The sequence below is a fragment of the uncultured Gimesia sp. genome, assembly GCF_963976445.1.
Classification (GTDB): domain Bacteria; phylum Planctomycetota; class Planctomycetia; order Planctomycetales; family Planctomycetaceae; genus Gimesia.
This window is the reverse complement of record NZ_CAXBKP010000013.1, coordinates 57,672-115,342: the sequence shown is the minus strand read 5'-3', so window position 1 is coordinate 115,342 and position 57,671 is coordinate 57,672. Positions and strand designations below refer to the sequence as shown.

Below are 57,671 nucleotides of genomic sequence, written 5' to 3'. Positions count from 1 at the left end.
ACTCCCGCCTGGTTAGGCGAGCATCTTGATTTTCGCGGCACAGCGATCCGCCAGGTGGATAAACGCGTGATCGGCGGCTCTGTCGTACAATGGACCATTTACTTACAAGATTCAGTCGAAGGGGCTTACTTCATCACCGCTGATGCGACATTATCCCCTCCGGCTTCCGGTCAAATTGAAATTCCGCAGGTTCGTGTTATGGATACCAGTGCCAAAGTAGATCCACAGACAACCGAACTGGAAACACAACAGCATTTTCTGATGCTGGTTAATCACTCGTGGGCCCGCCTGTCTTTAATGAATCAAGACAGTCTGATTTCGGTTGATCGTCAGGAAGTACCTTTAGTCATCAATGACTCCCTGGCGAATCAGGCGATGGAATTGGCGCGGATCATCCCCAACGGCAAACCGCCGCTGTATCAGATTCAACAGTTTCAAGCCGATCAGGGCGCTGCGGCCGCCGTCAACATGGCAGAACTCACGACGGTCCTGGCCCATGATGGAAGCTGGAAGACCCATGCCGACTATCGAATCCGAAATCGTTCGCGACAGTTTCTGGCCGTGCGACTTCCTGAAAATACACAGGTATTGAGCGCATTCGTGAAAGGGGTACCGACGGCTCCCGTATTGTTAAAAGGGGATGCGAAACAAACAGAAACAGACTCTGCGATTTATCTACTGGCACTGCCGAAAGCCAGTGCGGCGGACCTCTCGTTCTCAGTGAATTTGATTCTCTCAGGCCGGTTACCTGCCCCCTTGCCTCAAGGAGCCTTTCGTTGGCAGTCAGCGACAATTGATTTACAGCCGCCGCAAATTGTGGTTCCCGCTGAAGATCCAGAATATGGAATTCCCGTTGCGCAAACGAAGTGGTCAGTTTATGTTCCTGATGAATTTACAGCGACCGCACTGCTGGATGATCCACGCACGAATATGACGCCGGTTCTAACGCCGGTCGATTCGTTGAAAAGTTATATGACTACTGATGACGTTTCGGTGACGAGTATGGCCAAAGATGTCGAGAACTTGTATTCAGTTTATAGCGGCAGCAAAAGTGATCGTATTCGCAGCCGGGTCGTTGATAATCTGAAAAAGCTAGAACTCGAACTAGATCAAAATTCGACCCTGAATTCTGGACAGCAGGGACAACGGATCAAACAACAGATCGGTGAGATTCAACAGAGAGAGAAACAACGCCAGTCACAACAGAAGAAACTACTCAGCTACTCCGGAGATAAGAGTAAGAATGGCGTGGCGGACTTTGATTCAGAAGAGACATTTAACCAGCTCGTCATCGGTAACAGTGCGACGTTATTCGACGCGAATCGTCCTGCGTATCAACAAGAGAGTCGAAACAGCCCCGCCAAACCGCAGTCAGGCACAGTTCGCACCGTACCAGATTCGAAGTCTCAACTGAAAGGGTTCTTTTACAGCAAAGAGTCTGATAAAAAGGTGGGCCAAAAGCGAAAAGGCGTTCAGCCCCAAGCTGCTGACAGCCGCGCTCTGAGAAGAAAACAAAGCTTCCTGAATGCGAACGAACAGATTCAGTCTCAAGTGGAAATGCAACAGCAGGCAACAATGCCGAATGCTGCCCCCACAATCACTTTCAATGATCGTATTAGTTCTGAAAAACTACCTCTGATGCCCCCGAGAGATAATTATAGACCCGAATTTAAACGAAATCGTTCAAAACAAGAGGCTCTCGGAACAGATATGCCAACGCAAGTTCCTAATATTCCTCTTGGAGGACCAGCCAGTCTTAAATCACACACAATCCGTAATCGTGCTTCTGGAACATTCTCTACTCCAGTAGATTCAGTCATTGTGGATGGAGAGGTTGCCAGTCAAGGACAACAAACCGCTTGGACTCAAGCGGGGGGCATTTCGCTGAACTTTGATATTCCGTTGCATGGTCACAAGTTGGTGTTTACCAAAATCAATGGTCAACCCAAATTGGCATTAAGCGTGCGACCGGAAAACACCTATGAGTTTGGCGGAGCGCTGCTTTGGACGGTTAGCTGGGCCCTGATTATGCTCGGTTTGATCTGGTGCGTGTCCCGTAATCTGCAATCCGCTTTGGCCCAGAAAGGACTGGGGATGCTCCTGACGCTGGTTGGTTTAACAGGCTGGTTATTGCTTTCGGGAATGATTGCCGGGCTAGCGATTTGTTGTTTCATTGTCGGTGCCATTTTTCTGGCTTATCTGTATGTGAAGCAAGCAGCTTGAAATCCATTGTCATTCTGTAGTATCTTGCAGGCGTCATTTTCAAGTTAACTTCTTCCTCCAATCCTCAGAGGCTATCATGGCAACGAAGATCACCTGGCTGGGACATTCTACCTACCAAATTGAAACCGCCGGTAAAACGATTCTCCTGGACCCGTTTCTGACTGGGAATCCTAGTGCCACGATCTCTGCGAATGAAGCTTCCGCAGATGTGATTATCGTCAGCCATGGTCACGGCGACCATGTTGGGGATACAGTCGATATTGCTAAACACACGAATGCCCTGGTGATTGCTAATTTTGAAATCATCGACTGGATGGGTAAGCAGGGCATCGAAAACGTGCATCCACAGCATATTGGCGGCGCGCATGAATACGAATTTGGAACGGTCAAACTCACGATTGCCCATCATGGTTCCATGCTGCCGGATGGAAGTAACGGGGGCAGTCCTTGCGGGATTCTGTTGAAATTAAACGACGGAACGATTTACTTCGCCGCAGATACGGGCCTGTTTTACGACATGACTTTGATCGGTGAAGAAGGGGTGGATCTGGCAATCTTACCCATTGGTGATAATTTCACGATGGGGCCGGAAGACTCTGTCCGGGCGACAAAGATGATTGCTCCCAAACGGGTGATGCCGATGCACTATAATACCTGGCCGTTGATTGAGCAGGACGCCGCCGCGTGGGCAGAACAAATCCGAGCGAGGACAGAGGCAGATCCTATCGTGTTGGAGCCGGGCGAGTCCTGTCAGCTCTGAGGCTCGCTCGATTCGGTTTCTTCTGCAGGGAGTTCGAGACCGACCTGGATCTCGTCTCCTTCAATACGAAGCGGATACACAGGAACGTGCAGCTTGGCTTTGGGATTATCGAGCCAGGTGCCATCTTTGATGCAGAAACGCCAGGCATGCCAGGGACAGGTGACAGCGCCTTCATCATCGACGTATCCTGTCGAGAGCGGCGCTCCCTGGTGCGGGCAGAAATCGTTGATGGCGGTATACACTCCCTGTTTCAGAAAAACGGCAATCATCAGTCCTTCAATATGAAACGCACGTCCTTCCCCTTCAGGAATTTCTCCCACCTTGGCAATCGTATGGTATGTGATCACAAAAACGCTTTCGTAGTTTAATCTTTAGAATGTCCGGGTTGGGCTGCTTGACGAATTTCCGATAGCTGACGGATTAGATCGCCCATTTGATGACGATCGATTTTTTCTGATTTGGTATGTTTGGCTGCCTGTTTCAGGAACGATTTAATTTGTTGCGGATCTTTTTTCATCCGTCGGGCGATGGGATCAATCACACGATGCTCTTCTCCCCGAAAGTTCCTGAGATGCAATTGAGTAAATAACTGTTTGACATATGCGTAGAGCAAAAACCGTCCATTCCCTTTTTTATAGTGCAGATTCCCGACATTGTCTGTGTGAGAAACGATGTTGTGCCGGGGGAGAATATGAGAGGAAAGGATCGGGCCAAATCGGGTACTCCGCCACCAGCCAAAGATTAACAGGGTAATCAACAGTTGAATGGTTAAAGGCCTGAAAGTCGGGTCGATTAATAAAGCGACTACTTTTGAGGTCCCCGAGGCATTCAATGCTTCATCAACAACCACATAGTCGGCTGCTCCCGCGGCTTCAATCAATCGATACGCGGGAACGCTCCCACCATCAACCATGGATTGATTGGAAAAGAGTTCAGACGAAGCGGCGACGACAATCTCACCAATGCCGTGTCGCAGCTTTACTGCTTGTTTTGTTTCTCCCGCCGAAATGAGTGTCTCTCCGGTTGGGGATTCGACCTGTGCGTTGGTCTCCCAGATAATGGAAGGGGCATCAGAAAAGACGGTCGTGGCCTGACTTTCCAGCAGGCCGTGTACCTCGTTTTGTGAGAATGAAAGCCGCGCTTCATTCATTTTTTCAGATTTCGCACGCGGGATATTCTCACGCTCGGTTTCATCGAGGTAGCTGACTCTGATATCTAACGGTACGATTTCAAATTCCGGATGCTCGTGATTCGCAGCTATGACCAGGCGGCCTCCTTCTTCCACCCAGGCAAGTAGCGATGCCCATTCGAGTGGACTGGGATACCGGGCCGGCCCCAGGAGACAAAGTGTTTCATCATAATCCAGTGATTGAATCAATACGTTTAATGGAACACGGTTTCGTTCCGCGCCAAATGTTTCCGTTTCGAGCAACAGGTAAAACGCTTTTTTGCCACTGGCAGACGAACTATAGGAATCGTCCATCGCGCCGGTTCCCAACTCTGGAAACCAGAGGTGGAGCGGTAGTAAGAGACACAGAAAAAACAGCCAGACCCAGCCGGCGTTTCTGCGTTCACGCTTTTTTCTGGAAGGCTGATTCATAATATTGGAGCGTACTTTCAAAGTGTTCTCTGGTGGCTTCGCGACGTCCGAACCCCAGCGGTTCATAGGTGCGAATGATCTGGCGAAATGAATCGCCGGGCAAACCGTGTGGCCGCGCGGCACGGAGGTAATCGCGATAGGTTAAGCCTTTTCGAAAACGAATCCAGCCGGCGCGTTCAATAAAGCTCATTGAGCCATAGATCAATTGAATGATTGCATTGTGATAGTCACCGGTCTGAGCAATGGTTTTTGCGCGTTCCAGGTAGATTGAGACCTCGCGTTCAGCCGGTGAAACAATCTGTTCGAATGTGACTTCTCCCTGTAAGTGCCGGCTGTCGGACTCGTCTTTTATTTTACGCGAGTACTTATAACCGGTCAGGGCTCGGTAGAGTAAATACAGAATCAAACCGCAGGCACAGATGACGGCGGTATAAGACAAGAACAGAATGACAGAGCCGGCAATTCCGGCCAAAAACTGGGGGACCTGAGGGGGTTCTGCCGGGTCCTGATCTTTGAGTAGATCCTTTAGATCAAAGGGGGCATCGCCGGAAATTTGTCGCTCCCGTGTCAGGTGACGAAACTCCGGGCGGTTCAGGATTTGTTTTGTATCCTGTTCGATCATTACCTGATCGGGTGAAGACAGATCAATCGAGTCGTTCTCGGTCGTTTGTGAAAATGCGGTCGCTGTGATCAGCGACAGACAGGCAGTTACAAACAGCATGTGACTTCCCAAAAGACGGACTGTCTGATGAGATCCAGGGCGCATCATAAGGTGGTCCCCCGGGAATGCAGATCCTGCGCCACTTCAGCCATCCTTAGTTCCATATTCCAGCAGTCAAGACGGACGCGCAGATCGATATAAGTAAAGAACCAGGCCAGGCGGCCGATGGGATAAACAAGTAGAATAAAGCCGGTCAACACTGATAAAACTCGTGGATCCGTTGTCATCAGTAGTAGAATATTAGTCAGAGACTGATCTATGGTATCCGCATCAAAAAAATACGGAATTTGCCCGATTAGAATCGGGAAATCGAACAATTTATAGGAAAGATAATCGAATGTAATAAACAGTACCAACGTCACGACATAGCAGAAAAATAAAGTCCAGAACCCACGTGCAAAGAGTCCGCCGAAATCATGTGAAACCAGGTCTTTGGTACGATGATCGTGAGAGGTTCCTTCCTGCGAAGCGACACCGGCAAAACTGAGAGAAGCCTGTTCTGCACGAAACCCATTTCGCAAGGCCAACCAGATGCCGGGGAAGAAGAGAAAGATAAATCCCAGTAGAATGAGGAAATTGCCAGAGAATAAAATCAACGCCGGGCCAATAAAGAGAAGCGCACGATCAAATAGACAGCGCAGCATTAACGGAATCAGTTTCGGATTGAATTGACTCTTGAGACTTCTGAATCCCTGAGCATTGCCAAAAGTAAATAAAGCAGTATTCCAAGTAAGAAGTACTCCCAGCGGCGAAGACACAAAGTACGCCACGGTGATTGCCGTTCTGATATCCACCAGAAAATAATAACTGAGCAGATAAACCAGCGTGCAGGCCGGGACAGCGAATAACGCCCAGAGTTTCAGAATCGGGATGAGAAAGCGACCATAAAACATGATCGCCAGATCCACACAATTGAGGCCCTTCCGAGGGACGAGCGCAATATTGACATGCTCAAATCTCATGCCTGCCCCTTGTTACTGATCCGCTTGGGTTGAGAATTTGATTGCAGTCCTGCAAATCCCAGATAAATAAACACGATCAACCAGAGCCCGCTGCCAACAACATATTTCACGCTATTCGGGATATCGGAAGAAGGGGACCAGAATGCTTCAATGAACGCCGCGATCACCAGCATGACGGCGGCTCCTCCGGCGATCTGCACTGCTTCGAGGCCACGTACCTGCAACGATTGAAACCGGGTTCTCTGACCGGGATGAATCAAGGCATTTCCCAGCATCAACCCCGCACCTCCCGCTACGGCGATCGCCGTCAATTCAAACGAGCCATGCGAAATCACAAAGCTCAAAAAACGTTCCCCATTCCCTTGGCTGACAATATAGCCGGAAACGGCTCCTAGATAGATCCCATTAAATAACAGCGTATAAACGGTGCCAATCCCCAATAATATCCCCAGTGCAAAACACTTCAATGCGATGCCCACATTATGGTTGATATAAAATCCGGCCATTGAAGCGCGCTGGTCTCCATAGTTACCGAGCGGTAGTTCTTCAGTCTCGTCTGATTCCGGTTCATCCTCGGTTGTTTTTTCTTCGTCTGTATTGAGAGCACTATCTTCTCCATACATCTGATCGAATTGCGACATCATTTCCTCTGGAATGACTCTGTTTGCGAGACTCGGATTATTCTGAACCACACACCAGCTGATTCCCAAAGGGAGAAAAAACAACAGGCACGCTGTAATAAAATAACCAATATTGGCGCGAAAGAGCCGAGGGAATTCAAACGCCAGATAGTGATACACGCTGGCAAGATTTGCGGGAGGCGCGCTGTAAAACATGTTATGACCGCGGGCGACCAGATCATTCAAATAGGAAACCAGCTCCTGGCCCCAGCCCCGTGATCGAATGGTGGCTAAATCATGCGAGACTTCACGCAACAGCTGTGAAAAATTCGCAATTTCTTTCGCGGGTAGTTTTGATATCGATTTTCTTGAGGCATTCGCAAGTAGTGCTTCAAATCGTTTCCAGTGAGGTCGCCGCTCTTGAATAAATTTGTGCTTATTCATGTTTCAGATCCGCAGAGAACCCCTGGCCATGATAGACGTCGACGGCTTCCTGTTCTTCTTCCTCTTTCGCAAAACTGAATGTCTTATAGACGGCCGCCAAAAATGCCATCGGATAATGAGTCACTTTTTTTGGGTCACCCGAATAATTCAATCGTTCCGCCAGACTCTGGGCCAGGATTGCCGCCAATGCATGACCACGATCATAAGTAAGAACGTGCCTGCGGCCAATAAATTCATCAATCAGCGAGAGGACTTCATCGCGAGGCAGAAAGCTGCCGATTTCATTTTTATTCAGTGGTTGAATTTTATCGAGGATGACTGGTTTTCTCGGCAGTGTCACCGAACGTTCCTGGATCACGACTGTTCCCGCCACGAGATCCCCCAGGCGTTGAAACCGTCGCGTCAGCAACATGCTTGTGATGCCGATGCCATAAAAGACAATCGCATCTGCACTGCGGACAAGGTTTCGTAATAAAGCAGGCCAGAACGTAATCGGATAACCTTCATCGCGAATCACGCGCAAACCACAGAAATGTTTACCGATGGACTGGCCTTTAAAGAAACCTTCGGAAATCGTGTAGTAGCCCCAGGTATTCAAGAACATCAAAACCAGCATGATCCCCACCGCTGTTCCTGGTAACACAATTCCCACCATGGGAGTGACGACCATCATGCCAAACACCATCAGCACGCGGATTACCAGATCGATCATATACGCAATATAGCGTTGCGCCGGCCCAGCGAGTTGATAGGTCAGAATCACATTTTCTGGTGTCTCGATCTGCATCTCCAGCCCAAAGACTTTGTTCTGTTGTGAATAGTCCTGCTGTCGAATGTCAGCGGCGGCGTTGGATGTTGCAATAGTCGTCATTGTCGAAGTCTTGAAACACAGATGTTGAATTAAGGTTTCGGGGAAGAAAGTCCTGAAAGAACCCCCTTAAAGTACAGTGATTATAGACCAGAGTCAGTGGTGTTATCTATACACACGCGTTTTTTTATGAAATCTCCATTTCACTGTATTCTAACCTGTGCGCGTCTGGATATAATTGGCCTGTACCCGCCGGAAAATCATATGGAGTATCATCCAGGCTGAGCGATGTCGATTCGGTTGCCGTTTCCGATAGAAACGCATCTTGGACGACTTATTTGTTAACGCCCCTATTTCTGTTTTCGATGATACTATTCCAATATTTGAAACAGTTCAAACTGACAGTGAGGATCAATTGATGTTTTTGTCTCGACGTAATCTGAAAACCGCTAGCCTGTGGTCTCTGCTTCTGACCGGGTTATTATCTACCGCATTTGCTGCAGAACCGGCGCTGAGCGATGCCGATTTGCAGACTTTGAAAAAAGAACAGCAAAAGGGAATTAATTATCTGAAGAACAGCCAGCTGGCTGACGGGCTGTGGACGACCGAGACGGTGCCGGGAATTAGTGCTCTGGTTGCCACTGCCTTACTCGAAAGTGGCGTTCCCGCCAGTGATCCCGTGGTTGCGAAAGCACTTAAACGCCTGGAAGAATTTGTTAAGCAGGATGGCGGAATTTATTACGCGAAGAGTAATCACCGTAACTATGAAACCTGTATTTCCATCATGGCATTCAGCGCGGCCAATCAGGGGGGACGTTACGATGCCACTATCAAAAATGCAGAGCTGTTTTTACGAGGCCTGCAGTGGGATAAAGGGGAAGGGCTGGAGTCTTCTGATACAAGTTTTGGTGGGGCCGGCTATGGTGGCCATCAACGGCCCGATCTCTCAAACACACAATATCTGATTGAAGCGTTACGCGAGGCGGGTGTTAAATCAGATGATCCGGCGATTCAGAAAGCACTGGTTTTTGTTTCACGCACGCAGAATTTGGAATCGGAACATAATACGACTCCCTTTTCATCCAAAATCAATGATGGCGGTTTCTATTACACACCTGCCGCCGGTGGGACCTCACAAGCAGGAAAGACTCCCGATGGAGGTCTGCGATCCTATGGCAGCATGACGTACGCTGGACTCAAAAGCATGATCTATGCCGGAGTTGATCAGAATGATAAGCGCGTCAAAGCAGCAAACGAATGGATTCGTCGGCATTACTCTTTAAAAGAAAACCCGGGGATGGGCCAGCAGGGGCTCTACTATTATTTCAACACGTTTGCGAAAGCACTCAACGCGTTGCAGGTAGAGCAATTCACAGAAGCTGATGGCACGGTCCACAACTGGCGTGCTGAATTGATCAACCATCTGGCAGGGTTGCAGCACGAAAACGGAAGCTGGACCAACAAAGCGGAACGCTGGTACGAAGCCGACCCTAATCTGGCAACCGCGTATGCTTTATTAGCACTGGCGCACTGTCAGCCTGCAAAATAAACAGACAAGTCGCTTGTTCCCCTGTTTTATCTATTAAAGATGAAACGGGGGAATCTCGGCTGTGTTTGTTCCGTCAATCATACCTGCGATGTATTGTGAAACCTGTTTGACAATTTCATCGATCATTTTCTGACCGGCTTCTGCCGTGGCTTCTAAAGGCTCCCGATCTTCCTGATCCTGCATGGCATCCGTACGCACATTTTCAGGGAAGGCTGCCAGTGCAAAAGCCGTTTCGAATTCCTGCGCGTGACCGGGCCAGCGTTTTGTTTTCAAATTCGCCAACGCGACTTCTTCCGGTAACAGATTCCAGTATGATTCAAAATGCAGATTGATTTCCAGTCGCTGTTGAAACTGTCCCCACATTCCCAGGCAGGGGGCAATATTCCCGCCATGCCCGTTTAGTACCAGAATGTTATCAAAGCCAGCCTGGTGCATACTGCGAATGGTATCAAACAATACGCTGAGCCAGCTTCCGGGTAAGGCAGACAGCGTTCCTGGATGCTTCATGTGGTGCTCGCTGATACCAATGTTCATGGAAGGTGCAACGATGACTTCCGGTGCCAGGAGTCGGGCGGCTTCCGTTGCGACCAGCATCACGCTTCTCCAGTCATGCTCCATCGCCAGATGTTCCAGATGCTGCTCGGTGGCGGCAACGGGGATGATGCAGGCTTTTAACTCACCTGACTGCATGCGTTCGCGAAATTCCCGTCTGGTGTGTTTATGCAGCAGAACTTCACTCGGCTGACGATTTGATTCCGACATTGATTAATTTCCTGTGATGGATTTCTAAATTGTAAGCGGCGGGTAGCGCGAGTCTTGCTCTTCCCTAACTGGTATATCATCTATAATTGGAACGAGTCAACGTTTCAGCATCTTTTCCATCACCTGGTATCCCGGAAAATTAAAACCGATTTGACGGTAGGTCGATTGTGCGCGTTCGTTTTCTGTTTCCACATACAGACGCAGGCCGACGACATCCGGATTGGATTGTGCCAGTGATTGGATATGGGCAGCGAGTTGTTGAAAGACACCCTGACGTCGGAAGGCCGGATCAACATACACACTTTGGAACCACCAGAATTCACCGTTCCGCCAGTCGCTCCACTCGCGTGTAAACATCACCTGTCCGATAACACGTTCCTGATAGCGGGCCACATAGTAACGGCAACCCCGGGCATCACCCAGCGATTCCACAACGCCGGTTCGAACCAGCTCTCGATTCAGAGATTTAGACTCCGTTTCCTGAGCTAGCTGAATGTTAAATTCGGTAATAACATCACAGTCATTCAAGGCTGCCTGATCGATTTGGATATCCAGCATTAAAATTTCCTCTCAGAGTTAAAACGGAAATCGAGGTGGGTTTCATCGCTCAAAGCTACCATTGTGATTGCTACGAAACAAGTTGCGGCATTGATTCTCTCTCAAAACACGTCTGCGATATTGCTGACTCAGGCTGGAATTTCGAAATTGTTCCCACTTTTATTCAATAATGATGAAACTCAGAAAGTCAATCTGGCGATACTAGGTAGTACAGCTTAGTTGGTTTTGCAAGGATGCATGGTTAAACCTTACAGGATGTACCATTTATTTGTCCGTGTTAAACCAAATATTCTGGGAGATAGAGCCTTGAGAAGTTCAGGGGAACGACAATATCGATTGGATACCAACGCCCGGTTCTCGACTGGTCAGAACACTTGGACGATGATGGTGATGGGGGTGGCGACAGGCCTACTAGGCACGTACTTCATGGTCGCACGTCCGATGTTAAGCCAGATCAATCACCTGCAGACAGAGTTAGTCGCTGTCCAGCAGGATATGGATAAACTGGTGGGTGCGAAAACCAGCGCCTGGCAGGTCAATAATTTGCTGAGTGTTTTAAATTCTCAGGCAAATCAACTCACTCACGCCCAATCTGCGGTAGCAGAGATTCGAGACTTACGAATCCTATTGGAAAAAGAGTCTGCCAAAACAGAGCAGGCTTTGGTCGCTTTTCAGAAGGTCAGTGATTTCCAGAAGCGTGTAGTGCAACAGGATGGCTTAACATCGAAGGCCCGTATGACGTTGGATGAAATGCTGGCGATGCAGGATCAGCTTGCATCTCAGACGGCCCAGACCAAACTGACGCACTCTACATTGGAAGAGATGGTCAAGCTGCAAAAAATGGCGATGGATCAATCGACGGGTATCAAAGATGCCAAGACCGCCTTTAATGAATTCACCCAATTCAAGCAGCAGATCGTAGACCAGTCTCAACAACTTGACGCGGCTCGTGAAAACAGCAAGAAGATGATTGCTCTGCAGGACACTCTGGTAGCCCAAACCGAGCCGATTGCTGCTGCACAAAAAACGACGCAGCAGTTAATCTCACTGCAGGAGACGCTAACCAATGAGGATGTGAAAGTGGCAGAAGCCGGTACGAACCTGCAATCGCTGATGACGATTCAGGCCAAATTGCTGGCGGAAACGGGACGGGTTGTTGACGCCGTCGAAACTCTGGAAGTGCTGGGAGACCTGCAGGATCGGGTTCAGGAACAGGTCGCTTCTATGAAAGGCATGCGACGGGAGCTACTGGATATTGTCCTGATGGAGAGCACTGTCGCGAAAGCAACCAAAATCCTGGGACCGTTGGCAGAGCTTGGAAATCTGAGCCGGTTGAGCGATGCGGAAGTGCGGGAAGCAGCCCGGGTGATCATGGATCAGAGAGACACCCGGATGGGGAAGAATTCTCCCCAGTTTCGCCGTATTCAACGGGATCAGCTTCCTTCTCGGACATCCAAGCTGATGCTGGATGGAAACCCCGTCTTTCATGAAGACAGTAACAGCAGTGGTCTCGCTGATAAGCTGGTACCGACACCACCTGCTGAAGAAGAGTGAACAGTCTCCTGGCTGAAAGTGGCTTGAATTAAAACAGGGCATGGTTGTTCCATGCCCTGTTTTGATTAACTGATCATCGGCAACGAAGAAGCATTGTTACTTTTCTTCTTTCTTTGCCTCCGGTTTTGATTCCGGTTTTTCTGCTTTCTTCACTTCAGGTTTGGCTTCTTTCTTTACTTCCGGCTTTGCAGGCTTTTCTGCTTTCAGCTCTGGTTTGGGAGCAGGTGCAGGCGTTGCTTTTTCTGGTGCTGGTTTCGGTTTGGCAGTCTTATAGACAATCGCGCCAGAAACGGGGACCGAAGCAACCTGGAAGATATCTTTGGAAAGTTCTCCTTGTACGAAGACAACAAAGTGGAGTTTTTCCAAAGCTAGAGGTGCTCCAGTGAAATTTGTTCCTGATTTTTCTTCAAAGGCAGACAGATAATCTGTGAGGCGCCCTTTGAAATCACTCAGTGGAACAGATTTGGTTAGAGATAATTTCCCATCAACGGCAGGAAAACCGGTTGGTTCGCTCAACATGGACCGCACAATCATGTCATGCACGTTGATGCCGTTAGGTGCTTGGAAATTCAATTCATCTTCAGCAAGTACGGCTACCAGACGCAGCGGCTCTTTAATTTTCTCCGTGCCTGTTACATTTACCTGGAGATCCAGTTTGCCATCTTTTGCGGCAGCAGACAGGTCAATTTTGACATCCGTATTTTCGGAAAGTGCTGGAATCAGGGCTTCCAGAATCTGTTGATAGGAAGAATCAACCTGCTCTATGCCGCCAGCAACTCCGGGAATCATTTGACCATTCAAGTTCGTGGAAGGAGTTCCGCGGTGGTTGTAGAGAATAAACCGTGCTTCCGAGTCTGTATTGGTCAGGGGATCGGGAGCAGGAATATGCTGGTGATAACGTAGCACGATCACTTTTGATTCAGGAAACGAAGCTTCAATTACTCCGGTTGCCAGATCTGCTGCAACGCAGGGAGGACAGGAAGCGCCAGTAAATAATTCAATCAGCGAGACGCGGTTGCCTTTCTTTAAATCCACGGCCTTCGCTTCTTTGGATACATATCCCTCAAGGAAACGCTTGAATGATTTCGTCAGATATTCGTCGAGACCCTCAGTGGAACCATGTTTCTTTTTCCAAAGTGCAGTCAGAGTATCCCGAGGATGTTCATATTTGACCGTTTCCGGACTTTGTTTGGAAACTGCGATCAACTGTTGCTCACGCCTCGTTAGAGGAGAACCGGCCAGAAGTCCCAAGTGATCAATTGCCTTGTCGACACTGCCGTGGGTTTTTTCATAATTGACCAGCTCTGTCAGGAGCTCACGGTTGTGGGGATATTTTTTCTCTTCTGTTTGAAGCAGCTTACCGGCTTCCTGAATCTGTTCCTTATTGTCAGATTTCAGTCCCACGCGTGCCTTGGCCATTGCAATTTCCAGATCCCAACCTTTGAGTGGCGAAACTCCGTCTGTGATCAACTTGTCTACTTGATCCAAATATTTTGTCGCCAGACTGGAATCCGAATCACTTCTGGCCAACATTGAACTAACACTGATCAATGCAGTGGCCTGCTGTCGTTTGCCCCAGAGATCAGCCGTTTCCAAATAGCGGCTGATAATTTCTTCAAGAGTTTTGGCATCTTTATTCTGACTCAGAGCAATGGCGATCAACGCCGGATAAGCGTCCATTGCCAGCGGAACGGTCTTCATCTTTTGTGTGAAATCATTCAGCTGCTCGAATGCATCAGGTGATCGCATTGCCTGCATTAATTCCTGCGCACCAGGTGAAGGCATTGGTTCCTTGATTCGGGAAAGATCTTTTTCAGTGGTTGGCAGCAGTAAGGCAGGAGTACAATTTTCGTTATTAAAAGAAATCGTCCCCAGAATGGCCCCTTGATCCAACTTGCCTTGAAAATTCAAGCGGACAAATTCTTTCCCTTCGTTTAGCAGACTTTCTTCAAACTCAACCGTTTTTTCAGTCGCTTTGGATGAAACGATTTTTCCCGGTGCGACTTCTGCTCCTTTGGAGAGCAACTCAACAGCGACTGCGGCAGGTTTTTCTTCTGCTTTCTTGTCTGTTTCTGCTGAGGCTTCCGGGGTAGTGATTTTAAACAGGTACAAAGGCATCATTTGCTGCTGTTGCGGCAGCATTAATACCCAATTGCCCTTGACTGATTTTGGCAATTCGGGAGCTTTGGGTTTCTCAGGTTCCGCATCTTTCTTTTCATCTGACTTAGACGCAGTCTCTGTCGTTGAGGATGCTCCTTTTTCTGACTCCATGGGAGTCGATTCATTTGTCGACGAGTCGGCGGACTTTTCAGCGCTTGGTTCTGAGCCTTTCTGGCAGCCAACAGTAATTGTCAGCAGGCAGAGTAGCAGGCTAATACGAGAAATCGAAAGCATATTTGTCCTCAAAAGGTTAAGTGTTATTGATTCCCAAAGCGGTTCGTATTCTGGTTTTATACGAATTCCGTTTGAATGTTGATGGATATTAAATAAAAAACGCCAATCTTATCAAAATAGAGCGGGAAACAATTGTTCTCTCTGAAGTCACTTATCTTGTTAGTGGCAAGCAGGTTCGAGACTCAGAACCTGGATCGTTTTCTGTCAGTCAACAAGCTGTTGCTCCAGTATTCCCCTCTGTATTTTGCAATTTCGCCGAAACGCTTTACCCCCCCAGTTCCTGCTTTAAATCTAAAAATTGCTGGCCCAGTTGTTCCAGCGATTCTGTCAGCGTATTGACTTGTTGTTTGAGTGATTGATTCTCGATCTGAAGTTGTTCAATCGCATCACGCATCGCTGTCAATTCGCCGGAAGCGGGTTGTGCGACAGGCTGAGCTTCCGATGCTGTTTCTACTCGGGTTGGCTCATTTTCGGGTGCTGACTCAAACCCCAGTGTCTTGCCTTCTTTTTCCTGATACCAGTTGTGATCGACTTCGATGCCACGCCGTTCAATGCTTCCATTTGATTGTACGTATTTTCGATCCAGAAGTCCTTTAAATTCGGCTCGTAACTGGTCTAACGTCTCAATCGGAACCATACGGCTGGCCCGGCCTCTGAGCTCACCCATGGTTTGACGACCACGCAGCCAGAGTTCTGTCAGAATGGCCAGCTGTGGTTCGGTAAATTCGAAACGGTGCCGCATGTAGTGCCGATACCGTTCGGTACGGCTACCGCCTGAATGCACAACAGCCACGATGCCTTTTTCGCGAAGTGCGTCCAGAGTCTCAAAAACCTGTGATTCACTATAATGCGAGATTGGATCGCGGTTACTTTTTTGATTGCAACCTGTGGTAACAGCTTTTAAAGAGAGCGGATATTGATCGGGGGTGGTAAAGGCTTTCTCAAGTAAAACGCCGAGTGCGCGTCGTTCTGCTTTTGAAAGTTCTGTAATGGTAAGCAGAGTTTTTTCTTCCTGAGTCGCGTCGTTCATGATATGTCAAATCTTCGTTAGTGAGCAGAAAGGATGAAACAAGAGTGTAATGTTCAATATCCACCATGCAGTATCAGTTTTGCCGCTTCCAGACTCCCTTGCGCTACTTTGGTCAAGAATTCAAAATCGAGTGTATCGACCGTGTCGGTTGGTTGATGGTAATGCGGATTTCGCAGAAAACTGGTATCGGTAATCATTAAAGCCGAGAAGCCGGCATCCCAGAACGGGCTATGGTCACTCAAACGAGTGGCCTGCAGCATTTCACCATTTTCAGGCACCTGCAATGCTTCCACGGGCAGATCAGTGACTTTTTGCAGCCCCTTCTGAAATGCTTCGATGAGGGCTGTTGAGTTTTGATTGCCGACGACGGCGATGAAATCGCCCGTATCTGGATACAGGCCCACCAGTTCTCTGGGTAAGGTCTGGCTGCCTGGCGTGGGATCACAGTAACCGAGCATTTCCAGCGAAACCATGCCGCGTAGATCGGTCTGTTGTGCTCGATGCATCCGCGCGTGTTCTGCACCACCCAGCATCCCATTTTCTTCCAGGTCGAAGGCAACCAGCTCCACACTCCATTGCCAGTCTGATTCCTGAAACAGCGGTAGCAGTCTTCCCAGCTCCAGCAGTGTCGCGACAGCGCTGGTGTTGTCGTCAGCGCCCGGAGTTTCAGGGCGGGTGTCGAGATGCGCGCCAATACAAAACTGCGGTTTGTCGGGAGAGGAAAGGCCAGGGTGCCTCGCAATCAGGTTTTGTCCTGACAATGTCGTCAGCATGGAATCCTGTCCCTGAAAAGGATGTCTCTCGACTGCCCATCCCGAGGCTTCTAATTCACCAATGACATACTGGCGGGCGTCTTCCAGTTCCGAACTTTCTGCCGGTCGCGTTGTGCGGCAAAGCAGATCACAGTGCTTTCTTAAACGGCTGGTGTCTATATCCATCATTATGGCTTTCGATTCCTTGAAGTGCCTGCCTATTGATGTATTTATGGACTATTCTCTATATCATCCCGATGAATTCGAAATCGGATTGCACTCGGGCTATGACTTCTGAGAGGTTTTATCCCCTGCTGATTCTACGAGAAACTGAAAATCTTTGTCACTTCGCAACGAATCGAAGTCGGGCTCTTCTTCGATTAATTTTATCAAATCGGGCTCCATGCGCAGTGAACGTCCGAGCCAGGAAAGAGCATTGATTTTGTCACCCGTTAACGCGAAATAACAGGACAAGTTATAGAGTATCACGGGTTCTTCGGCGTGGCTGTGATAGGCTTCTTCCATCACAGAAATGGCCAATGGTAACTGATCCGTCCGTTTGTAACACCAGGCCATGCCCATCAGCGTGGTTAAATTTTCCGGGTCAATATCATACGCACCTTGAAATGCATCCAACGCTTCCTGGTATTGCTTTGCCAGTTGGTGTGCCTGCCCCAGTAGTCGAAAGTATTTTTCGGTAGTTCTTTCAGAAGGGTCGATGCGGGAGAGCGCGCGCAAAGCCTGTTCGTGCATCTCAAGCATGAGATAACCTTCGGCAGCGTTGAGATGCCGTTTTGGTTGTGAAGCAGGCAGCAGTACCATTTGAAAACCTATCGCTGAATAAAAATAAAACCTTTGCCCTATTTTAGTAGATCGGGCAAAGGTTTTTCTATTCAACGTGCAATGATATTTTGCTCGTTCATTAAATTATGTTGCTGAGGTCGTCATCCAGGCCTTATAGCCGCCTACCAGGTCCAGAATATTACCAAATCCCTGTTTTTCAAGCAGACTAGCGGCAATTGCCGAACGGTATCCACCTTGACAATGCACGATAACGGTCTTGTCCCGTGGGATTTCGGCAAGTCGTTCTGGCAAATGATTTAAGGGAATATTCAAACTACCAGCGATATGCCCGGCATCCCATTCGGAGGGAGAGCGAATATCGACGATTGTGGTTGGTTCTTTTAGTTCATTTAAAGCTTGTGCTGAAATTCGCTTCATTTGGGAAACCAGTTCCGGGCGATCCTTGAGACTGTTTAACCCCTCTTTCAGGTAACCTTGGACGTGATCAAAGCCGATCCGGCCCAGCCGCATGATCGCCTCTTCGATCTGCTCTTCCTCTTCGGCAATCAGCACAATCGGGGCCTGCTTATCGAGCATGGTTCCTGCCCAGGTCGCATATCGGCCCTCAAGCCCTATATTGACGCTCCCTTTGAGGTGTGCTCCGGCAAACTCTGTGGCATCTCTGACGTCAATTACCTGGGCACCACTGTTAAGTAGTTCCAGAACTTCGTCCAGGGAATATGCGTGCCATGAAGCGCTGATCGATTCGCTTAACGTCTGCCTGTCTTTCCGATTTAATATTGCATCGTGGACAAAATAATGTGGTGCTTCAGGAAGATCCGTCGTCACCATTTCTATAAACGCCTCTTTGCTCATCGGCTGAAGTGCATAATTGTATTTTCGCTGTTCACCCAAAGTCGTCACCGATTCACTGCTCAACTGCTTCCCACACATCGAACCGGCTCCGTGTGCTGGATAAACCAGCGTTTCATCGGGAAGCGTCAGGATTTTCTTATGCAACGAGTCATACAACATACTGGCCAACTCATTCGCCGTCACTCCAATCGATGCCAGCAGGTCGGGTCGACCGACGTCTCCCAGAAACAGAGTATCCCCTGTCAGAATCATTTTGGGTTGATCCGGATTTTCGTTCAGATCATAAACCAGCATCGAGATCCCTTCGGGAGTATGGCCGGGCGTTTCCAGTGCGGTTAACTTGACCGACCCCAACATGAGGTCATCGCCGTCAGACAGTGGCTGAAACGGAAACTCGGCTTCGCCTTTGCTTCCCAGATAAATCTGGGCACCGACTGCTTTCTTCAATTCAATATGACCAGCGATGAAGTCGGCGTGAAAGTGAGTCAAAATCACATGCTTAATCTGAAACCCGTGCTCCCGGGCATCTTCCAGATAGATGTCAATATCTCGTTGGGGATCGATCACCACCGCCTCACGCGTCTTTTCATCAGCAATCATATAAGACGCCAGCGATAAACAATCTAAGTAGTAGCGTTGAAAAAACATGGTTCACTTCCTTATTTGTTGAATTGGTTCTCACACACGGCATTGTGCTTTTTCGCCAGTCGCGACCTGATTCCAAGGCATCTTGGCAAGCATCATGGCCATTCCACAGGTATCTGTAATTCCGGCGAACATCAGACCGGCACCAACAAACGCCGATAGACCGCTAAACCAGGGATTCACAAACATTCCCAACAGCGCCCCGATCAGAACCAGAAAACCAGCAGCAATCCGCACCTGTCGTTCCAGGGAAATTGTCTTTTTTCCACGATTCACCGGCAGCCCCAGTTGATCCCAGGCTTTCGTGCCTCCCTCGACGCTGACTACGTTCGTCACACCCGATTCAATCAACTTCTGACATGCCATTGAAGAACGGTTTCCGCTCTGGCAAATCACATAGACCGTGGCATTAGCATTACCGTTGGTCCGTTCTTTGATATGAGCTGCACTCAATTTGTCTAAGGGAACATTCACGGCGATTGGTGCATGCACTTCGCGAAATTCAGCGGGCGTCCGCACGTCAATCACGTCGACGCCTTTTTCTTTATGAAGCTTGGCCAACTCGTCCGGTTTGATTGTTTTGACATCTGCCATTTTTTCACCTCGTTATGTCGCAAGTATACGACATGTTTTTCTAAAAAAGACCATTACTGGAAAAAACGTCCTTCGATACAGGCCATCATTTTATTCAAATGCGGCTCGGCAACCTGATAATAAACGCTTCGGCCTTCTCGTTCACTCACGAAAAAACCGCACCGCTGCATCAGACGCAGATGCTCAGACGCGACGTTGCTGGGTATACCACAATCTTCTGCAAGCTCACCAACAGTATAGCGCCCTCGCAGAAGTAGTTGTACAATTCGAATTCGGGCAGGGTGCGCTAAAACTTTGAGGCATTCTGCAGCCTCTGCCAGCGCCTGGCCGTTAAAATCGGGTGTTTCTTTTGAAATCATCGTTTCGTCTCCTCATGTATATAATATCGTGATATTACGATATGTCAATCAGGATATTTTACATTTTTCAAGTATTTTGAGGCCGGGAATTCATTCTTTGGTCATTGATTCTTCATAAATGTCTGTCAAAATAGAGACTTAGGACACAACCAGAACTATCCTTCCAACGAGGTCCCCCTGATGCCAAATCTGACTTCTCTGCAAAACGAATCACTGGGAAGACGTGCTTTCCTCAAAAATGGCGCCCTGTTTCTGGCAGGGGTTTCCTCGCCTGCAGTGGGATTGTTATCGGCCCGGGCAGAGGAGTCCAATCAACGAGGCACCGTACGAATCGGTTTGGTGACCGACTTGCATTATGCCGACAAACCGCCCGCCGGCTCCCGGCATTACCGTGAGACGATTACCAAACTGAAAGAGGTGGTAGGGCAGTTTCAAAGTGATCAACCCGATTTCGTCGTTTTTCACGGCGACCTGATCGATTCCGGTGTTTCTCTGGAACAGGAAAAAGTTCATTTGCAGACGGTCGTCAAAGCCATCTCGGCGATCCCGTATCCCAAGCATTATGTCCTGGGAAATCATTGTGTCCATCAGTTGAAGAAAGTGGAGTTTCTTCAGGGTGTGGGACAGAAGGCATCATATTATTCATTCGATAAGAACGGCTATCATTTTGTCGTACTCGATTCCTGTTTCAAAAGTGATGGCACCCCCTACGGCCGACAGAATTTCAAATGGACCGATGCCAATGTTCCCCAGCCGGAACTGGAATGGCTCCAGGCTGATTTGAAACAAAACGCTGTTCCCACAGTCATCTTCGCTCATCAGCCGCTCGATTTAAAAGACACCGATGCCCACGCGGTCAAAAATTCTTCAGAGGTCCGCAAGGTACTGGAAGAATCGGGTAACGTCGCAGCCGTCTTTCAGGGACACAGTCATCGGAATCACTATTCAGAGATCGGCGGCATCCATTACTGCACAATGGTTGCCATGGTCGAAGGGTCGGGCCTGTCGAATAACGGATATAGTACACTGGATATTCTCGAGGACGGATCCCTGGTTCTGAATGGATTCCGAAAGCAGAATGATTATCACTGGAAGCAGGGATAATCGATGGTTGATTTTCCTCGCTGAGGAAATCCATCGTTGCAGTCGCTGAGTGAGTCTGTATAAGATGGAGTCTCTGCCGGACAGGTTAAAGACTTCAGACTGATTCACCGAGGAGCCCGCGATGCGCCATATTACCCGACTGCTGTTCGTAGCAATTTACTCTCTCTGCTGTTTGATCACGACCAGTGATGCAGCAACCGACAAACGACCGCCGAACGTTGTTTTCATCATCGCCGATGACTTGGGGTATCAGGAACTGGGATGCTACGGGCAGAAATGGATTAAAACGCCGCACATCGACAAAATCGCCAAAGATGGAATCCGCTTCACGCAGTTCTATTCAGGCAATGCCGTCTGTGCTCCCTCCCGCTGCAATCTGTTAACGGGCAAACATCCCGGCCACGCCTACGTACGTAATAATGGCAAACCCAACTATGTGCAGCACATGAAAGAACAAGAGGGATGGGAATATCCCGGTCAGCATCCAATTCCGGATGCGGAAGTCACCATTGCGGAAATGTTGAAGCAAAAAAAATACGCTACCGGTGCCATGGGCAAGTGGGGGCTCGGACATTTCGGTACAACCGGCGATCCGAACCAGCAAGGCTTTGATCTGTTTTATGGCTTCAACTGTCAGGTTCACGCGCACAATCATTATCCCAAATTTCTCTGGCGAAACCACGAGAAGGAAATTCTGCCGGGTAATGACCGAACTTTATACGGCGAAACATACTCACAGGATAAATTTGTAGAGAATGGGCTCGACTTTATTCGCAAGAATCAGGATCAACCGTTCTTCCTGTATCTGCCGTTCGCTATTCCGCATCTGGCGATCCAGACTCCGGAAAAATCTCTGGCCCAATATCGAGGGAAAATTCCGGAAGAAAAATATAAGCACCGCGGCTATATCAAACACCCGCATCCCCGGGCTGGCTATGCTGCCATGATCACGCATATGGATGAGGGCGTCGGCCAGGTTATGACGCTATTGAAGGAACTGAAACTGGACGACAATACGATCGTTTTTTTCACGTCAGACAATGGCCCCGCCTATGATCGTCTGGGGGGATCGGATTCCGTGTTTTTTAAATCCGCGGGTCCCTGGCGCGGGTTTAAAGGCAGTCTGTATGAAGGCGGCATTCGCGTGCCTCTCGTCGTGCGTTGGCCCGGTCATATTCAACCGGGAGACGTCACCGACCATCTGTCTGCTTTCTGGGATGTCATGCCGACAATTGCTGATATCACAGGTACCAAAGCACCCGCTGATATTGATGGTATCAGTTTTCTGCCTACCTTACTGAGTAAAACTGATCAGCAGAAACAGCATGAATATCTCTACTGGGAATTCCCGGCATACACGGGCCAGCAGGCCGTTCACATGGGAGACTGGAAAGGGGTTCGACAAAAGCTTTCCAGAAAGAAGAATCCTCAAATGAAGATTGAACTCTACAATCTCAAAACAGACCCGGGTGAGCAGCATGATGTATCCGACCAGAATCCGAAAGTTGTCGCCCGGATCAAATCCATTATGAAAACGGGCCGTACTCCCTCGAAGATGTTCCCGTTCCCTGCGTTGGATCAGCAGTAAACAGAGCCGGGCTCACCTTCGATTCTTCCGGAACGATTATTTTGAGACCTCTTTGATCCAGCCAAAGAGACTGTCTCCGATCTGCATGTAACCACTGCCAGCCGGGTGGACGGCGTTATTTTGCCGGACCGTTTTCTCCGGGTTCTGTGCGTTCCAGGGAACACTCTTCGCGGGATAGTTGTGTGCGCAATCCAGATTCAGGTGTGTCGGAACCAGATAAATCTGTTGTTTTTCTTTGTCTCCGAAGTGAGAAGTGAGTCGCTCGACCACGCGATGTTGATTGCGTTTATACTGCCAACGGGTCTGTTGACGACCGTTGGTGGTGCTAAACGCATCTTGGGTCGCCGCGGGAGGCACTGGGAGCATGAAACCGATTTTTGTCTGGGGACTATAATCGTGGATCATCTTCACCAGAATATCGAGGTGATTGATCATTGTGTCTGTTCGCGCTTCGATGGTTTCATCGGTGGCAGAGTAAACATCATTAGGTCCCAGAAAGATTGTGACCAGATCCGGGGCTTTTCCTTCGTTGAACTCTTTACAGTAGCGCGGGAAGTCCAGCTTCGGTTTACCGTTTTCATCTGCGTATAAAAACGGGCTGCCTCGCTCACGGTAGTTTCCAGTGCGTGCTGTTTCTTTGAAGTGCGTAGCAAAACGCACGGCGGTCCAGCCACCATAACCTTCATGCTGCACGCCGGGATCCTTTTTGGGATTATGCGAACCGATCAGTTTGAGAGCAGGTCCTTGAAATTTCTGACTGAGTTCACGAACGTGTTTTGGATACATCGAGTTGTGCGTCAAACTGTCACCAATCATCAGGATGCTGGTCGTTTTCTCTTTACCGGCATCCTGGGGAACAACGCGGAGTCTCGATTCCTGCGAAGAGACGATCTGATTGTTCTGGTCAATTACATTCAACGTGAATTTGTAATCGCCGACTTCTTTTTCTTCTGGGGTGAAAGTCCAGCGTTCATTTTGCAAATGTCCTCTGGCGCAATGCACATCGAACACATAATTTGCGGGGTTCGTTACCAGACAAACGTTGTCAAAATAAACGTTGGTTTCAATACCGGGTACTGCATAAATAATGGCCGGCAGAATCAGCCTTACCGGATCTTGAACCTTCTGTTCGGTCTCAGGTTTTGTCGGCTCTCCTGCATGTGAGGTGCCATTGTGAAAGGTCAGGCAGATAATCAAGAGCAGTGCAAATCGAAATGCGGTATTCATTTTGCTTCCATTAAATAATTTGTTATCCAGACGAACCGACGGCTGCGTGAGTCACGGTCTGATACTGAGCGACTTTCTTAGTTTCGTTTAGTCTGAGAACGACTCGAAAAAAGAGGGACAGGTTTGTCGCCTGTCCCTCTGAGAATAATCATGTGCGGCAAATTATTTCTTGCCGATGCAGTAGAGCTTGTCTGTCATCTTCAGATAGACTTTTCCATCAGAGAAAACAGGAGTCGCTAAAGCGAATCCTTCCAGCGGGTTTTCCGAAACGACTTTGAATTGATCGCCTTGATCCAGAACAAAGGTCGTGCCATCTTCACGCGTCACATAAATGTGACCGTCCGCCAGAATGGGAGAAGCACTGAATTTGTAACGGCTGCGAGGCAAACGATCGCCCCAGATTTTTTTGCCGGTTTTGACATCAAAACAGAAGACCTCACCTTTGTCGGCACAGATATAGAAGCGGCCATTGATGGCAGCGGGTGTCGGAACGTCTGAGAACTCCCCTTTGGCTTCATTGGTCCAGGCAACATGGGACTTGGTAACGTCGCCGCTGCCGCCCAACTTAATTCCAGTCACAGAACCGCCACGAGCGTAGGGAGCAACCAGATATCCATCGCTGACTACAGGCGAAGAGATCGAACGGAAGTACTTATGCTGTGTTGGATTCAAGCCGCCAACCCGCCAGAGTTCTTTACCCGATCGGGCATCATGAGCAGTCACGTGATCTGCACCGAGTACATAAATCAGTTCTTTCCCGTCCTGATTGACGACAACGGGAGTCGAATAGCTCTGGTTGGCTTCTTCCGGTGCATCCAAATTGCGATCCTGCTTCCAGGCTTCTTTCCCGGTTGCTTTATCAAAAGCGACGAGATAAGAGTTGTCGCTCTGCATGCAGGCAATAACGATCAGGTCGTTCGTCAAAACGGGAGACGTTCCCAGGTCCCACCAGAGAGTGTCTTCGCCATACTCTTTCTGCAGGTTTTTCTTCCAGAGGATTTTTCCTTCCTTATTGAGGCAGGCCAAATCTCCACTCTTGAAATAGGTAAAAACGTATTGGTCGTCCGTTGCAGGCGAAGGGCTGCTGCCGCTTCCTTTTTTGTGTTTACCAGCGCGTTCGGTGCCGAATTCTGTCTCCCATTTTTTCTTGCCGGTACTTTTATTCAGACAGAGAACCTGGTTCTTGCCTTCGGAGGTTGTTGTCAGAAACAGGTCATCGCCCCAGATCACAGGAGTCGAACCACTGACGCCGGGAAAGTCGACTTCCCAGAGAATGTTTTTGGATTTGTCCCAGGAAACGGGGTAGCCGGTTCCCTGTGCGACGCCATTCGAAGTCGGGCCGCGCCAGCCAGGCCAGTTGCCGGCGAACGTGGCTGATGCGATCAACAGAGACAGCGTGACTGTTGCCAATAAAGCTTTCATTTGGTTACCTCAGGATTTGTGAGTCTTTAATGAACTGATTTCAGTGATCAATTCTTTTATCTGGTTGGATGACGTTTTTGGTGAGAACGCCGATTATAGCATAGCTGGAAAACGGATTTCATTCAGAATCGAAGTATTTTTCTACGATCCAGCGAGGTTGGTGCTGATCTGGTTTTCGCTTTCGGCCCGTTAAATCGATGTTTTGTGGCTTGGGATGATCAGATGTGAGGGCTTGCTTATCGTCCGTTTTTTTCTGCCAGTCCTTCAGCTGTGCCAGCATTTTCTGCACCCGTTCTTTCTGCCCCGGATTCTGAGACAGGTCTTTTAGTTCATGGGGATCTTGCTTGAGATCAAAGAGTTGCGTCTTATTGATTTGCGGATAGCGAATCAGCTTCCAGCGATCATCGCGAATCGCTCGCATTAAGTCTTCATAGGTCGTAAACAGCGAATCACGAACGCGATCCGTTTTCCCTCGCCAGATTGGTGCCAGATCCGAACCTTCCACTCCTGGCGGAACGGTGATGTGGGTCAAGTCACAGATTGTCGGAAAGATATCATAGAGGTAAACGAGCGCATCGCTCGATTTATTTTGCGGAATACCGGGGCCTTTAAAAATCAGCGGGGCCTTCATACTGTGCTCATACAGATTTTGTTTTCCCAGTAATCCATGACTGCCCATCGCCAGTCCGTGATCAGAAGAGAACACCACGATCGTATTCTTGTCAAATCCTTTCGCTTTCAGTGTCTCTAAAATCCGCCCGATGTGTGAGTCCATATCGGTAATCATCGCGTAGTATTCGGCAAGTTGTTCGCGAATGATTTCCGGCTGTCGCGGCCAGCCCGTTAATGCTTCATCCCGGCCCGTCATCCAGCCGTTGTGAAACGGATGTTGCGGCATGAAGTTATTGGGCAGTGGTGGATGTGCGTTTTCATAAGGTTTCATTGCCGAAGCAGGAGGCATGCGTGGATCGTGCGGCGCGGTGAAAGCAACGTAGGCGTAGAACGGTTTGTCCTCGGGCTGCTGCTTCAGAAAATCAACGGTCGCGTCAACAAACAGTTCGCTCGAAAACTTCGCGCCCTTCCGTTTGTTCTCAAACTTTCCATTCTTCAAATCAACGACGGGAACCTTTAAGTGATTTGACATCCCTCCGATGAGGGCGGCGGTGCCTGTTGTGAAACTTTTCTGGAATGAGTCACGGTGATTGTGCCATTTCCCCGTTCCAAATGTGGTGTAACCTGCCTGCTTCAATAATTGGGGCAGTGTGAGAACTCCCTTGAGGTCCATAGGCACATGATAGAGAGTGCGACCACTGTTCAGCATAGCGCGGCTCGGCTGGCAGACGGCGCCATGAATCGATCCCATACAAAATGCGTTCCGGAAACTGAAACCGGTTTTCACCAGTTGATCCAGATTCGGCGTTTTGATATGCGGATTATCATAAGCGGCCACTGCATCGGCCCGCTGGTCATCGCTAAACAGAAACAGAATATTAGGGCGAGACTTGCTTTGCGTCTCTGCTTCCAGTCGATTGAATGGAAGACAGAGTCCCACGAATACCAGTAAAGCGAAGAACAGGGTACGTCTCGATATTGTCATGGTGTCTATCCCGGGAACGTTTGAGCGACGGCTGGATGTACTTGTGAATAATGCTACAGGAAAATAAGTCAATTTTGAATTCTAACATGAATTACGAGTCAGTTCCTGCCAAATTCTCGATCCAAATCGGAAATCAGTCAATTTTGAAGAAGCGACGACCTTTGAGCTCAAAACGCGGCAATGAGCCGGGAGGCACCGCAGAAACTTCCGCCTGAAAGTTCAAACGGTCCTTAATTGCATTACTGACCTCTTTGATGAATTGCTGCTGCTGTGCGTCCGTCGTGATCGACTCAATCGGTTCCAGTTCGATTTTCATATGCTGCATCGAACGAATCGTACGAACCTCGATGCGATATTCTGCCAAATGATCGAACGTGCGAAGAATGGCTTCCAGACTGGAAGGGAAGACGTTATTGCCGCGAATAATTACCATGTCATCGGCGCGGCCCAGAATGCCTCCCTTCAATCGGAGTAATGAGCGGCCGGAAGGACAGGCGGCGGTATCTTCACAAACCAGATCTCCAGTGCGGTAACGAATCAGCGGCGAACCAATGCGTCCCAGATTGGTGATGATCAGCTCTCCCTGTTCCCCGCGTTCAACGGGTTGTAACGTTTCCGGATGCACGATCTCGGCGATGCATTCGGTTTCCAGAATATTCAGGCCTCCCGGATTTTCCAGCGGCTCTATTCCCAAGGCGCCAATTTCGGTCATGCCCCAATGATCGAAGACACGTGCTCCCCAGGCCTGACCAATCCGCAGTTTGGTGGCTTCGATATTACCCCCCGGTTCGCCGGCAACAATCAAAGCCCGCACACGACTGCCGGCAAGATTGATGTTCTCTGCTTCAGCGACTTCGGCCAGACGCAACGCATAGGTAGGCGTGCAGCAGACAGCGGTAATTTTATTATCCAAAATCATTCGCAGCCGCGCTTCACTTCCCATGCCACCTCCTGCCAGACAGAAATTGCCCAACCGTGTGGCACCTTCGAAGGCGGCCCAGAATCCGATAAAGGGACCGAAGGAAAATGGAAAGAAAACCCGGTCTTCCGGATAGAGGCCCACCATCCGATAAATTTGTGCCCAGCATTCGCCAAACCAGTCCCAGCTTGCTTTGGTATCCAGCCATCGCATCGGCGAACCGGTGGTTCCCGAAGTCTGATGCATGCGGGTGTACTGTTCTACCGGGTAGGTCAGGTTCGTCCCATAGGGCAGATGAGACAAATGATCTTCCACTAATTCGGATTTCGTTGTGACCGGCAATTTTTGCAGGTCGGACAGGCTTTGAATCGACTTAGCCGTCACCCCCGCTGCCTGCCACTTGTTCTGCCAGAAGGGATTCGCTGCAGAGACCGCTTTCACAAGTTCTTGCAGGCGCTGCAGTTGGCGTGCTTCGATTACTTCTCGATTCTGGTTTTCCGGCCGGTTTTGTGACTCATTCATGAAATTGCTTAATTGATTCATTCAGGGGCGTCAGTGAGGTTAGTTCAAGATATCCCTTATTCTGCCGCAACTTGAATGAATTTCCAACCTAACGGGGATTCTAGTACAGAAAATATCGCTGGGAACTGGGTTCGAGCTCAATCTGGAACCAGTTGATATTTAAAGGGTTATTGAAGTGAAACTATCTAACATGACCAATCCAACAAGCACTCAAGTCATGAAATGGCAAGGACGATGATATCGATACAGCAGGTTGTCCTGATTGACGAAAGAGATACGGTTCAGGTGAGAATCAGGATCGCCTGATCATTGACGACAACATAAGAACTGACATCCGGAGACGAGATATTTATGGTTGCGGACGGTAGTAAAGAGTTGAAGCTGGGATTCCTGACCACGATCGAATGCCCAGATGGCGCATTGATCGGGGGCTTACTGGTGACCAATCACTTTGGCAGGCCACTCGAATTTCAATGTACGACTCCAGTCAAACCAAACCGGACACAAGAGGTGTTATACGGTCCCACGCTGGTTCCTTTTTTAGTGGGTGAAGTGATCGGCCGGACGCTGGTCGAAAAGATGAATGTCAAACCGAATTTGATTCTAGTTGAGCAGGAACAGGCACTGGAGCTGCAGAATCATATTTCGATTCCCGTTGCGTTTTTGTCAGATGTCGAACAAGTTTTTGATGAAAACGCTGACTTTATCTGTGAACAAATAGGTCAGAACAGACTGCGATTCGATGCAGGCCATCAAACGGGGAAAGCTGCCATTGAAAATACCAGCAAAAATATCCCGACTGACGCCGATCTTGGGGAACCGTTTGAGCGTGTGCGTGAAGCCTTAAACGAAGCGGTCAAAATGGGATCTTCCCGTTGACGTTTTCCAAGCGGACGTGAAGAATTAATTCAAAGACACTTCGTTCAGAATCAGGCGGAAACGTGGAAGATTCAGGAATCAAATCAGACAGCGAAATAGAAACACGAAACGTAATCAGACATGCGGGTGGCCCCCACTTTCTCCCGCAGCCAGTGGTTCCTGATACGATCCCGATCTCTCAAGCCGATCGAGAGTTTCTCCAGCAGCAAATCGACAGCGCTGCTATTCCGTTGACGGTCTCGGCGTCTGTTTTTGCATCCGGTATGAATGGAGCGCTCACACGCAAGTTCAATCTGGAAACGTCATCAATCGAGTTACTGGATCGAGCTGGACTACAACCGAAATGGAAGCCGACGCGGCCGCGGGTAAAGACGTTTGGTATGACTTTTCCCGATGGTCTGGAGTTCATGCCTCTCAATGAGGAAAATGACCGCGATACCGAATCGACTCCGATCAAAGGGCCGAAAGTGGCGGACCCAGAGAATGCAGAACGCAAAAAAGCCACGCGTTTAAAGCCGCCGGCCAATGCCTTGTCACTCGAGGACCGTCTATTTTATTTACTGCAGCCGCCTCTGCAATCCTGGCTCGCGGGTCAGGAACTGCTGATGCCTTTCGAACCGTTCCCTTATCAGTATGAGGGGATTGCCTGGCTGTTTTCGCAGAAGGCGGCGTTACTCGCCGATGAGATGGGGCTTGGCAAAACGATGCAGACCATCACCGGAGTCCGGCTGTTATTGCGCAGCGGTCAGGTCCGTCGCATCTTATTGGTCTGCCCTAAGCCGCTGATTCCCAACTGGCAGCGCGAGTTTAAATTCTGGGCGGAAGAATTGCCAATCACAGTTGTGCAAGGCGATACGAATCGGCGCAAAATGATTTGGGAAATGCCGAACACCCCCATCCTCATTGCTAACTACGAATCAATGGCGCGTGATTTCGAAACCATGGGAGAAGAAAACATTCCCCGCTTTGATCTCGTGGTTCTCGATGAAGCACAGCGAATCAAAAATCGTGATTCCCGTACCGCAGAGGCTGCACGTTCGATTCCCCGCAAACGAAGCTGGGCACTCACCGGAACGCCAATTGAAAACCGGCACGAAGAGATGGCGTCTTTATTTGAATGGATGGAAATCATCCCGCCCCGAGGCACACCTGACTTACGACAGTTACAGGTTCTCTCTAAGGAATTCATTCTCCGGCGTACCAAAGATCTGGTGATGACTGATCTGCCGCCACGTCTCGATCGTCCTGCCTATCTGGAACTGAATCCGGCGCAAAAACATGCGTATGAGACGGCCGAGAAGGATGGTGTGATTCAGCTGAATGAAATGGGAGAATCCATTACCGTCCAGCACGTCTTTGAGCTGGTATTACGGTTGAAGCAGATTACGAACTTTGATCCGTTAACGGGCGACAGTTCGAAGCTGGATCGTCTGGAAGCAGACATGGAAGAAATTGCCGCCAGTGGAGGCAAGGCAATCTTATTCAGTCAATGGACGAAACCACTGGATTTGATGGCGGAACGACTGAAGCGATTTGGAACCCTGGTCTACCATGGTGGCATTCCCACGAAAAAACGCGAGCCGATTCTTGATCAGTTTAAACACGATCCAGACTCGCATCTATTGTTGATGAGTTACGGAACCGGCGCCGTTGGTTTAAACCTGCAGTTTGCCGGTTATGTGTTCCTGTTTGATCGCTGGTGGAATCCCGCGATTGAAGATCAGGCGATTAACCGCGCTCACCGGATCGGGCAGAAAACGCAGGTGATTGTCACAAAATTCATCTGCAAAAACACGATCGAAGAACGCATCGACATGGTGTTGGAACAGAAGCGGGAACTGTTTCGAGCGATTCTGGGTGATGGCGATACCACATGCGAATCACGGAGTCTGACCGCTGCGGAAATCTTCGGCTTATTCGACCTGAAGCAGAAAAAAGGGGACGTCACCACAAAGATCGCTCCCCAAATTCTGAAAAAACCAGCTGCCTGAGATTCGTATAATTATTTTGACGTCAATGGGCTGGACGTCATAGCGCCAGTTTCGTCAGTGACATTGATAAACCAGATTTTGGTTCCTTCAGGTGGGGCAGCACCGGAGATCGTTGTTCCTTCCACGTGCAATGGAATTGCGTGCCATTTTCTTTCAGGATTAGGGCCTTCGTCTGTCGTATACTGCAGAACGGCTGTTTTGATTTTGACCGGTTGAGCCAATTCAGCATTCACCTGCGTTCCGTTAATTTCTGGCTTCTTGATGACAGGCAGCGGCGCCTCATCCTTCAGCTTTTCATTAATAAAACGTGCGATTTCCTCTGGCTTCCAGCCCGCAGGATGACTGTGCCCCATCTTAACTTCGATGCGAATATTTCGCGGCGTCGTTTCCCCAACCGCTTCATAGCTGCGCTGATAAGCACTTAACCAGTACGCGAAATCATTCGTCCCATTAACAAAGAAAATTGGCATCTGAACGGCACGCAGATAGTGACCTGGATCATAGAGTTGCATCCAGCGTTTGGCATCTTCGGGAGGCAATCGGTAAATTGAGTTTTCGAAGACAGAATGATTGTCCAGAAAACCACAGCCATAAACGGGGACGGCCGCTTTGAAACGATTGTCAAGCCCGGCGACAATGCACGTCAGATAGCCACCCCACGAAATGCCTGTGACAGCCGTTTTATCTTTGTTTACTTCAGGAAAAGAGCGAATTAATGAGTGGGCTAATATTGCATTGGCAGGAGCATGGTAGCACCAGTGTTCCGATTGATCATCTTTGACTGCGTTAAACTTTTCGACGTGTGATTGATTAGGGCCCCCCTCTGGCAAGCGCGTTCTGTTTTCTTTTTTATGGGGATTCTTCTCTTCCGCAGGGCGGCTGCCAGCTAAGTCCATCGCGATCGCAGCGTAGCCTTTCTTCGCCCATAATTCGGCCCATTCACGAAACGCCGTGCCTCCACCGCCGTGAATCAATACAATCCCGGGATACCGCGCCGGTTGATCCCCTTTCAGTCCCAGTGTTTGAGGAGAAGCATAATAAGCAAAGACCTTCGTGGGTTTGCCACGATACTCTAATCCCTGGTACACCAGTGATCTGACCGGCGATTTTTCATCGACCCATTCGAATGCAGGTGCCTGGCTGAGTGCTTTTAAATCCCAGGGAGTCGTTTCAGGCAGACGGGGATCTGGTGTAATCAAATCGGCAGCCTGCAGGAAGCCGGAGGCAAGCAGAGAGAATACGAAGAAAAACAGAAGCGTTCTGGAGTATCGAGACAGATTCATGAAAGTCACCACCGGCATTGCAAGGAAAAATTGGAATGAACGATGATTATCTGATATCGAAACAGGGTTCGCAATAGCGGGGCCCAATTCGGCTCAAGCGAGACCTGTTTAAAACAACAGGCGGTAGAGCGCAGAGCTGAAAATGATCCCAATGGTAATGACCGAACCAATAATGCTGACACAGACCGCAGCGGTTCCCGCCTTAAACATATTTTGGGATTCTTCCGGTAACTGTTTCCCGAGCAGATTCCAGATCGATTTCAAAACCTGATTGAACATCTGGGCGCAAAGAACAGTTGTGATTGACAAAATAATAATGGCCCAGTGTGTCACCGAGAGCCCCAACAGCATTGCGGTTGCAATGACGGCACTTCCAGTGAAAAAATGGATGAAGAAAGTGCTGTCCAGGCGAATTCCAAATGTGATGCCTCGTTCCGCATCAACGAGACGTTGTCTCCATTCAGGCCGCAGCTTCGTTGTAACTTCACACCGTCCCGAGTCGGCACGGTGTTTTTTGATCTGAGTTTTCTGTGATTTAATCACCGTCGAGATTCCTATTATTATTGTGCTGCACTACTAAATAAGGAAGAGAAATCAGCTGGGCCCGTACCAAAGTTTCCAAACCGTGGCATGATGGTTAAGCCGATACCGGCATTTCCGGTACTTTGGTCGTATGTCATTCCCAGACTCATGAGGAAGTCGGCACCTGTCCTGGTAAGCGAAAGCGTCTGTCCGCGGTTGATATTTTCTCCCAAGTCGTAAGCGGTGCTGATACCGGCACTCCATTTTTGGCTCATCACATAGCCTAGACTGGCTGACAAAATCTGGCTGTCGAGACCGCCGCCCCCTTTAATCTGCTGCATTGCAACATTGACTGTCAAACGATTGGTTCGCTGGCTGGTTAGTGAGACGTCCCAAAGTTTTTGTCCGCCGTCGAACAAATCGTAATAGGCGTTTGCCGCGACGGTTGTGCGGTCGCCTAGAAACCATTGATAATGTCCGCCGAGTAGACCAAGGTCTTCCCCAAAATTATCACGATCTGCATTCGGGAAGTATGAGGCTTCGAGGTCTAAGGTCATCCAGTCTTTGATACGTTGTTGATCAGGGGGGCCGGTCTTTGTTTGCAGGCGATGACGCCAGGCCATTCGTAATACTTGTTGATCATCGACCAGTTCATAATAAGGGTCTGTCACACCACGACCCGCACCAGTTCGAACGGCATAAAAACGAGGATCAAACTGAGGCGGTAAGACTCCGCCAAATGTGTTAGTTACCAGTCGTTCCCGGAAGCGTTCCTGCGCATTGTCGTCAAATTCATTGTATTGCGCGATGTTACTCAGGTTCTCACTGGAATCACTGAATGAGTAATCGGTTTCCAACACCATTTTATGCGCCAGCCCATTCAGATTAAAAAATGGACTGTACACATCAGGAAAAATGCGTTCAAACATGATGCTGCTGCGCAAACCCGCCGAACCGTAGAGCCGATCGATTGTCTGCTGTTGCAGCCCTTGTTCCCAGTACGCGGCTTCACCCATGACATAGGGAACCATTTTAATCGGCCCCAGATTGAAGGGAGCTTCCAGTTGATTCCGCGTCATCGCCACCAGACCTTGCGAGTCGGCGATAAATGGCAGTGGTGTGAAGACATCCTGCGTCGGGTTATAAGGAGCCGCTGCAGGTTTTAATTTTCCATAACCGACTGACGAATGTGAAGTCCAGCTTAGCAGATTTCCGAACAACGGTTCCCCCAGCAGGAAGAGGTCTGCTTTGGGAAGCCAGTCGGTTGTGTCGTCGAAATTATTCAACTTGGTCCTTCCAATCACCGACCAGGACCAGTTCTCCTGCTGCTGTTTGAGATGCAGCAACGTTTCGACATCTTTTGCCGTGTCGAATTCCGATTCAAAATATTCTTCCTGAAAGTTGCGGTCCGAGATCAAGCCACCTTCACCGGTCAGCGTCATTCCAAACGGTGACTCTTGTCGATGATGCATATTGATCAAGTAACGGTCTTTTGTCGATGGAATTAATGCACGACGATCCAACCCCAGATTATCCGTTCCGGAATCGTGGATATAAAACATTTTCGCATCGCCGTTGAATACATTATCGAAACCAAGCAGATTCGAACCCTTATAGTCTCCTGATTGTCCGAGACCGACTCCGCGATAAGAGTAGTAATCCACTTGCCCTTTCCAGGTGGTCCCCGGTTGGCGTTCGAGCCCTAACAGCTTAAACATATCCCATTCTGTTTCGGCCTGGAAACCGAAGATGCGGTCATTGCCAAATCGTAAGCCCGTGAGCGGAAAATAAATGTCTTCCGCAGGACTGGTCACGTAAGGCAGATACAGCAGAGGAACATCCCCAATCTGGAATGTATTATTGGAACTCGAAATCCAGGCACGTCGATTGGGCACCGGCTGACCTGTCATGGGATCCAGTTCCATGGAGCCGGAACCGAGCCAGGGCGTGGAATAGCGATCCTCAATAAAGATGTCGGATGATTGAATCCGATAACCGGGTTTTCCAAACTGGCTGCCTGTGGCCCAGGCATCTTGTGCGAGATAAGCGCCTTTTGATAGCTGGCGAATCTGACTGGCACGAACCCGAATATTTTCTCCCACTTCAGAGATATGAGTTTTGAGTTCTGCGTCCAACATGACGGCCCGTTCTTCCCGGGCATCGTAAAAGGCACGGTTCGCTTTCAGGTGGTAAGTCCCCTGGCGAATTTCGATATTGCCTTCAAGATAGATTTCAAAAGGAGTTTCCTTTGACTGACGGATCTCAGAGTTGAAGTTCTGTGTATCTCGCCCGTCCGTCCAGATAATAATCCGGTCGGCAGACATATCGACCATTCCCAAACCATCCACGCCGTCGATCAATAAATTCACGCCGCCTGTGATCACCCAGATCTGTTCGGGGGGAACGGTATGCGTCGAAGGAAAACTCTGGACGTTATACGGGACCGCACTCCGCGGAAATAATCGGATTCTGCGAAAGCCTACATTCAGTTCCTGTTCCGGAACAGGAGCAAACTCCGGCCCTTCCATAGGTGTTTCTTCAACAATAAACTGGGCGCGTTTTAGCTGGTGATCATGGGGAATGCCGCGCTGCTGGGTGGCTCGTTTCAACAATGGATCATCATCGGAGCCGATATTCGCTGAAGGACGTCGGATCTTGGCTTTGACCCCATTTTGCGTGACCAGGTTGACCAGCAAACTGTTTTCGTTTTTTGACTCGCCGGGAAGATCAACACGAACTTCTCCTTCGAGGTAAACAGAAACACGATCGGTATTTCTGATTTTGCGATGCCAGATCACCATCTGTCGCGAACGCAAAACCGCATCGCCTTGCTGAATACGGCAGTTGCCTTTCAGGATCGAAACTTTGACAAAATTTTCTTCCCACTGTTGTGAATACTCGGCTGAGATTTCAATTGGTTCTGCTTCAGAAGGTTCAAACTCAGCTTCTTCATAAGAGGCTTTGGGGGCACCGAAAAAACTGGTTTGTGCAGGCGCAATCGTGGCCGCTCCGCCAAGCATTGTTAATAAAACAAACGCTTGCCAGAGGATGTGCGAAACATACCGGGAAACGGAATTAATCTCGCCCGACACGGGCACTCCTGAAGTGATAACCGAGTAGGTCAATCTTCTGATGAAGGGGATGGTCTGGTTTGAATACCCCACGCTTGCCGAAACGACAAAAAAAATGCAGGGTAACGGGTCGAGGTCAGCAGGCTCGAATGTCGTCTGCTGGACCAGGGTAAATGGGCGCGGATTATAGGCCGCTTTCCGAAAGAGTGTCAATAACAGTTGACCGGCAGACGCGGCTCAATGAAGGGTTGTAACCTACTGCCCCATCATCCCTTAGGACGATTGAGATCCGCTTCGTTTGTAGCCGCTCCGAATTTGAAAAATCGAGCAGCGTGAGACCATCCATAAACGCTCAAAAGTGCAATCGCCGGCACGAGCGGAGCCCGCATTCGCATGTTGGTCCAGTAGAAAAGATGTACCAGCGTAAAACTGAAAAGCAACCAGATAAGCGGCCCCCATCCTTTCTCTCTCTTCCAGGTTACCAGAAATAGTCCCCCCAGACAGCCGATGAGAATCATTGTGTAATAACCGGCGATGCCCCAGCTGAATATGGAATGTGAAGTAATCGTAGAACTTGTCAGCGGAGAAATATTCCAGAAACGTTTCAATCGCAGCAGGCAAGACTGTACAAACAGATCAGGCTGCGCCGCGATATAGTGTTTTGCCCGCTGATACATCCAGCGATCTCGCTCCTGCTCTGTTTTGATCGGCGGATCTGACTGCGCAATATCCTGTTCCAGACTTTTTTGCCAGGCATGCAGGCTTTCCCCAGACCAGACCGCTCCCCACGGTTGCTGGACAACTTCTTTATAAAAGACCGGATTGTTACCCAGCAGCAAGGTGTAGCCGCCATGCGTGGTTGACAGAATCGGAGAGTGAAACACCAGCAGATTCCGAATGACCCAGGGAGAAACGGCTAGCATAATACCGGCTGCCAGGACAGCAAGTTGCTTCACTTCGCCTCGTTCGAATAAATCAGTTTTGAGGCTGCGAAAACGAAGTAACAATGCGTTGGCACATCGAAAAACCAGCCAGATTCCGAAGAACGCCAGATAAGTCGGGCGGCATAGAATCGCCAGTCCCCAGACAAGGCCGGTCCAGAAAAATAGTGGAACGCGCGCCCCCGTTTCGGATGACGCCGGTGCTGCGGACATACTAGTGACCAGCAGATAGAGTAATAGGCTCGTAAGACAGGCGGCAAGTACTTCCGTCATGGCATAGGTCGTGTATTGCAGCAGAATCGGGTCCGTGGCGACAATTGCAGCAGCCATCAGTGCGGCTCCTCCCAATTGAAGCTGTCTTCCCGTTTTCCAGGTAAACCAGACAGTGAGCAATCCCAGAATAATTTGTACAACGCCGACACCAATCGAACCGGCTTTGAGATAATATATCACCGATAACAGGCAAGGATACAGGGGAGGCCGAAACGCCGTCGGACGAATTTCAGTCTCCTGTGCGCGATTGCTGGAAGAAAACCCGTTTCCCGCCGCCAGATTCTCGGCAATCGCAATATAAGCATCTCGATCCTGCTGTAATTGATCCGATTGGAAAGAAACGAGCCCCAGGCGCAGCCCGCCGGCTAGAAATAAAATCAGCAGTAATGTGATGGTATAGCGTCGTGGTTGCGTCACAGAAACAGATCCGTCGAGTTCAGAAGGGAAAGACTCCTAAAGTATGCAGGTCTGTCACGGAAGAAACAAGGGGTTACTCAACAGGCTGAGAGGTCATTTTTTTAGATAGAAATAATGGCCCCCTGCCAAAAAACGTTCGCTCAGAGGTGAAATCATGATTCTTCTGCGATATAGTCCGTCATGAGTGTCTGAGTTGTTGTGTTGCTCTGGGATCATTTCTGTATCACAGTAGCGGGCCAGTTTTTTCAGCATTAGTTGCCTTGCAGGCAGTAGGATACGGTCTTTCTTTATGAGTAGTCACCCGCGGCGATGGCTTGAATCATTGGTAGATCGTCTCTACAAACTGCGTTGGATACTGTTACTGATTTCTATGGTTTTAACCGGCCTGGCCATCTTTCCGGCCTCGCAGCTGACCTTTGAACAATCAATTGAATCCCTGTATGCCAAAGATGACCAGCATTTACTGGATTACTTGGAGAGCAAAGCCTTATTCGGTGGCGATGAATTTGTCTTCGTGGCGTACACCACGCCCCATTTATTAGAACCGGAAAGCCTGGTCGAAGTCCGCAGGTTTTCAGAGGAACTCAGCAAAATACCAGGCGTCAATGCGGACGTGACACAGAATCTGGCGGATGCACTTTCCCCGCCCAAACTCAATTTTATTCTCCGCGCTCTCATTCGACGGAAACAGGATGAACTCACAAAGCTGTTTCGCGGCGTTCTGATCGGGGACGACAATCAAACCACCGCCATCGTGCTGCGTCTTTTGCCGGAAGAAGATTCTCCTGTTCCGCGCGCCCAGACCTTTCGCATGATTCGCCGCCTGGCAAAGGCCCATACGCCACTAGCCTACGTCGTTGGCGAACCGGTGCAGGTGCACGACATGTTCCGTTATGTCGAAGAAGATGGGGATATCCTGTTCAAGGTCTCTCTCAATCTGCTAGCACTGGTTTTGTTTCTGTTATTTCGACGGTTACGCTGGGTGATGCTGCCATTGCTGGTTGTCATCTGCTCCATTTTATGGACGGAAGCCATTCTGGTCCTGGGGAATTTCCAGTTAAGTATGGTCAGCTCCATGCTCAACTCGCTAGTGACCATTATCGGCATTGCCACAGTCGCACATGTTGCGGTCCACTTTCAGGAATTGCAGCGCAATAATATTTCGCGACCCCGAGCCATTCGCCAAACCATGGTGGAATTATTACCGGCGATCTTCTGGACCTGCGCCACCACAGCCGCTGGCTTCGCTTCGCTGCTGACAAGTGAAATTGCCCCTGTTCGAAGTTTCGGAATTATGATGGCTTTGGGAACGATGTTCGTACTTTTAGCGGCAACAATCCTGCTGCCGGGCGGAATCTCGTTAGGCCATCTCAGCGCACCACTCAAGCATTCTTCGGAAAAAGGGCTCGAACGCCTGTTGAAAAAAGTCTGTATCGGTACAGAGCGTTATCCCAAACTGTTACTGGGGGCAACGCTGTTTTTCGTTCTCTTCGCCGCAGCTGGTTTCTATCGTTTGAAAGTCGAAACAGATTTCAGCAAGAACTTTCGTGATTCGAGTGATATTGTCAAGTCGCTCAACTTCGTCGAGACCCGACTGGGAGGCGCCTCGACCTGGGAGGTAAACTTCCCCGCACCACCTCAACTGACTGAGGAATATCTAGATCGCGTGCGTGCTTTGGCAAAAGATCTGGAGCAGGTCAACCCGCCGGGCAAACAACAGTTAACCAAAGTAATTTCCATCACCGAAACACTGGATTTTATACCGAAAATCCCCTTTGCATCAGACCCGCTGAAATCCAAACTGGATCAAATCAAAACGCTGCAGCCCGATTTTGAAAGCAGTCTCTATAACTCTGAAACAGGACGTATGCGCATTGTTTTGCGGGCACTCGAACGTCAGTCGGCTGAAGAAAAACTCTCGCTGATTCACAAGGTCGACTCTCTCGCAAAGAAGCACTTTCCGGGAGCCGACGTCAAACAGACTGCCGGCGATTCAACCCTAAAATCCGTGGAACCAGGCAAAGCAGCCGGAATCTTTATCCTGCTGGCTTACCTGATTGACAGCCTGCTCAAAGACCAGCTTTTCAGCTTTCTGTTAGCCGGTGCCAGTATTCTGGCGATGATGACCATCGCGTTTCGCAGCTTGAAAATTGGTCTGATTTCCATGGTTCCGAATCTATTTCCCATCGTGCTCGTCGTCGGTGCAATGGGCTGGTTTGGTCTGCCTTTAAATATTGGAACTGCCATGATCGCCAGTGTCTCTATGGGGCTGACGACAGATTCCAGTATCCATTTCATCACAGGCTTCCTAAGAGAACGTTCCCGCGGCGCTTCGATTACCGATGCATTACGACGGACTCACCAGAGTGTCGGCCGGGCGATCATTTTTGCTACCTGTGCTCTGGTCGCCGGCTTCAGCGTGCTCACGTTATCGCACTTCATTCCTCTGATCTACTTTGGGGCGCTAGTCAGCGTCGCCATGATCGGGGGTATGTTAGGTTCGCTGATTTTACTGCCGATCCTGTTACGCTTGTTTTATACCGATAACAGAGAATCAGCTGCGTAACGGCAACGGTTTGTATTTTCGCTGATCCATCCCTACGTAGCGCGATAAAGGCTGATACAGATGATTGTTCTCTGTCTGCTCAATAATATGCGCGACCCAGCCGACCAAGCGTGAAACAGTAAAAATCGGCGTGAACAGTTCGGGTTCAAAGCCCAGATAATGCAGCAGGCGGCTGGCATGCCATTCGACACGAGGATGAACTTTCTGGATCTTTCCCATCATGTCTTCGATGGTGTCAGCGGCTGTTTCCATCTCTGTTTGCCCCAATGCACTCGCCAGCTGAGAACAATAGGCTTTCAAAACAGTCGACCGCGGATCGCGGCCTTTGTGGGAGGAACTTTCAAAACCCAACACACGTTTTCCTTTGGTGATTTCCTGGCAAACCCAGTCTTCTGCATTGCCAGAATACATCGCTTCCTGCAAAGCATCCAGAACTCCTGCTCCGGAACTGCAATGCAACTGGCCGTTGATCGAACCGATGGCAGAACACACGGCGGAATACAGCGGGCTGCCCGTGGATGCCACGACACGCGCGGCAAATGTGGAAGGAGCCAATCCATAATCAGCATACATAATCAAAGCGGCATTAAACGCTTCTTCTTCCAGTTGAGAAGGTTCATCCCCTTTCAACATATACCAGAAACTGCCGGCGTACGAATGATGAAAATTCGGTTCGACCGGCGTCGATCTATTAACCTGATGGTATCGATAGGCAATCAACTGAGGCAACATGGCCAGCATGTATTGGGTATTCGAGACCTCCGACATAAACATGCCGTATTCCATTTGCGGATCAAAATGCGCCAACAGACTCACGCCCGTACGAATGACTTCCATCATATCGATATGGGAAGGAATCGCTTGAACGGTGGCGATGACCGGTTGAGGCAGGGAACCGCTTTCAACCAGCAGTGTTTGAAAGTCAGCCAGTTGCTCATGACTGGGAAGCTCGCCGTGCAACAGCAGGTAAGCAACTTCAATAAACAACGCTTCCTTGGCTAGCTCATCGATCGGATATCCGCGATAGGTCAAACCATCCTGAACCTGGGATATCTCAGTCTCTGTCGCAATGATCCCGGATAAGCCGGGGCGATAAGGGTGACGTTCCATGTCGATAACCTTCCGCTCTTCCTGATTTGGTTAATAATAGGCAGTCCATTCCTTCACTACTATAACTGATATCCAAAACAGAATCGACAGCCCTTGAGGGGCGATTTCCCGAAGATTAGGGAAATAATTTACAGGTACGGTCTCTTGTAAGACGGCCTATTTTTACTCTGGCCTATAATTCGCTGAAATAAACCAGGAAACGGGACTTCAGGAATCGTCGTCCGTTGAAATCAGTCGGCCTGCCCCCGTATCAAGCAATTTTTGTGCGGCCTGAATTCCAATCTCGGCCGCTTCTTCAAAAGTACCGCTGGCGGTCGCCGTAATCCGTTCTTGTCCATCAGCACTTAAAACAACCGCTTCCAGAGTCAGCTCGTTGTCTTTAATTTGGGACAGCGCGCCAATCGGCGCATGGCAGCCCGCACGTAGAAACGCCAACAGACTTCGCTCTGCAGTGGTGGCGGCTTTTGTAGACTCGTCCGAAATCGCATTCAAGAGAGACCCCGTTTCGTTGTCATCAGCACGACACTCGATACCCAGCGCCCCTTGTCCGACGGCAGGATAAACATCCGGCGGAGTCAGTAACAACGAAGTGCGTTGCTCCAGTAACTCCAGACGTACCATACCCGCTTCCGCCAGACACAGTGCATCGTATTCACCCGCGTCCAGTTTTTTCAGCCGCGTTTCGACATTGCCGCGAACCTCCAGCATCTGCAGGTCCGCGCGATGATTCAATAGTTGAGCACGTCGGCGCAAGCTGCCAGTTCCAATCCGGGCATCAGCGGGTAGATCTGAAATGCTGTTGACCGCTGCTGAACCTTGAGGAAAAATTAATACGTCATACAGCGGGCCTCGTTCCGGAATACCCGCAAGCTGTAAGCCCGGCGCCTGCTCGGTTGGTAAATCCTTTAAGCTGTGAACGGCGAGATCGGCGCGGCCGTCGAGGACCGCTTTCTGAACTTCGCGCGTAAACACGCCGAGTCCGCCGAATTCTGACAGTGGGGAAGTCAGGTCGCGGTCACCTTCCGATGTAATATGCACAATTTCGATCGGGCGGTCGATCGAAATTGATTTCAGCAGGTCCGAAACATAATAGGCTTGCCAGAGCGCCAGGCGGCTGGCACGGGTCGCAATCCGCAAAGGACGTTGTTCAGACGTCTGGTTCATCAATTACTTTCTAGATACTTGTAGTTCAATCTGCACTGGTACAGCAGATCAATTGGTTTCCGGTGGTTTTTCGGGAATGCCTGGTTGGTCGGGCAGCGATTCTTCCGGCTTGGTTTCTGTTGTCGCATGCTCATCCTCAAGAGTTGAGGTTTGTGTCGTTGGCTCAGGTGGTGCAATCTGCACTTTAAAACCAGCCAGCTTGCGATCACCCAACAGCCGTTTTCCCAGTTCTTCCCGCAGCAGTTCATCAGTCACTCTCTGCTGGGGAGGTACCAGCACACCACATGAAAGACAGAACTGAAATGCCTGATCGACTGTGATATTCAAGTCAACAACTTCACCTTTGGGGACGCTCATGGTATAGCCGGTTACCGGCATCGGAGAGGTGGGAATCAGGATTGCTACCAGCGGTTCACCCGCTGTGACGGTCATCTCCAGCATACTGTCTCCGGTCACAAATCCCAGCGACCAGATTCCCCGCCGGGGATACTCTACTGCGACGACACGACTGTAATCGACGGTCCGCTCACTGAAGAAAAAGTCGGTCACCTGTTTCACAGACGAATACACGTTACTCACAACCGGCAAACGCGCCAGCACTCCCTGTTCGAATTTAATCACCATCCACGAACCGATCCGTGCCGTCACGAAACGTCCCAGAAAATACAATGCCACAATCGTTAACGCGACTGCCACTGCACTTAAATGAAACAGACTCTTGAACCAGCGGGTCGTCGCTAGTTCCATATACAGGCCCATCGCCGTCGTGGGCATGTCAGAGGCGCGTATCCGTTTGGCAACTTCGCGATAATCCGCATAAGGTACCGCTCGATCTCCAAACGGGACCCAGGCATATGGAATGATATTATTGCGGTTCGTTCCCAAAGAACCGGCCTTTTTTTCTATCGCTTCAACCTTAGTGACATGCGATTTACTGATCAGGTAATCGTCACGGCAATATTCCAGCGGCGGCAGTTTATTCAGCTCCACGAAATCATCCCGCGGTTCCGAAGCATCGGTAAAGTAAGCGATACAATACCGCACGGTGGTGGTGGTGGGGGCAATGATATAATTGTTCACAATACCCGCGACCCAGATCACGATCACCAGCGTCAGAATGGGAGGCAGGCTGATGGCCAAGCCTCTCAGAAAAAAACGGTGGGTGGTGCCGATGGCTTTTTTCTCCGTTTTAGTGTCTGGTTTCTCATCCGGAGGGGGAGTTGTACTCGAATCCATCGAAGTACTTGCCTTGTCTATTGTATCCACAAAAACGGCGACCGTTTTCCGTGGAGATCCTATATTGTTAAGTTACAAACCAGGTGCTCTGGCAACCACAGCAACATTGATTTCAGCAGCACCTGCATCAAGCAAAACACGCGTCGCAGCATTGGCAGTTGACCCGGTCGTCATGACATCGTCAACCAGTAAAATAGTCTGACCGACCACCCGCTTACGTCTGCGTATGGCAAATGCGTCTCGCAGATTTTTTCTCCTGTTTGATGGCGTCAAACTGGTCTGTGCGGGAGTTCGTTTTCGTTTGGCGAGTATATTCCCGGAGTATTTTGCTTGCAAGCGGCCAGACAGGGCCTCTGCGATGATACTGGCCGGATTGTGCGTACGGTGCAGACGCGATGTCCAGTGTAAGGGAACCGGAATAATCAGACTGGATGCTAGTTTCTCGAAGATTTCCGCATTCCGATGGAAAAGCAGACCCCCCAGATCCCCTCCCAGATAAGCACCATGGTTTTGTTTCAATTTTAATATGATTTCGCGTAACGGACCCTGATATTTTCCTAATGCGATCGCACGCTTAAACAAAAAACGTTCCGTTTTGCAATAACTGCAGCCGTCAGAGGTGTCCAGATGAGGACCGACGGGAGCACCGCACCGGTCACACGCCTGATCTACTGTGGGAGCAATTCGCTCGATTTGAACGCCACAATTCGTACCGGAACAAATCCGGGCTAGACCGCACAGTGAGCAGCGGGGAGGGTACACAAAGCTCCTTCCCTTTTTCAGCCAGTCTGTGGACAACTGTGGAATCCCCAAATATTTCATGATTTCACTAAAGTCACCTCTAGGATCACGGCTTAATTTCGGTATCCTCACATACTATATCAGAGATCTCAGGAAATACAGACCCAATGTACAGGCCTGGGTCGTTTTCTTAAAACAACTTGAGTTTGTCAGGAAATGTCATTGGGAGCCAAACACTCAGAAGTCGTCATCATCGGAGGTGGGTTGGCCGGATTGACTTGTGCCGTGACTCTCGCGGACAGAGGAATCCCCATTACTCTGCTTGAGTCGCGTCCCCGACTGGGAGGCAGAGCCAGCTCCTTTGAAGACAAACAGTCACAGCACCTGATCGATAACTGCCAGCATGTCAGCATGGGCTGCTGTCACGAGTTCAATCGCTTTTGTGAAACACTCGGCATCGCCGACTCTTTCCACAGAGAAAAACAACTTTATTTCGTCGGCCCCAGAAAGCCCGGCTCCGATCTGGCTGATCAGCCATTCAAAATCAATCGCTTTGCCGCGAATCGACTACTGCCAGCGCCCCTGCATTTACTGCCAGCATTTGGTGGTCTCTCTTACCTGTCCTGGCAGGAGAAACTCGGCTTGGCCCGGGGACTGAAACAATTGGCCCTGACTACCGTCGACGAACAGAATGAGCCCACCATCGCCGCCTGGCTCGCCGCGCAGGGGCAAACTCAAAACACCATTGATCGCTTCTGGAATGTCGTCCTCGTCAGCGCGTTAAGCGAAAGTCTCGACCGCATCAGCCTCTCGCACGCACGTAAGGTATTCGTCGACGGTTTTCTTAGAGCCCGTAACAATTGGCAAGTGCTGATTCCCACCGTGCCTCTGGAACAATTGTACGGCGAAAGCATACTCAAACGGTTACAAGAGCAAGATGCGATCGTCTATCTGCAAACCGGTGTGAGTCGTGTCGAGATCGCAGACAACCAAGTCACCAGAATCCAGTTACGAAACGGAAAAAATATTGACTGCCAACGGGCTGTAATCGCAGTACCACATCAGCGGGTCCTGGAATTGCTTCCGGAATCATTCCAGGGGCGCGAAGCATTAACCAGTATCGAGCAGCTCGAAGCGGCTCCCATCACCAGCGTCCATCTCTGGTTTGATCGTGAGATCACCGACCTCCCGCATGCTGTCTTCGTTGACTGCCTGTCGCAGTGGATGTTTAACCGCACTCGCATCATGCAGCAGCCTGCAGAAACAGGATTTTATTACCAGATCGTGATCTCCGCCAGTCACAATCTCACCGGCAAAGCCAGACAGGGACGCACGCAGGCAGACATCATCGACACCGTCACCGAAGAGCTGAGCCGCATCTGGCCCGAGACAAAACAGGCCCAGCTCACACACAGTCGTATGGTCACCGAGCACCAGGCCGTCTTTTCCGTGAAGCCGGGCGTCGAACAGCTAAGACCATCACAACGAACCGAAGTAGCAGGCTTATACCTCGCCGGAGACTGGACTTCTACCGGCTGGCCTGCCACGATGGAAGGGGCCGTCCGGAGTGGATTACAGGCGGCTGAGTTTCTGCTGGAAGATCTGGGACAGCCGGAATCGTTATTATTACCTCCCGAGAAAACCAGTATTCTATCCAAAATTCTTTTCAGACTGTAAACTCACACGCATGTTTTTTCAGATCTCCGCAGCCATGAATCAGACAAAGCAGCAAAAGCAGTCGATTGCGCAGTTTCTTCGCATCGTCTTTCTGCTGGTCGGGTTTACGATATTTGGAACAGTCGGAATTCGGGTGATCGAAGGGGCTTCCTGGTTAAACAGTCTGTATATGATTGTGATCACGGCGACAACCGTCGGTTATGAAGACCCCGTTTCCCTGACGGATAACGGCAAAATCTTTATCATTTTCTACCTCATGTTTGGTTTGGGGATTTTCACCTACAGTGTCTCACAACTCGGTCAGTGGATCGTTCGTCAACAAATGAGTTCAATCCTGGAGAAACGACGAATGCAGAAATCAATCTCAAATTTAGACAGCCATTACATTGTGTGTGGCATCGGTCGTATGGGGGAATCCATCTGTGAATACCTCCACGAACGCGAAAAACCATTCGTCGTAATCGACAGTAACGAAGAACGCTTGCAACTCGTCTGCGAAAATAAAAATTGGTTATATATTCACGGCGATGCCACCGATGATTTCGTGCTGCAAAGTGCTGGTATCGAGAAAGCGAAATCCCTGGCTGCCGCCTTGCCCAGCGACCCCGATAATGTCTACGTCGTCCTCACCGCACGCATGCTGAACCCCGAATTCCAGATCATCGCCCGCGCCAGCGATGACAAAGCCGGAGAAAAAATCAAACATGCAGGCGCCAACCGCATCGTCAGCCCGTTTCGCAGCGGTGCCGTCAAAATCGCGCGTTTCATGATTCACCCTGCCGTCGAGGATTTCGTCGAAGTCGCCAGTAAACATATCGGCGGCTTTCAGGTTGCTGACCTCCAGATCAATGAAGCCAATCCGTACTGCGGTAAAAAATTAAGTGAAACCGATTTCAGTACCAAAGGCATCATGATCGTCGGCATCTGCAAACCCGAACAGGAACCACAAATGCCGCCCCCCAGTTCATCGATCCTTAACGCCGGCGACAGCATCTTCGCCCTCGGCTCTTCCAATGCCGTCAATCAACTCATGGAAGAATTCAACGAATTCGAAGAAGTCTCTGCATAACACAATTAAGCCCAAAAGCAATTTGCCTTGACAGCAACGAGTATCTTCAAATTTCCTGATACTACTTAAAATACAGGGTTTCTTCTCCTCTTGACGCACTCAAGTCTCTCTCTAAACTGCGGAGTCAGCGTCGCGCGCGTGAGCAACAGTGGTTTATGCACTGGTAACAGGCCCCCTGTGAATCCGCTCCTCATAAAAGCCCCTGGTTTGAAACCGATTTTTCCAACGTTGTGTCCGGTAGTTCCAACTGAGCACCAAGCTTCAAACGACTTCAAGACGCTTTCATTGGATATCACTTGGCTATTACAGAACATGAGAGGCATATCATTAGCGGTTCCCGCAAGAAGAATAACGATCCCCGATTGACGCCCTCTCGCCACCTACGATAATCGCCCTCATCAAAGAAACACAAAGAACAAACCCCAATAGACAAACGAAACATACCAGTTCACTCCTCCATGAAAATCAAATAAAACCAGCGCAGCGTTATATAAACTGCCGTGTGACACCGCCCGGCTCGTCCGGCCATGCAAAGCGATTTACCGTTCCTGTCGGAAGTGCGAAAACCAACTCAGTATTATATAAAACCGCAATCAACGCCCACAGATGAAAATTCGTCACCAATTTAACATCAACTCTGTTATTTTTTGAAAGAAAAGGGTACCCCCGAATGCAATTCGGGCCGCGCGTAACAAGTAGGAAAATGATAGTGAAATTGAACGAGGGGGTCTCAAGATAGCATTCGGTAAACAGTCTTCACTCAAATGGAAAGAGAGAGTGGAAGAGATGCATCCGCCTGATACCACGCGCACTGTCGGACCAGCCGACAGAGACTTCCTCATGGATGGCACACGGAGAGCAGGAAGTTGTAAAACACACGAACGATTTGTTGCAGAGAAACCGTTTTGTAGGGGTGAGTCTATGTGCTCGCCCGCGGTATCGAAGTAGTTTGTGTGATCATCTCTGAAGCATTTCTTCCGGTTCCATCTCAAGAGTAATACAGAATCGAAACCCGTCAGGCGGGCAGGCACATAGGCCAGACCCTACGCTTACATGATTCGTTTTGTTGTTATGAATTCGCCTGTGAAATCTGCCACATCCTGTTGTCGGCGGCAATCCCGGATTCCATCCGGGACCACCCCATCCTCTTTTTCTGAAAGAAAAACCGTTCGTGTTGTTTCGTGCCTTTCGTGGTAGAAAAAATCATGTGTGAACCAAGACCACTCCCACACTGCTACCATAAGCCACGCTCCCAAATCACGAATCCCGTTTTTTGAGCTCCTGTTTGATCACGCGGGCAGATTCTTTTCCCTGGGCGGTGGCACCGGTGGCGTTGAAGTGAACGTTGCCCGGTTTGGTCCACCATTCTTTGTGATGCGGCTTCGTGAAGCCGTAAAGGTCGTTAACGCCAATTTCGGGGTGGTCTTTGAGCACTTTCAACGCGGCCGCGTTATACTTTGCGGCGTCGCCGGCAACGCGCCCTGCCTCACCTTCCGGCACGGGAGTGGTCGTCGCGAAGATTAATTTGGCCTTCGGTGCCAGTTCTTTAAGGTAAGCGATCATCGCACGCAGGTTCTTTTCGTAGTCTTCAAGAGAAATCGCCTGCTTGCCATTCACTCGGTCCAGTTTGCGTCCCTTCACGTATTTCAGATCGTGCAGACCCACGTTGAAATGAATTACGTCCCAGTCAAAGTCCCAGTGTCCTTTGAGGTCTTTGTCCCGCATTGCGTCGTGCATGGTTTGCATTTTTTTGATGAACGATGAAGAATCGCCGCCGTTGCAATACAGGCGATAGACGTTGGCTTTTCCCTTGAGCGCATCGCGGGTGGCATCGGTGTAGGCGATGGAAATCGAATCGCCATACAGGAAGACGTTCGGCAGTTGAGAATTGTTTTCGACAAACTGAAATGCGGGACGTTTATTTAAACGAGGCGAGCGGACCAGCTTTTGCCAGGCGTCTTCTGCCTGCTGCTCTGCAAACACAGAGTGAGACAACGTAGAGTGAGTCAACGTGATGAGACAAATCGCGAATAGCGGAATCAGTTTGAACGGCTTCATGGTGTCTCTTCTTTATAAAAGGAATCAGCGGTAACATAATGATATGGCAACAATGAGGGCCTGCTCCCATTTTGGGGTAAATAGATCCTGAACAGCAAGTTGATTCTCTCAGGTTTCTGAAAAATCAACGCATCTGAGGAATGCTGCAATTCGACGTTGTTTTGTGTTGGGTCCAGAATGGGAACTCAATAGAATAGACGCACTGACTAATTTCATTTGCTGATTTCTGAGGGAGTGCTCACATGAGGGTTTACTGTCTGTTTTGTCTAATGCTGGTATCTGCCTCTCTCCTGTCAGGCTGTGAAAAGCCAGACACCCAAACGCCTGCCACTGCGGTCGAACAGGGAGAAGAAGCGGCGGTTTCAACGAAATCGGATTCTGAACTCCCCCTGGCTGGGATGGGAATTATGGTCGGAGAAGCCACTCCCGATAGTGCGCTGGTCCAGGTGCGACTGACAGAGACCGACAAACTGGTCGACCGTGATGTCAAAGGCATGCCGGGGATTGTCAAATTCACACTGTCGCCGGTTTCATCAGAAAAATCTGAGGCTGTCAAAGATAGCCCACAAGTCGTACAAGCGGCCGCCGATCACGATTTTATCGCACGGGCTGCCTTTACTGGCTTAAAACCCGGAACCAAATATGAGTGCAAAACCGAAGTGGGAACAACCGCAGAACAGTTGCACGCCGGCCCCACAGCTCACTTTGAAACGTTACCCGGACCGACACTGGCCGAACCGGTTGATTTTGTCGTCGTGACCGGTATGAACTATGCCAAGTTTCATGGTGATCAACGCATCGATCAAAAACAGCATTTAGAAGAGAACAATACAAAGCTGCCACAGGCTTATTCCGGCCCCGATAAACATCTGGGTTATCCCGCGCTGGAAACGATTCTGAAACTGAAACCAAACTTCTTCATCGGCACCGGGGATAACGTTTATTATGACACACCCGATAAGCCTCGCGCGAAAACGATTCCAGAAATGCATCGGAAATGGCACGAGCAATTTATTCAGCCACGTTTTCGTGACCTGTTTGCAGCCGTTCCGACTTACTGGGAAATCGATGACCACGATTATCGCATCGATGATGGTGATAACACGGGCGATCATCATCCCACACCCGAAGAGGGCCGTCGGATGATGTTGGAACAACTGCCGGTCGCACCGATGGACGACAAGGATGCCAAAACGTATCGTACCCATCGGGTGAGCAAAGAACTACAAATCTGGCTTCCGGAAAACCGCATGTACCGCAGTCCCAATGCGATGGAAGACGGCCCGGGAAAAACGATCTGGGGTAAGGAACAGAACGCGTGGTTAAAGAAAACACTGAATGCGAGTGACGCGTCATTCAAGATACTCGTCTCGCCGACACCGATGATTGGCCCCGACGATTTACGCAAGACCGACAATCACTGTGATATCGGCGGATTCCGGCATGAGCGCGATGAGTTCTTCAAGTGGCTCAAAGAGAACGGCCTGGATCAGCAGAACTTCTTCATCGTCTGTGGCGATCGACACTGGCAATATCATGCCGTTGATCCGAGTGGATTCGAAGAGTTCTCCTGCGGCGCGCTGGTCGATGCCAATTCGCGTTTAGGCCGCAAACCCGGCGATCCGAAATCGACCGATCCCAAAGGGCTGATCAAGCAACCCTATTATCAGGATCCGCGTTCCGGTGGTTTTCTGCAGGTGAAAGTGACACCGGCCGACAAACAGCAGCCGGCGACACTTTCGTTTCTGTTCTATGATGAGAAGGGCAAGCTGCTCTATCAGCATGACATTCCCCCGCAGCAGAAATAGTGACGACTATTCTTTGAAGTTAGTATCAGCGGTTTTCAAATCGAGTGGTTTGATCCAGACGTTGCGGTAGCGTACGTCGTGACCTTCGCACTGAAGTTTGATTCCGCCAGGAGTGTCGGTGATGCCGAACCCGTTATCATTGCCACCATCGAGACCGGAATTTGGGCCGCCCCAGACCTTGTTGATGCTTACGTTTTCGTGGACTTTTTTGCCGTTGAAATACACCGTGACCAATGGCTTTTCAACAAGCTTCCCGTCTTTGAAGCGGGCGGCGCGGAAGGTGATATCGTAGGCGTTCCATTTTCCTGTGCCGTTGTATGCATGGTACGGCGATTCGGTTTTGTTGATGACAGCGCCCATCCCGTGCTTGGTTTTGTCGCCATCAAGAATTTGAATTTCATAGCGGTTCTGCAGATACACGCCGCTGTTTCCGCCGGGTTTCATCACCAGAAATTCGACGTGCAACCGGAAGTCACGATATTTCTGTTTGGTCACAATGTCGGCTGTTCCGTACTTTCCACCTACGGCCGCTGGGTCATCGGACATGATCACGGTGCCAGCATCAATCGGATCTTCGACGACCTTCCACTTGATAGGAAGCGATGAACTGAAGCGGGGACCTTTCCAGTAGGTCCACTGATCATCGAGTTTCTTCCGGCTTCCATCCAGCAGAACTCTGGCATCCGTGGGTGGCTTGGCAGAGACGCCGACTTCTGCCCGTGCAGTTAAGCCGAACGCGGTGAGTATCAAAAGTGTACACAGACTGGTAACGAGTGGAGTGATGCGCATGGTGGTTCCTTCTGGTTAACGGTTATAGCGAATCTGCATTATCTGCTATTTCTGGTACGAGAACAATTGATCCAAATTGGCAGACAAAAACAAACTGCATGTATGGCCATGTTGCTATTTTAATAGGCACGCAGTGAAGCGCACGATGGCAAGAATAAATCACTTTTGAAAATTTCTATAAATAGTGGGCTACTGATCGTGGTTTCACACAATGAAGTCAGCAGATAGATTCCGGTCTCAATTTTTGAAATTCGACTTTAAAAATCATCTTCCTGCATTCTGAAGTCAATGGCACTACGTTTAGTTGAGATGAACGCAAGGATAGATTTTAGTTAGTTTGTTCTGACAGGTGTTGTTGCCGAGACTCAACGCGGTTGAATCAATTGGTATGGGATTAGCATAGATAAAACTATCGAGTTCATTCGGCACACTGATGAGGTTCAGTTGTTTATCTGTTGATTTCCGATGACATCAACTGGAACGGACAGGAGAAGCGAGCCGCGTCTGGTTTGTATAACACTGACGAGAGTCAGCCATTCCACGAGAACGGTTTGTTCGCTTCCCTCCTCACCTCTTTACAGTTTTTTCGCTGAAGGCACTGTCCTCTTGATTTTATTGTTTTATTTTTTGAAGGAAATTCCATGTTTAGCAGGCACGCTTTACACAAACGTGGTTTCACACTGATTGAATTATTAGTCGTGATTGCCATCATCGCAATTTTAATTGCATTGTTATTACCGGCGGTTCAGCAGGCACGCGAAGCGGCTCGCAGAAGCACGTGTAAAAATCATCTGAAGCAAATTGGTTTGGCAATGCATAATTATCATGATACGTTTTTACGCTTCCCGATTGGTGAGCAGGCCGGACGAATTCGTCCCAACTGGCGTGCGCCGATCCTGCCCTATCTGGATCAGGCTCCCGCTTACAACCTGATGAACTTTGATATCGGTACCACCGTAGGCGGCTTCATGTCTCAGAATAGTGGCGGCTCCTATGGTTACGGTTCAGGAACTGGTACGAATGAAGTTTTAAAGACGTTACGCGTTCCCGTGTATAACTGCCCGTCCAGCCCACATTCCAACGTTTCAAACGACAATGGAATGAATAACTACGATCAGGGGCAGACCATGGATTATGTCGGGATTGCAGGATCCACTCCAGACCCCGCAGGACGAACCAATGTCTGTTCTGTCGCTGGCGCTGGATATGGTAACGGCACTTATTGTAACAATGGTTTGCTGGCACCCAATGATTGTTTTCGTATGCGTGATGTAAAAGATGGAACGTCCAACACGGTCATCGTGTCCGAGCAGTCTGGACAGGTAAATGGGAAAGATGCCCGGTCGAATTACTACGGAGGTTGGAATGGAATGGGGACGGCGTCTAAAATGCCGTCACTCGGATCTGGTTCGAACTGGGGGTCCGGCACAACAACAGTCATGTATTCCATCAATAGTTTCTGGGAGTCGGGTGCTCCAACAGAAGCCAGTGCCCCTTATGGTGCCAATACGATTATTGGCTCGTACCATACCGGCGGCACCCATGTACTGTTAACAGATGGCGCCGTACGGTTTGTCTCTGAGAATGTTGACTTCGGTACACTGGCAAATCTCTGTTCCAGGAATGACGGTGAAGTACTCGGTGAGTTTTAAGATCTCACCTGAGCAAACAGCTTAAATATTGATAGTACGCGAAGACCCCGTCGATTTACAGACGGGGTCTTTACTGCTTCGCGATCCTCCAGCTATAGATCTATTTTGGATGTACTCTAATGATGTTGATACCAATTTCTTTTGACAGATATTTCTTGTTTTTAACCCTGATCTGCTCGAGCACATTTCTATCAGGCTGTGGTGGCGGCGCTTCTGATGAAGCGAAACAACGCGCAGATATCACAGTCACCGTGACTCATGCAGGGGCCCCCGTGACCGATGCAGAACTCCGGCTGATGATGATCGGCAAAGGCGAAGGAGCCATGGGCATCTTAAATGAGTCAGGACAGGTTCAGCTTTCTGATGTAGTGCTCGGCAACTACGCAGTTGTAGTCGCGCCTCCTGAAGGGACTCCTGACAACCCCGCTCCGAAAAAGGAGTACCCGAATATCCCGCAGCAGTATCGCAGCCTGAATGACAGCCCGCTCAAAGCGGACGTCAAAACAGACAGCAATGAATTTACCTTTGAGCTGAAATAATTGCTTCAGAAAGCTTAGTGATGAAATCCCGATCCGCCCGTTTGCGGGCTGTGATCGGGGCGAGCTGCGAAATAATCGATCGCCTTCTGTAAGTCACCGAGCAGCATGTCAGCCATGTCGCGTGTGAATCCTTCTTTGCAGACGCACCGCAGGACGGCAAGGTCTTCCCGGTTTTTCGGGAACGTGTAGGCCGGAACCAGCCAGCCGCGTTCGCGAACCTTATCGGAAATATCAAACACGCTGAAATTGGCTTTGTCGTTTGTGGTGAATGCAAACACGGGAATGTCGCTGCCGTCAGAGATCAGATCGAACGGCCCCAGTTCGGCAATGCCAGCTGAAAGATATAACGCCACATCCTGCGAAGTCTGATGAATTTCGCGATAACCTTCATGACCGAGTCGCAGGAAATTGAAATACTGCGCCACCACTTGATTGCCGGGCCGTGAAAAGTTCAACGCAAAATTAGGCAGATCGCCGCCCAGATAGTTGCAGTGAAAAATCAGTTCCTCGGGAAGCTCTGTTTTGTCGCGCCAGATGACCCAGCCTACACCGGGATAAACTAATCCATATTTATGCCCCGAGGTGTTAATCGATTTCACCAGAGGCAGCCGAAAGTCCCACTCGATTTCCGGTTGTAAAAACGGTGCTACGAAACCACCACTGGCGGCGTCGACGTGAATGGGAACTTCCCAGCCGGTTTTCGCGTTGAGTTCCACGAGTGCATCATTGACTTCTTTCACGTTTTCATAGCGGCCGTCAAACGTGCTACCCATGATGGCCACGACGCCAATCGTATTTTCGTCGACTAGCTTCACCGCTTCTTCTGCGGTCAGACAGTAGCGATCCCCTTCCATCGGGACGAAGCGAGGTTCAATTTCCCAGTAGCGGCAGAATTTTTCCCAGCAGACCTGCACATTGATGCCCATCACCATATTGGGTTTATCAGCGGGCTTCCCTTGTGCTTCCCGGCGTTGGCGCCATTTCCATTTCAGTGCCATCCCACCCAGCATGGCGGCTTCGCTGGAACCAATGGTCGAACAGCCGACCGAGTTCTTTTCGGAAGGCGAATGCCAGAGATCTGCCAGCATATTTGTACAACGCAGTTCAATTTCTGCGGTCTGCGGGTACTCATCCTTGTCGATCATGTTCTTGTCGAACGTTTCCGACATCAGCTGCTTTGCTTCGTCTTCCATCCAGGTGGTGACGAAGGTTGCCAGGTTCAGCCGCGAGTTCCCGTCTAAGATCAGTTCATCGCGAATCAGGTTATAGGCGACTTTGGGGGGCAGCCCCTCTTTAGGCATCAGGTATTTGGGAATCGGTTCCCGGATATAGCGACCGCCGTATGCGGGGGTGATAACAGAATCGAGATCCTCATCATTCAAATTTTTTTGGCCGTGTAGCATGAACTGTTCCCTCCTGGATGATCAAAACGGTAAAGAATGAGTGTACCGCTATGGTAATGACTGGCGCAGGGATTTGAATGAAGATGACGTCAAGGATCGCTTTTTCTGAAAACTTTCTCGTTATGTCGTGCAACCGACAGCGCATTGTCCAATGATATCGAGCTTATCGTCATTCAAATAACAATACCGATTGACCCACACACCGTCAGGACTGATGTCGGTCGCCACTTGCATCCGGGTGCGAAAATCTTCAGTCGGGCCATATCCATGCGCAAGTGCATAAATGGGCATCGGCCGGGCCAGCTTGCGTGCTGCGGCAATTTTTCGTTCCTGAGCATGCGGTCCCGTTAAATGTGGTTCATCCGGGCCGGGGTAAGTGATGTCAGCCAACCGCGCCGGTGGTTCGGAATCGGCGATGTCGAGAAACTTAAACAGCGCACGGACCAGTAACGATTCGGAGATGCCAGGATTGGCGGCCAGGAGTTGATCGCCGTAAGACCGCAGAATCATCGACCAGTGCATACCATACAGTTTGACGCTGACTGAATTGCAGTACTTCGCAGCGAGTGAGTAATTCATTCCAGAAATGATTGACCAGGGAGGCGGAAATGCACTGGGGGCTAGTTCGATTTCGGGTTTTCCTGTTTCGCCCATCGTCTGGCGAAACCCTGCCAGCAGCTCTTTGGAAAGCTGTGCTTTCATCAACAGCATGGCGGAAACTCCCGGATAATGGTCATTCAACCAGACGGTGAAATTCGCAGCCTGATTTTCTTCCGAAAGCCAGTTTTCCAGATCAAAGTTGGTCAGGCCCCCATTCAGTTTTTGATATAAGGACTGTGCGTCAGACCGCATTTGGTCAAAGCGGTATCCCAGCCGGTCGGCTGCTGCTTTGGCATGATCGCTGAAATCAAAAAAAGCGGAATCGAGAAAATAAGGCGGGTATTCCGGCCAGTCAAAACGAATTCCGTCGATCTCGGGATAATGCTGGAGCAGATCCCGAATGAAAGCGTGTTGATATTGAATGATGTGCGGGCTGGCCAGGCTACCGTTATTCGCGACACGTTTGCGCGGCAGGGAACCATCGGGCAAACGGGGAATATCATCTTCGACCGGCCCACCAAACTGCACACGGTATCCAGGAGGGATTGCCGCCTGCACCTGGAAGTAGACTTCGAGGTCTCGGTCATGGGCCGCCTGGATGAAATCAGCGACGACATGCCCTGCATCGCGAGTGAGATCATCGGGTTTTGCCGGCTGGTAGCGCAAACCGTCATACAGTGATTCATCGGGAACAAAACTGGGTGAGGTCTTGACCCATAGCTCGCGTTTGTTTTGCCAGAGAGGACGATCCAGCAGGCGGACTTTTCCAGCACCGGCATCGGCCGGCGGTTCACGCACTCCGGTTTGTTCGTCGGCCAGTTGCATCACATAAGGCGAGGTTGCAACCGCGGTGACTCCCGCGCGTTGCATGAGATTGTCGAGCACTGCTTCGACTCCCTCATACTGCAGGTATTCCGGTAAGACAGTGACGCCGATTTGTCTCTGCTGGCTCATGATCCCCTCGCATTGATGCAGAATGTAAGTTCAGTTACTTATATCTTATCGGCTGGGGAGAAATGATCTCCACCCTTGCGAGGCGATTTTTTTTGACTTTAAGGAGAGCCGGGTAACTTATCGCAGAGTGCAACTAAAATGAATGTAGCAATAGGCCCCAGTATCAGGGATAGCAGAAACCAGTTCAATCCACTCCGGTTTTTACCCTGTGCCAGACCTGCGTTGATTAAAGCCAGAGAGCCCCAACCGACCAGGTATCCGGGCTCTTGTGGAATCTGAGCAGCAAACAACATACGTGTCACTCCTGATGAAGGATTGAATAGTCTTTCACCGCAAGACAGTCGGAAACCGTGTGGTTACTGTAATTTAAACAGAGACCACAACGGTTTCGTTCAATCATCTGACAGGTCACTCAATGATGATATCGTTGACAGTACCGCCACTGGGAATCATTGGCAGCACATGTTCCTGATACGTACAGATCACGTCCAGCAGATAAGGACCGTCTGATGCCAGCATCTCTGCCAGCGCTGCCGGGAAATCAGCTTTCGAGCG

Annotated in this window: 47 protein-coding genes (2 of these 47 cut by a window edge); 14 read left to right on the top strand and 33 right to left on the bottom strand. The window is 49.7% G+C overall.

Features of this window, described 5'->3' with window-relative positions:
* Positions 1-2,223: the end of a hypothetical protein gene (locus AAC022_RS15690; protein ID WP_339732425.1), read on the top strand. Its footprint begins 5,823 nt before the window's first position; 2,223 of the gene's 8,046 nt are visible here — the last part of the coding sequence; its start codon lies beyond the left edge, outside the window; the stop codon is at positions 2,221-2,223.
* A gap of 76 nt (positions 2,224-2,299) precedes the next feature.
* Positions 2,300-2,983 (top strand): metal-dependent hydrolase, encoded by a 684-nt coding sequence (locus AAC022_RS15685; RefSeq protein ID WP_339732423.1) that lies wholly within the window; start codon positions 2,300-2,302, stop codon positions 2,981-2,983.
* On the opposite strand, the gene AAC022_RS15680 is transcribed toward AAC022_RS15685, so the two are convergent.
* Genes AAC022_RS15680 through AAC022_RS15655 form a run of 6 tightly spaced genes read right to left on the bottom strand, consistent with a single transcriptional unit; the run spans position 2,974 to position 8,201 of the window.
* Complete coding sequence (locus AAC022_RS15680) at positions 2,974-3,330, bottom strand: Rieske (2Fe-2S) protein (RefSeq protein WP_339732421.1); 357 nt, start codon at positions 3,328-3,330, stop codon at positions 2,974-2,976. The two genes, AAC022_RS15685 and AAC022_RS15680, sit on opposite strands and share 10 nt — an antisense overlap.
* A gap of 17 nt (positions 3,331-3,347) precedes the next feature.
* Positions 3,348-4,583: a DUF4350 domain-containing protein gene (locus tag AAC022_RS15675; RefSeq protein WP_339732419.1), complete on the bottom strand. Its 1,236-nt coding sequence runs from the start codon at positions 4,581-4,583 to the stop codon at positions 3,348-3,350.
* Positions 4,555-5,304, bottom strand: a complete 750-nt coding sequence (locus AAC022_RS15670) for a DUF4129 domain-containing protein (protein ID WP_339732417.1) — start codon at positions 5,302-5,304, stop codon at positions 4,555-4,557. Before AAC022_RS15670 ends, AAC022_RS15675 begins: the two co-directional genes overlap by 29 nt.
* Before the next feature lie 44 nt (positions 5,305-5,348).
* Positions 5,349-6,266, bottom strand: a complete 918-nt coding sequence (locus AAC022_RS15665) for a hypothetical protein (protein ID WP_339732415.1) — start codon at positions 6,264-6,266, stop codon at positions 5,349-5,351.
* Entirely contained in the window at positions 6,263-7,330 is a 1,068-nt protein-coding gene (locus tag AAC022_RS15660; RefSeq protein WP_339732414.1) for a stage II sporulation protein M, read from the bottom strand. Before AAC022_RS15660 ends, AAC022_RS15665 begins: the two co-directional genes overlap by 4 nt.
* Complete coding sequence (locus AAC022_RS15655) at positions 7,323-8,201, bottom strand: RDD family protein (RefSeq protein WP_339732412.1); 879 nt, start codon at positions 8,199-8,201, stop codon at positions 7,323-7,325. Before AAC022_RS15655 ends, AAC022_RS15660 begins: the two co-directional genes overlap by 8 nt.
* A gap of 355 nt (positions 8,202-8,556) precedes the next feature.
* On the opposite strand from AAC022_RS15655, the gene AAC022_RS15650 reads away from it, so the two are divergent.
* The gene (locus AAC022_RS15650) at positions 8,557-9,687 is read left to right on the top strand and encodes a prenyltransferase/squalene oxidase repeat-containing protein (protein ID WP_339732410.1); all 1,131 of its coding nucleotides are present in this window, start codon (positions 8,557-8,559) and stop codon (positions 9,685-9,687) included.
* A 33-nt stretch (positions 9,688-9,720) separates the two neighbouring features.
* On the opposite strand, the gene AAC022_RS15645 is transcribed toward AAC022_RS15650, so the two are convergent.
* Together AAC022_RS15645 and AAC022_RS15640 are read right to left on the bottom strand one after the other, a co-directional pair.
* On the bottom strand, positions 9,721-10,449 hold the full coding sequence (locus tag AAC022_RS15645; RefSeq protein WP_339732409.1) for a creatininase family protein: 729 nt from the start codon (positions 10,447-10,449) through the stop codon (positions 9,721-9,723).
* A gap of 96 nt (positions 10,450-10,545) precedes the next feature.
* On the bottom strand, positions 10,546-11,007 hold the full coding sequence (locus tag AAC022_RS15640) for a GNAT family N-acetyltransferase (RefSeq protein ID WP_339732406.1): 462 nt from the start codon (positions 11,005-11,007) through the stop codon (positions 10,546-10,548).
* A 306-nt stretch (positions 11,008-11,313) separates the two neighbouring features.
* Between AAC022_RS15640 and AAC022_RS15635 the strand changes: the two genes are divergently transcribed.
* Entirely contained in the window at positions 11,314-12,561 is a 1,248-nt protein-coding gene (locus tag AAC022_RS15635; RefSeq protein ID WP_339732403.1) for a hypothetical protein, read from the top strand.
* 96 nt (positions 12,562-12,657) lie between these two features.
* Here the strand turns inward: AAC022_RS15635 and AAC022_RS15630 are convergent, their stop codons facing one another.
* From AAC022_RS15630 to AAC022_RS15600, 7 genes are all read right to left on the bottom strand, one after another.
* Positions 12,658-14,955, bottom strand: coding sequence for a hypothetical protein (locus AAC022_RS15630; protein ID WP_339732402.1), 2,298 nt, complete (start codon positions 14,953-14,955; stop codon positions 12,658-12,660).
* A 265-nt stretch (positions 14,956-15,220) separates the two neighbouring features.
* A complete protein-coding gene (locus tag AAC022_RS15625) occupies positions 15,221-15,985 on the bottom strand; it encodes a DUF480 domain-containing protein (RefSeq protein WP_339732400.1) in 765 nt (254 codons plus the stop codon).
* Between the two features lie 53 nt (positions 15,986-16,038).
* On the bottom strand, positions 16,039-16,926 hold the full coding sequence (locus AAC022_RS15620; protein WP_339732398.1) for a M28 family peptidase: 888 nt from the start codon (positions 16,924-16,926) through the stop codon (positions 16,039-16,041).
* 96 nt (positions 16,927-17,022) lie between these two features.
* Positions 17,023-17,559, bottom strand: a complete 537-nt coding sequence (locus AAC022_RS15615) for a tetratricopeptide repeat protein (RefSeq protein ID WP_339732395.1) — start codon at positions 17,557-17,559, stop codon at positions 17,023-17,025.
* Between the two features lie 105 nt (positions 17,560-17,664).
* Positions 17,665-19,044 carry an MBL fold metallo-hydrolase gene (locus AAC022_RS15610; protein ID WP_339732394.1) on the bottom strand — a complete coding sequence of 460 codons (1,380 nt, stop codon included), beginning with the start codon at positions 19,042-19,044 and terminating at the stop codon, positions 17,665-17,667.
* Between the two features lie 30 nt (positions 19,045-19,074).
* The gene (locus tag AAC022_RS15605) at positions 19,075-19,635 is read right to left on the bottom strand and encodes a rhodanese-like domain-containing protein (protein WP_339732393.1); all 561 of its coding nucleotides are present in this window, start codon (positions 19,633-19,635) and stop codon (positions 19,075-19,077) included.
* A gap of 53 nt (positions 19,636-19,688) precedes the next feature.
* A complete protein-coding gene (locus AAC022_RS15600; protein ID WP_339732390.1) occupies positions 19,689-19,994 on the bottom strand; it encodes a metalloregulator ArsR/SmtB family transcription factor in 306 nt (101 codons plus the stop codon).
* 180 nt (positions 19,995-20,174) lie between these two features.
* Here AAC022_RS15600 and AAC022_RS15595 point away from each other — a divergent pair, with 180 nt between their 5' ends.
* Both AAC022_RS15595 and AAC022_RS15590 read left to right on the top strand, forming a co-directional pair.
* Entirely contained in the window at positions 20,175-21,098 is a 924-nt protein-coding gene (locus AAC022_RS15595) for a metallophosphoesterase (protein WP_339732389.1), read from the top strand.
* Positions 21,099-21,219: 121 nt separating this feature from the next.
* A complete protein-coding gene (locus tag AAC022_RS15590; RefSeq protein WP_339732388.1) occupies positions 21,220-22,686 on the top strand; it encodes an arylsulfatase in 1,467 nt (488 codons plus the stop codon).
* 36 nt (positions 22,687-22,722) lie between these two features.
* Here the strand turns inward: AAC022_RS15590 and AAC022_RS15585 are convergent, their stop codons facing one another.
* From AAC022_RS15585 to AAC022_RS15570, 4 genes are all read right to left on the bottom strand, one after another.
* Positions 22,723-23,913 (bottom strand): SGNH/GDSL hydrolase family protein, encoded by a 1,191-nt coding sequence (locus AAC022_RS15585; RefSeq protein ID WP_339732387.1) that lies wholly within the window; start codon positions 23,911-23,913, stop codon positions 22,723-22,725.
* 162 nt (positions 23,914-24,075) lie between these two features.
* Positions 24,076-25,335, bottom strand: coding sequence for a PQQ-binding-like beta-propeller repeat protein (locus AAC022_RS15580; protein ID WP_339732386.1), 1,260 nt, complete (start codon positions 25,333-25,335; stop codon positions 24,076-24,078).
* Between the two features lie 118 nt (positions 25,336-25,453).
* The gene (locus tag AAC022_RS15575; RefSeq protein ID WP_339732383.1) at positions 25,454-26,932 is read right to left on the bottom strand and encodes a sulfatase-like hydrolase/transferase; all 1,479 of its coding nucleotides are present in this window, start codon (positions 26,930-26,932) and stop codon (positions 25,454-25,456) included.
* A gap of 133 nt (positions 26,933-27,065) precedes the next feature.
* On the bottom strand, positions 27,066-28,394 hold the full coding sequence (locus AAC022_RS15570; RefSeq protein ID WP_339732381.1) for an AMP-binding protein: 1,329 nt from the start codon (positions 28,392-28,394) through the stop codon (positions 27,066-27,068).
* A gap of 330 nt (positions 28,395-28,724) precedes the next feature.
* Between AAC022_RS15570 and AAC022_RS15565 the strand changes: the two genes are divergently transcribed.
* Positions 28,725-29,252 (top strand): hypothetical protein, encoded by a 528-nt coding sequence (locus tag AAC022_RS15565; protein WP_339732379.1) that lies wholly within the window; start codon positions 28,725-28,727, stop codon positions 29,250-29,252.
* A 62-nt stretch (positions 29,253-29,314) separates the two neighbouring features.
* Entirely contained in the window at positions 29,315-31,243 is a 1,929-nt protein-coding gene (locus AAC022_RS15560; RefSeq protein WP_339732377.1) for a DEAD/DEAH box helicase, read from the top strand.
* 11 nt (positions 31,244-31,254) lie between these two features.
* On the opposite strand, the gene AAC022_RS15555 is transcribed toward AAC022_RS15560, so the two are convergent.
* From AAC022_RS15555 to AAC022_RS15540, 4 genes are all read right to left on the bottom strand, one after another.
* On the bottom strand, positions 31,255-32,526 hold the full coding sequence (locus AAC022_RS15555) for an alpha/beta fold hydrolase (protein ID WP_339732375.1): 1,272 nt from the start codon (positions 32,524-32,526) through the stop codon (positions 31,255-31,257).
* Between the two features lie 108 nt (positions 32,527-32,634).
* Complete coding sequence (locus AAC022_RS15550; protein WP_339732373.1) at positions 32,635-33,069, bottom strand: diacylglycerol kinase; 435 nt, start codon at positions 33,067-33,069, stop codon at positions 32,635-32,637.
* Between the two features lie 17 nt (positions 33,070-33,086).
* Positions 33,087-36,140 carry a hypothetical protein gene (locus AAC022_RS15545; protein WP_339732371.1) on the bottom strand — a complete coding sequence of 1,018 codons (3,054 nt, stop codon included), beginning with the start codon at positions 36,138-36,140 and terminating at the stop codon, positions 33,087-33,089.
* A 245-nt stretch (positions 36,141-36,385) separates the two neighbouring features.
* Complete coding sequence (locus AAC022_RS15540) at positions 36,386-37,750, bottom strand: glycosyltransferase family 39 protein (RefSeq protein ID WP_339732370.1); 1,365 nt, start codon at positions 37,748-37,750, stop codon at positions 36,386-36,388.
* Positions 37,751-38,039: 289 nt separating this feature from the next.
* On the opposite strand from AAC022_RS15540, the gene AAC022_RS15535 reads away from it, so the two are divergent.
* Positions 38,040-40,316, top strand: coding sequence for an MMPL family transporter (locus AAC022_RS15535; protein WP_339732369.1), 2,277 nt, complete (start codon positions 38,040-38,042; stop codon positions 40,314-40,316).
* Here AAC022_RS15535 and AAC022_RS15530 read toward each other — a convergent pair.
* The 4 genes from AAC022_RS15530 to AAC022_RS15515 all read right to left on the bottom strand — a co-directional run bounded on the left by AAC022_RS15530 (position 40,305) and on the right by AAC022_RS15515 (position 44,588).
* Positions 40,305-41,426 (bottom strand): citrate/2-methylcitrate synthase, encoded by a 1,122-nt coding sequence (locus AAC022_RS15530; protein WP_339732367.1) that lies wholly within the window; start codon positions 41,424-41,426, stop codon positions 40,305-40,307. The two genes, AAC022_RS15535 and AAC022_RS15530, sit on opposite strands and share 12 nt — an antisense overlap.
* A 207-nt stretch (positions 41,427-41,633) precedes the next feature.
* On the bottom strand, positions 41,634-42,590 hold the full coding sequence (gene hemC / locus AAC022_RS15525) for a hydroxymethylbilane synthase (RefSeq protein WP_339732364.1): 957 nt from the start codon (positions 42,588-42,590) through the stop codon (positions 41,634-41,636).
* A gap of 48 nt (positions 42,591-42,638) precedes the next feature.
* The gene (locus AAC022_RS15520; RefSeq protein WP_339732363.1) at positions 42,639-43,826 is read right to left on the bottom strand and encodes a DUF502 domain-containing protein; all 1,188 of its coding nucleotides are present in this window, start codon (positions 43,824-43,826) and stop codon (positions 42,639-42,641) included.
* 72 nt (positions 43,827-43,898) lie between these two features.
* A complete protein-coding gene (locus AAC022_RS15515; protein ID WP_339732362.1) occupies positions 43,899-44,588 on the bottom strand; it encodes a ComF family protein in 690 nt (229 codons plus the stop codon).
* Between the two features lie 201 nt (positions 44,589-44,789).
* Here AAC022_RS15515 and hpnE point away from each other — a divergent pair, with 201 nt between their 5' ends.
* Positions 44,790-46,244, top strand: a complete 1,455-nt coding sequence (gene hpnE, locus AAC022_RS15510; protein WP_339732361.1) for a hydroxysqualene dehydroxylase HpnE — start codon at positions 44,790-44,792, stop codon at positions 46,242-46,244.
* 34 nt (positions 46,245-46,278) lie between these two features.
* Complete coding sequence (locus AAC022_RS15505; RefSeq protein WP_339732359.1) at positions 46,279-47,313, top strand: NAD-binding protein; 1,035 nt, start codon at positions 46,279-46,281, stop codon at positions 47,311-47,313.
* Between the two features lie 1,257 nt (positions 47,314-48,570).
* Here AAC022_RS15505 and AAC022_RS15500 read toward each other — a convergent pair.
* The gene (locus AAC022_RS15500) at positions 48,571-49,371 is read right to left on the bottom strand and encodes an SGNH/GDSL hydrolase family protein (protein ID WP_339732358.1); all 801 of its coding nucleotides are present in this window, start codon (positions 49,369-49,371) and stop codon (positions 48,571-48,573) included.
* Between the two features lie 242 nt (positions 49,372-49,613).
* Between AAC022_RS15500 and AAC022_RS15495 the strand changes: the two genes are divergently transcribed.
* Positions 49,614-51,179: an alkaline phosphatase D family protein gene (locus AAC022_RS15495; protein WP_339732357.1), complete on the top strand. Its 1,566-nt coding sequence runs from the start codon at positions 49,614-49,616 to the stop codon at positions 51,177-51,179.
* A 6-nt stretch (positions 51,180-51,185) separates the two neighbouring features.
* Here AAC022_RS15495 and AAC022_RS15490 read toward each other — a convergent pair whose 3' ends face one another.
* Positions 51,186-51,968, bottom strand: coding sequence for a DUF1080 domain-containing protein (locus AAC022_RS15490; RefSeq protein WP_339732355.1), 783 nt, complete (start codon positions 51,966-51,968; stop codon positions 51,186-51,188).
* A 641-nt stretch (positions 51,969-52,609) separates the two neighbouring features.
* Here AAC022_RS15490 and AAC022_RS15485 point away from each other — a divergent pair.
* Together AAC022_RS15485 and AAC022_RS15480 are read left to right on the top strand one after the other, a co-directional pair.
* Positions 52,610-53,620 carry a DUF1559 domain-containing protein gene (locus tag AAC022_RS15485; RefSeq protein ID WP_339732354.1) on the top strand — a complete coding sequence of 337 codons (1,011 nt, stop codon included), beginning with the start codon at positions 52,610-52,612 and terminating at the stop codon, positions 53,618-53,620.
* A gap of 155 nt (positions 53,621-53,775) precedes the next feature.
* Complete coding sequence (locus AAC022_RS15480) at positions 53,776-54,159, top strand: hypothetical protein (protein ID WP_339732352.1); 384 nt, start codon at positions 53,776-53,778, stop codon at positions 54,157-54,159.
* Between the two features lie 14 nt (positions 54,160-54,173).
* Here AAC022_RS15480 and AAC022_RS15475 read toward each other — a convergent pair whose 3' ends face one another.
* From AAC022_RS15475 to ilvB, 4 genes are all read right to left on the bottom strand, one after another.
* Positions 54,174-55,562: a glutamate decarboxylase gene (locus AAC022_RS15475; RefSeq protein ID WP_339732350.1), complete on the bottom strand. Its 1,389-nt coding sequence runs from the start codon at positions 55,560-55,562 to the stop codon at positions 54,174-54,176.
* A 120-nt stretch (positions 55,563-55,682) separates the two neighbouring features.
* Positions 55,683-57,116, bottom strand: a complete 1,434-nt coding sequence (locus AAC022_RS15470; protein WP_339732348.1) for a hypothetical protein — start codon at positions 57,114-57,116, stop codon at positions 55,683-55,685.
* Between the two features lie 98 nt (positions 57,117-57,214).
* The gene (locus AAC022_RS15465; protein WP_339732345.1) at positions 57,215-57,409 is read right to left on the bottom strand and encodes a hypothetical protein; all 195 of its coding nucleotides are present in this window, start codon (positions 57,407-57,409) and stop codon (positions 57,215-57,217) included.
* Positions 57,410-57,524: 115 nt separating this feature from the next.
* On the bottom strand, positions 57,525-57,671 hold the final stretch of the coding sequence (gene ilvB, locus AAC022_RS15460) for a biosynthetic-type acetolactate synthase large subunit (RefSeq protein WP_339732343.1). 1,635 nt of this gene lie beyond the right edge of the window; the window shows 147 of its 1,782 coding nt (coding positions 1,636-1,782); the start codon falls outside the window, past its right edge; it ends in the stop codon at positions 57,525-57,527.

Coding starts and splice junctions, on each gene's coding strand:
- AAC022_RS15685 (WP_339732423.1), top strand. CDS start 2,300: ATGGCAACGAAGATCACCTGGCTGGGACATTCTACCTACCAAATTGAA.
- AAC022_RS15675 (WP_339732419.1), bottom strand. CDS start 4,583: ATGAATCAGCCTTCCAGAAAAAAGCGTGAACGCAGAAACGCCGGCTGG.
- AAC022_RS15670 (WP_339732417.1), bottom strand. CDS start 5,304: ATGCTGTTTGTAACTGCCTGTCTGTCGCTGATCACAGCGACCGCATTT.
- AAC022_RS15665 (WP_339732415.1), bottom strand. CDS start 6,266: ATGAGATTTGAGCATGTCAATATTGCGCTCGTCCCTCGGAAGGGCCTC.
- AAC022_RS15660 (WP_339732414.1), bottom strand. CDS start 7,330: ATGAATAAGCACAAATTTATTCAAGAGCGGCGACCTCACTGGAAACGA.
- AAC022_RS15655 (WP_339732412.1), bottom strand. CDS start 8,201: ATGACGACTATTGCAACATCCAACGCCGCCGCTGACATTCGACAGCAG.
- AAC022_RS15650 (WP_339732410.1), top strand. CDS start 8,557: ATGTTTTTGTCTCGACGTAATCTGAAAACCGCTAGCCTGTGGTCTCTG.
- AAC022_RS15645 (WP_339732409.1), bottom strand. CDS start 10,449: ATGTCGGAATCAAATCGTCAGCCGAGTGAAGTTCTGCTGCATAAACAC.
- AAC022_RS15640 (WP_339732406.1), bottom strand. CDS start 11,007: ATGCTGGATATCCAAATCGATCAGGCAGCCTTGAATGACTGTGATGTT.
- AAC022_RS15630 (WP_339732402.1), bottom strand. CDS start 14,955: ATGCTTTCGATTTCTCGTATTAGCCTGCTACTCTGCCTGCTGACAATT.
- AAC022_RS15625 (WP_339732400.1), bottom strand. CDS start 15,985: ATGAACGACGCGACTCAGGAAGAAAAAACTCTGCTTACCATTACAGAA.
- AAC022_RS15620 (WP_339732398.1), bottom strand. CDS start 16,926: ATGATGGATATAGACACCAGCCGTTTAAGAAAGCACTGTGATCTGCTT.
- AAC022_RS15615 (WP_339732395.1), bottom strand. CDS start 17,559: ATGGTACTGCTGCCTGCTTCACAACCAAAACGGCATCTCAACGCTGCC.
- AAC022_RS15610 (WP_339732394.1), bottom strand. CDS start 19,044: ATGTTTTTTCAACGCTACTACTTAGATTGTTTATCGCTGGCGTCTTAT.
- AAC022_RS15605 (WP_339732393.1), bottom strand. CDS start 19,635: ATGGCAGATGTCAAAACAATCAAACCGGACGAGTTGGCCAAGCTTCAT.
- AAC022_RS15600 (WP_339732390.1), bottom strand. CDS start 19,994: ATGATTTCAAAAGAAACACCCGATTTTAACGGCCAGGCGCTGGCAGAG.
- AAC022_RS15595 (WP_339732389.1), top strand. CDS start 20,175: ATGCCAAATCTGACTTCTCTGCAAAACGAATCACTGGGAAGACGTGCT.
- AAC022_RS15590 (WP_339732388.1), top strand. CDS start 21,220: ATGCGCCATATTACCCGACTGCTGTTCGTAGCAATTTACTCTCTCTGC.
- AAC022_RS15585 (WP_339732387.1), bottom strand. CDS start 23,913: ATGAATACCGCATTTCGATTTGCACTGCTCTTGATTATCTGCCTGACC.
- AAC022_RS15580 (WP_339732386.1), bottom strand. CDS start 25,335: ATGAAAGCTTTATTGGCAACAGTCACGCTGTCTCTGTTGATCGCATCA.
- AAC022_RS15575 (WP_339732383.1), bottom strand. CDS start 26,932: ATGACAATATCGAGACGTACCCTGTTCTTCGCTTTACTGGTATTCGTG.
- AAC022_RS15570 (WP_339732381.1), bottom strand. CDS start 28,394: ATGAATCAATTAAGCAATTTCATGAATGAGTCACAAAACCGGCCGGAA.
- AAC022_RS15565 (WP_339732379.1), top strand. CDS start 28,725: ATGGTTGCGGACGGTAGTAAAGAGTTGAAGCTGGGATTCCTGACCACG.
- AAC022_RS15555 (WP_339732375.1), bottom strand. CDS start 32,526: ATGAATCTGTCTCGATACTCCAGAACGCTTCTGTTTTTCTTCGTATTC.
- AAC022_RS15535 (WP_339732369.1), top strand. CDS start 38,040: ATGAGTAGTCACCCGCGGCGATGGCTTGAATCATTGGTAGATCGTCTC.
- AAC022_RS15530 (WP_339732367.1), bottom strand. CDS start 41,426: ATGGAACGTCACCCTTATCGCCCCGGCTTATCCGGGATCATTGCGACA.
- hemC (WP_339732364.1), bottom strand. CDS start 42,590: ATGAACCAGACGTCTGAACAACGTCCTTTGCGGATTGCGACCCGTGCC.
- AAC022_RS15520 (WP_339732363.1), bottom strand. CDS start 43,826: ATGGATTCGAGTACAACTCCCCCTCCGGATGAGAAACCAGACACTAAA.
- AAC022_RS15505 (WP_339732359.1), top strand. CDS start 46,279: ATGAATCAGACAAAGCAGCAAAAGCAGTCGATTGCGCAGTTTCTTCGC.
- AAC022_RS15500 (WP_339732358.1), bottom strand. CDS start 49,371: ATGAAGCCGTTCAAACTGATTCCGCTATTCGCGATTTGTCTCATCACG.
- AAC022_RS15495 (WP_339732357.1), top strand. CDS start 49,614: ATGAGGGTTTACTGTCTGTTTTGTCTAATGCTGGTATCTGCCTCTCTC.
- AAC022_RS15490 (WP_339732355.1), bottom strand. CDS start 51,968: ATGCGCATCACTCCACTCGTTACCAGTCTGTGTACACTTTTGATACTC.
- AAC022_RS15485 (WP_339732354.1), top strand. CDS start 52,610: ATGTTTAGCAGGCACGCTTTACACAAACGTGGTTTCACACTGATTGAA.
- AAC022_RS15475 (WP_339732350.1), bottom strand. CDS start 55,562: ATGCTACACGGCCAAAAAAATTTGAATGATGAGGATCTCGATTCTGTT.
- AAC022_RS15470 (WP_339732348.1), bottom strand. CDS start 57,116: ATGAGCCAGCAGAGACAAATCGGCGTCACTGTCTTACCGGAATACCTG.
- AAC022_RS15465 (WP_339732345.1), bottom strand. CDS start 57,409: ATGTTGTTTGCTGCTCAGATTCCACAAGAGCCCGGATACCTGGTCGGT.